The 56,680-nt window shown below is 71.5% G+C and carries 51 protein-coding genes and 4 pseudogenes (1 of these 55 running past the window's edge); 30 read left to right on the top strand and 25 right to left on the bottom strand.

The features are described from left to right. A protein-coding gene (locus tag OG413_RS04980; protein ID WP_266803200.1) for an acyl-CoA carboxylase subunit beta crosses the window boundary here: on the bottom strand, nt 1–552 show its start. 1,038 nt of this gene lie to the left of the window's left edge; the window shows 552 of its 1,590 coding nt (coding positions 1–552); the start codon lies at nt 550–552; its stop codon lies beyond the left edge, outside the window. A 189-nt stretch (nt 553–741) separates the two neighbouring features. Between OG413_RS04980 and OG413_RS04975 the strand changes: the two genes are divergently transcribed. From OG413_RS04975 to hutH, 5 genes are all read left to right on the top strand, one after another. Next, complete coding sequence (locus OG413_RS04975) at nt 742–1,644, top strand: biotin--[acetyl-CoA-carboxylase] ligase (protein ID WP_266803199.1); 903 nt, start codon at nt 742–744, stop codon at nt 1,642–1,644. Nucleotides 1,645–1,826: 182 nt separating this feature from the next. Then, nucleotides 1,827–3,026 carry an adenylate/guanylate cyclase domain-containing protein gene (locus OG413_RS04970; protein WP_266803198.1) on the top strand — a complete coding sequence of 400 codons (1,200 nt, stop codon included), beginning with the start codon at nt 1,827–1,829 and terminating at the stop codon, nt 3,024–3,026. 148 nt (nt 3,027–3,174) lie between these two features. Further along, nucleotides 3,175–3,987 (top strand): enoyl-CoA hydratase/isomerase family protein, encoded by an 813-nt coding sequence (locus OG413_RS04965; protein ID WP_266803197.1) that lies wholly within the window; start codon nt 3,175–3,177, stop codon nt 3,985–3,987. A gap of 105 nt (nt 3,988–4,092) precedes the next feature. After that, nucleotides 4,093–5,247, top strand: coding sequence for a GGDEF domain-containing protein (locus tag OG413_RS04960; protein ID WP_266803196.1), 1,155 nt, complete (start codon nt 4,093–4,095; stop codon nt 5,245–5,247). A gap of 117 nt (nt 5,248–5,364) precedes the next feature. Further along, on the top strand, nt 5,365–6,915 hold the full coding sequence (gene hutH, locus OG413_RS04955) for a histidine ammonia-lyase (RefSeq protein WP_266803195.1): 1,551 nt from the start codon (nt 5,365–5,367) through the stop codon (nt 6,913–6,915). Between the two features lie 130 nt (nt 6,916–7,045). Here the strand turns inward: hutH and OG413_RS04950 are convergent, their stop codons facing one another. Then, on the bottom strand, nt 7,046–7,354 hold the full coding sequence (locus OG413_RS04950; RefSeq protein ID WP_266803194.1) for a hypothetical protein: 309 nt from the start codon (nt 7,352–7,354) through the stop codon (nt 7,046–7,048). 108 nt (nt 7,355–7,462) lie between these two features. On the opposite strand from OG413_RS04950, the gene OG413_RS04945 reads away from it, so the two are divergent. The 4 genes and pseudogenes from OG413_RS04945 to OG413_RS04930 all read left to right on the top strand — a co-directional run. Continuing rightward, on the top strand, nt 7,463–7,924 hold the full coding sequence (locus tag OG413_RS04945; RefSeq protein WP_266803193.1) for a hypothetical protein: 462 nt from the start codon (nt 7,463–7,465) through the stop codon (nt 7,922–7,924). 234 nt (nt 7,925–8,158) lie between these two features. Further along, nucleotides 8,159–9,421: an Ig-like domain-containing protein gene (locus OG413_RS04940; protein ID WP_266803192.1), complete on the top strand. Its 1,263-nt coding sequence runs from the start codon at nt 8,159–8,161 to the stop codon at nt 9,419–9,421. A 207-nt stretch (nt 9,422–9,628) separates the two neighbouring features. Continuing rightward, a pseudogene (locus OG413_RS04935) lies at nt 9,629–9,913 on the top strand (ABC transporter permease); the annotation flags it as partial. Nucleotide 9,914: 1 nt separating this feature from the next. Continuing rightward, a pseudogene (locus OG413_RS04930) lies at nt 9,915–10,031 on the top strand (ABC transporter ATP-binding protein); the annotation flags it as partial. A 99-nt stretch (nt 10,032–10,130) separates the two neighbouring features. Here the strand turns inward: OG413_RS04930 and OG413_RS04925 are convergent. Beyond that, the gene (locus OG413_RS04925; protein WP_266809888.1) at nt 10,131–10,607 is read right to left on the bottom strand and encodes an RDD family protein; all 477 of its coding nucleotides are present in this window, start codon (nt 10,605–10,607) and stop codon (nt 10,131–10,133) included. A 398-nt stretch (nt 10,608–11,005) separates the two neighbouring features. Beyond that, complete coding sequence (locus OG413_RS04920) at nt 11,006–12,592, bottom strand: hypothetical protein (RefSeq protein ID WP_266809886.1); 1,587 nt, start codon at nt 12,590–12,592, stop codon at nt 11,006–11,008. A 172-nt stretch (nt 12,593–12,764) separates the two neighbouring features. On the opposite strand from OG413_RS04920, the gene OG413_RS04915 reads away from it, so the two are divergent. The 4 genes from OG413_RS04915 to OG413_RS04900 all read left to right on the top strand — a co-directional run bounded on the left by OG413_RS04915 (nt 12,765) and on the right by OG413_RS04900 (nt 15,710). Then, nucleotides 12,765–13,133 (top strand): hypothetical protein, encoded by a 369-nt coding sequence (locus OG413_RS04915; protein ID WP_266803191.1) that lies wholly within the window; start codon nt 12,765–12,767, stop codon nt 13,131–13,133. Nucleotides 13,134–13,223: 90 nt separating this feature from the next. Next, nucleotides 13,224–13,397 (top strand): hypothetical protein, encoded by a 174-nt coding sequence (locus tag OG413_RS04910; protein ID WP_266803190.1) that lies wholly within the window; start codon nt 13,224–13,226, stop codon nt 13,395–13,397. Between the two features lie 188 nt (nt 13,398–13,585). Continuing rightward, nucleotides 13,586–14,965: an NADP-specific glutamate dehydrogenase gene (gene gdhA / locus OG413_RS04905; protein WP_266803189.1), complete on the top strand. Its 1,380-nt coding sequence runs from the start codon at nt 13,586–13,588 to the stop codon at nt 14,963–14,965. Nucleotides 14,966–15,293: 328 nt separating this feature from the next. Further along, nucleotides 15,294–15,710, top strand: coding sequence for a helix-turn-helix domain-containing protein (locus tag OG413_RS04900; RefSeq protein WP_266803188.1), 417 nt, complete (start codon nt 15,294–15,296; stop codon nt 15,708–15,710). A gap of 48 nt (nt 15,711–15,758) precedes the next feature. Here OG413_RS04900 and OG413_RS04895 read toward each other — a convergent pair whose 3' ends face one another. The 5 genes from OG413_RS04895 to OG413_RS04875 all read right to left on the bottom strand — a co-directional run bounded on the left by OG413_RS04895 (nt 15,759) and on the right by OG413_RS04875 (nt 19,359). Then, nucleotides 15,759–16,364: a ClpP family protease gene (locus OG413_RS04895; RefSeq protein ID WP_266803187.1), complete on the bottom strand. Its 606-nt coding sequence runs from the start codon at nt 16,362–16,364 to the stop codon at nt 15,759–15,761. Between the two features lie 3 nt (nt 16,365–16,367). Next, nucleotides 16,368–17,006, bottom strand: a complete 639-nt coding sequence (locus OG413_RS04890; protein WP_266803186.1) for an ATP-dependent Clp protease proteolytic subunit — start codon at nt 17,004–17,006, stop codon at nt 16,368–16,370. 262 nt (nt 17,007–17,268) lie between these two features. Beyond that, nucleotides 17,269–17,940, bottom strand: coding sequence for a peptide-methionine (S)-S-oxide reductase MsrA (gene msrA, locus OG413_RS04885; protein ID WP_266803185.1), 672 nt, complete (start codon nt 17,938–17,940; stop codon nt 17,269–17,271). Between the two features lie 58 nt (nt 17,941–17,998). Further along, nucleotides 17,999–18,175 (bottom strand): hypothetical protein, encoded by a 177-nt coding sequence (locus OG413_RS04880; RefSeq protein WP_266803184.1) that lies wholly within the window; start codon nt 18,173–18,175, stop codon nt 17,999–18,001. An 80-nt stretch (nt 18,176–18,255) separates the two neighbouring features. After that, nucleotides 18,256–19,359 carry a hypothetical protein gene (locus tag OG413_RS04875; RefSeq protein WP_266803183.1) on the bottom strand — a complete coding sequence of 368 codons (1,104 nt, stop codon included), beginning with the start codon at nt 19,357–19,359 and terminating at the stop codon, nt 18,256–18,258. 66 nt (nt 19,360–19,425) lie between these two features. On the opposite strand from OG413_RS04875, the gene OG413_RS04870 reads away from it, so the two are divergent. Continuing rightward, complete coding sequence (locus OG413_RS04870) at nt 19,426–20,571, top strand: cystathionine gamma-synthase (RefSeq protein ID WP_266803182.1); 1,146 nt, start codon at nt 19,426–19,428, stop codon at nt 20,569–20,571. 67 nt (nt 20,572–20,638) lie between these two features. On the opposite strand, the gene OG413_RS04865 is transcribed toward OG413_RS04870, so the two are convergent. Together OG413_RS04865 and OG413_RS04860 are read right to left on the bottom strand one after the other, a co-directional pair. Continuing rightward, entirely contained in the window at nt 20,639–20,830 is a 192-nt protein-coding gene (locus tag OG413_RS04865; protein WP_266803181.1) for a DUF1059 domain-containing protein, read from the bottom strand. Nucleotides 20,831–20,977: 147 nt separating this feature from the next. Beyond that, nucleotides 20,978–21,508: a MarR family winged helix-turn-helix transcriptional regulator gene (locus tag OG413_RS04860; protein WP_266803180.1), complete on the bottom strand. Its 531-nt coding sequence runs from the start codon at nt 21,506–21,508 to the stop codon at nt 20,978–20,980. A 157-nt stretch (nt 21,509–21,665) separates the two neighbouring features. On the opposite strand from OG413_RS04860, the gene ilvA reads away from it, so the two are divergent. From ilvA to OG413_RS04845, 3 genes are all read left to right on the top strand, one after another. Further along, nucleotides 21,666–22,895 (top strand): threonine ammonia-lyase, encoded by a 1,230-nt coding sequence (gene ilvA, locus OG413_RS04855; RefSeq protein WP_266803179.1) that lies wholly within the window; start codon nt 21,666–21,668, stop codon nt 22,893–22,895. A gap of 108 nt (nt 22,896–23,003) precedes the next feature. After that, a complete protein-coding gene (locus OG413_RS04850) occupies nt 23,004–24,047 on the top strand; it encodes an ATP-binding cassette domain-containing protein (RefSeq protein ID WP_266803178.1) in 1,044 nt (347 codons plus the stop codon). Further along, nucleotides 24,044–24,901 carry an ABC transporter permease gene (locus tag OG413_RS04845; protein WP_266803177.1) on the top strand — a complete coding sequence of 286 codons (858 nt, stop codon included), beginning with the start codon at nt 24,044–24,046 and terminating at the stop codon, nt 24,899–24,901. The genes OG413_RS04850 and OG413_RS04845 overlap by 4 nt, the downstream gene beginning before the upstream one ends. A 34-nt stretch (nt 24,902–24,935) precedes the next feature. Here the strand turns inward: OG413_RS04845 and OG413_RS04840 are convergent, their stop codons facing one another. From OG413_RS04840 to OG413_RS04830, 3 genes are all read right to left on the bottom strand, one after another. Continuing rightward, a complete protein-coding gene (locus OG413_RS04840; RefSeq protein ID WP_266803176.1) occupies nt 24,936–25,121 on the bottom strand; it encodes a hypothetical protein in 186 nt (61 codons plus the stop codon). 67 nt (nt 25,122–25,188) lie between these two features. Next, nucleotides 25,189–25,686, bottom strand: coding sequence for a transcription elongation factor GreA (gene greA, locus OG413_RS04835; protein ID WP_266803175.1), 498 nt, complete (start codon nt 25,684–25,686; stop codon nt 25,189–25,191). A gap of 193 nt (nt 25,687–25,879) precedes the next feature. Continuing rightward, on the bottom strand, nt 25,880–26,296 hold the full coding sequence (locus tag OG413_RS04830) for a DUF4307 domain-containing protein (RefSeq protein ID WP_266803174.1): 417 nt from the start codon (nt 26,294–26,296) through the stop codon (nt 25,880–25,882). 98 nt (nt 26,297–26,394) lie between these two features. Here OG413_RS04830 and mca point away from each other — a divergent pair, with 98 nt between their 5' ends. Both mca and OG413_RS04820 read left to right on the top strand, forming a co-directional pair. After that, nucleotides 26,395–27,276, top strand: coding sequence for a mycothiol conjugate amidase Mca (gene mca / locus OG413_RS04825; protein WP_266803173.1), 882 nt, complete (start codon nt 26,395–26,397; stop codon nt 27,274–27,276). A 1-nt stretch (nt 27,277) separates the two neighbouring features. Beyond that, nucleotides 27,278–27,517, top strand: a complete 240-nt coding sequence (locus OG413_RS04820; protein ID WP_266803172.1) for a hypothetical protein — start codon at nt 27,278–27,280, stop codon at nt 27,515–27,517. 291 nt (nt 27,518–27,808) lie between these two features. On the opposite strand, the gene OG413_RS04815 is transcribed toward OG413_RS04820, so the two are convergent. Next, nucleotides 27,809–31,138 (bottom strand): tetratricopeptide repeat protein, encoded by a 3,330-nt coding sequence (locus OG413_RS04815; protein ID WP_266803171.1) that lies wholly within the window; start codon nt 31,136–31,138, stop codon nt 27,809–27,811. 171 nt (nt 31,139–31,309) lie between these two features. Between OG413_RS04815 and OG413_RS04810 the strand changes: the two genes are divergently transcribed. After that, nucleotides 31,310–32,041, top strand: coding sequence for a DUF4365 domain-containing protein (locus OG413_RS04810; protein ID WP_266803170.1), 732 nt, complete (start codon nt 31,310–31,312; stop codon nt 32,039–32,041). Between the two features lie 94 nt (nt 32,042–32,135). Here the strand turns inward: OG413_RS04810 and OG413_RS04805 are convergent. Next, nucleotides 32,136–32,701, bottom strand: a pseudogene (locus tag OG413_RS04805) (Uma2 family endonuclease). Between the two features lie 199 nt (nt 32,702–32,900). Between OG413_RS04805 and OG413_RS04800 the strand changes: the two are divergent. Beyond that, nucleotides 32,901–34,919: a thioredoxin domain-containing protein gene (locus OG413_RS04800; RefSeq protein ID WP_266803169.1), complete on the top strand. Its 2,019-nt coding sequence runs from the start codon at nt 32,901–32,903 to the stop codon at nt 34,917–34,919. Nucleotides 34,920–34,997: 78 nt separating this feature from the next. Here OG413_RS04800 and OG413_RS04795 read toward each other — a convergent pair whose 3' ends face one another. Then, nucleotides 34,998–35,702 (bottom strand): hemolysin III family protein, encoded by a 705-nt coding sequence (locus tag OG413_RS04795; RefSeq protein WP_266803168.1) that lies wholly within the window; start codon nt 35,700–35,702, stop codon nt 34,998–35,000. A gap of 211 nt (nt 35,703–35,913) precedes the next feature. Here OG413_RS04795 and OG413_RS04790 point away from each other — a divergent pair, with 211 nt between their 5' ends. Together OG413_RS04790 and OG413_RS04785 are read left to right on the top strand one after the other, a co-directional pair. Further along, the gene (locus tag OG413_RS04790) at nt 35,914–37,746 is read left to right on the top strand and encodes a phosphoenolpyruvate carboxykinase (GTP) (protein WP_266803167.1); all 1,833 of its coding nucleotides are present in this window, start codon (nt 35,914–35,916) and stop codon (nt 37,744–37,746) included. Nucleotides 37,747–38,071: 325 nt separating this feature from the next. Continuing rightward, nucleotides 38,072–39,802 carry an Ig-like domain repeat protein gene (locus OG413_RS04785; RefSeq protein ID WP_266803166.1) on the top strand — a complete coding sequence of 577 codons (1,731 nt, stop codon included), beginning with the start codon at nt 38,072–38,074 and terminating at the stop codon, nt 39,800–39,802. Nucleotides 39,803–39,993: 191 nt separating this feature from the next. Here OG413_RS04785 and OG413_RS04780 read toward each other — a convergent pair. The 4 genes and pseudogenes from OG413_RS04780 to OG413_RS04765 form a co-directional block, all read right to left on the bottom strand. Further along, nucleotides 39,994–40,347 (bottom strand): annotated as a pseudogene (locus OG413_RS04780) (hypothetical protein); the annotation flags it as partial. An 81-nt stretch (nt 40,348–40,428) separates the two neighbouring features. Then, entirely contained in the window at nt 40,429–41,640 is a 1,212-nt protein-coding gene (locus OG413_RS04775; protein WP_073718147.1) for a pyridoxal phosphate-dependent aminotransferase, read from the bottom strand. Nucleotides 41,641–41,893: 253 nt separating this feature from the next. Then, on the bottom strand, nt 41,894–42,706 hold the full coding sequence (locus tag OG413_RS04770) for an arylamine N-acetyltransferase (RefSeq protein WP_266803165.1): 813 nt from the start codon (nt 42,704–42,706) through the stop codon (nt 41,894–41,896). 126 nt (nt 42,707–42,832) lie between these two features. Beyond that, the gene (locus tag OG413_RS04765) at nt 42,833–43,666 is read right to left on the bottom strand and encodes an NAD(P)-binding domain-containing protein (RefSeq protein WP_266803164.1); all 834 of its coding nucleotides are present in this window, start codon (nt 43,664–43,666) and stop codon (nt 42,833–42,835) included. 94 nt (nt 43,667–43,760) lie between these two features. On the opposite strand from OG413_RS04765, the gene OG413_RS04760 reads away from it, so the two are divergent. Next, on the top strand, nt 43,761–44,294 hold the full coding sequence (locus tag OG413_RS04760; RefSeq protein WP_266803163.1) for a helix-turn-helix domain-containing protein: 534 nt from the start codon (nt 43,761–43,763) through the stop codon (nt 44,292–44,294). A 97-nt stretch (nt 44,295–44,391) separates the two neighbouring features. Then, entirely contained in the window at nt 44,392–45,270 is an 879-nt protein-coding gene (locus tag OG413_RS04755) for a serine protease (protein WP_266803162.1), read from the top strand. A gap of 64 nt (nt 45,271–45,334) precedes the next feature. On the opposite strand, the gene OG413_RS04750 is transcribed toward OG413_RS04755, so the two are convergent. Further along, complete coding sequence (locus OG413_RS04750) at nt 45,335–46,189, bottom strand: TetR/AcrR family transcriptional regulator C-terminal domain-containing protein (RefSeq protein ID WP_266803161.1); 855 nt, start codon at nt 46,187–46,189, stop codon at nt 45,335–45,337. Nucleotides 46,190–46,272: 83 nt separating this feature from the next. Between OG413_RS04750 and OG413_RS04745 the strand changes: the two genes are divergently transcribed. Beyond that, nucleotides 46,273–47,115: a siderophore-interacting protein gene (locus OG413_RS04745; RefSeq protein ID WP_266803160.1), complete on the top strand. Its 843-nt coding sequence runs from the start codon at nt 46,273–46,275 to the stop codon at nt 47,113–47,115. Nucleotides 47,116–47,194: 79 nt separating this feature from the next. Here the strand turns inward: OG413_RS04745 and OG413_RS04740 are convergent, their stop codons facing one another. Then, nucleotides 47,195–48,829, bottom strand: coding sequence for an amidohydrolase family protein (locus OG413_RS04740; RefSeq protein WP_266803159.1), 1,635 nt, complete (start codon nt 48,827–48,829; stop codon nt 47,195–47,197). A 187-nt stretch (nt 48,830–49,016) separates the two neighbouring features. Then, the gene (locus tag OG413_RS04735; protein ID WP_266803158.1) at nt 49,017–50,309 is read right to left on the bottom strand and encodes an alanine racemase; all 1,293 of its coding nucleotides are present in this window, start codon (nt 50,307–50,309) and stop codon (nt 49,017–49,019) included. A gap of 137 nt (nt 50,310–50,446) precedes the next feature. Here OG413_RS04735 and OG413_RS04730 point away from each other — a divergent pair, with 137 nt between their 5' ends. From OG413_RS04730 to OG413_RS04715, 4 genes are all read left to right on the top strand, one after another. Beyond that, nucleotides 50,447–51,577, top strand: a complete 1,131-nt coding sequence (locus OG413_RS04730) for a sugar kinase (protein ID WP_266803157.1) — start codon at nt 50,447–50,449, stop codon at nt 51,575–51,577. Next, a complete protein-coding gene (locus OG413_RS04725) occupies nt 51,574–52,332 on the top strand; it encodes an IclR family transcriptional regulator (RefSeq protein ID WP_266803156.1) in 759 nt (252 codons plus the stop codon). The genes OG413_RS04730 and OG413_RS04725 overlap by 4 nt, the downstream gene beginning before the upstream one ends. A 6-nt stretch (nt 52,333–52,338) precedes the next feature. Beyond that, nucleotides 52,339–52,749 carry a RidA family protein gene (locus OG413_RS04720; protein WP_073718137.1) on the top strand — a complete coding sequence of 137 codons (411 nt, stop codon included), beginning with the start codon at nt 52,339–52,341 and terminating at the stop codon, nt 52,747–52,749. Between the two features lie 121 nt (nt 52,750–52,870). After that, nucleotides 52,871–54,346, top strand: coding sequence for a GntP family permease (locus OG413_RS04715; RefSeq protein WP_266803155.1), 1,476 nt, complete (start codon nt 52,871–52,873; stop codon nt 54,344–54,346). A 169-nt stretch (nt 54,347–54,515) separates the two neighbouring features. On the opposite strand, the gene OG413_RS04710 is transcribed toward OG413_RS04715, so the two are convergent. After that, nucleotides 54,516–56,243, bottom strand: a complete 1,728-nt coding sequence (locus OG413_RS04710) for a glycoside hydrolase family 18 protein (protein ID WP_323137809.1) — start codon at nt 56,241–56,243, stop codon at nt 54,516–54,518. Nucleotides 56,244–56,680 lie beyond the last annotated feature (437 nt).

Below are 56,680 nucleotides of genomic sequence, written 5' to 3'. Positions count from 1 at the left end.
GGAGTAGACGGCTCCGCCCGCGCACGGTCCGACGACCAGCGAGATCTGCGGGATCACACCCGAGGCGTGCACATTGCGGCGGAAGATCTCGGCGAACAGACCGAGGGCGGCCACCCCCTCCTGGATGCGGGCGCCACCGCCGTCGTTGATGCCGATGACCGGACAGCCGGTCTTCAGGGCGAAGTCCATGACCTTGACGATCTTCTCGCCGTAGACCTCGCCGAGCGAGCCGCCGAAGATCGTGAAATCCTGCGAATACACGCAGACGGGGCGGCCGTCGACCGTGCCGTAGCCGGTGACGACGCCGTCTCCGTAGGGGCGGTTCTTCTCGATGCCGAAATTGGTGGAGCGGTGCCGGGCGAACTCGTCGAGTTCCACGAAGGAACCCTCGTCGAGCAGGAGATCGACCCGCTCGCGGGCGGTCAACTTGCCCTTGGCGTGCTGCTTCTCGACCGCGCGGGCGGAGCCGGCGTGCGTCGCTTCGTCAACGCGGCGCTGCAGGTCCGCGATCTTGCCCGCGGTGGTGTGGATGTCGCTCTGCGGCTCGGACATCGGGTGGCGGCTCCCTGCCTGGTCACGGGGACGACTAGTACCGGTCACGGGGAACGGGCCAGTACTCCGTACAGCTAACGGGCCAGTACTCCGTACAGGGCTACTGGCTCGTCATGGCTACTGACTCGTAGCGTATCGGCGCCGATACGGTTCGGCAGTGCGTCGTTTGCCACACCTAGGCTGGCTTGCATGACATCACCGGATGCGCCACACAACCGCTGGTCGGACCTGGACCGGCCGCCCCTGAACGTCGCCGCGCTGCGCCGCGGACTGCTGCGGCCCGGCGGGCTGTGGAGCTCACTGGACGTGGTGGAGTCGACCGGATCGACCAACTCCGACCTCGCCGGGCGCGCCGATGACCTGGCCGAGGGCACGGTCCTGGTCGCCGAGGAGCAGACGGCGGGGCGCGGGCGTCTGGACCGGGCGTGGACGGCGCCGTCGCGCTCGGGGCTGTTCTTCTCCGTCTTCCTGACGCCGCGTGAGGTACCCGCGGAGCGCTGGGGCTGGCTGCCGCTGCTGGCCGGGGTCGCCGCCGCGACCGGGCTCGCCAGGTCCGCGGGCGTCGACCTGGCGCTGAAATGGCCCAACGACCTCCTGGTCACCGTCTCCGGGGGCTCCGGCCTCCCCCGGCCGGGGGAGACACCGGCGGGCGCGGAACGCAAGGCGGGCGGCATCCTCGCCGAGCGCGCCGGGGCCGGTGTCGTCATCGGCATGGGCATCAACGTCTCCCTGCGCGCGGACGAACTGCCCGCCCCGACCGCGGGCTCGCTGGCGCTGGCCGGCGCGGTCTCCACCGACCGGGAGACCCTGCTGCGGGCCGTCCTGCGTTCGCTGGAGGAGTGGTACGGGACGTGGCGCGCGGCGGGCGGGGACGCCGCGGCGAGCGGACTCCAGGAGGCGTACGCGGCGGGCTGCGCGACCCTGGACCGGACCGTACGGGCCCAGCTGCCCGGCGACCGGACGATCGTCGGCGAGGCCGTGGCGATCGACGGCGACGGCCGTCTCGTGCTGTCCACCGGCGGGGGGCTCCTGGAGCCGGTGTCCGCGGGCGACATCGTGCACCTGCGGGGCGCGGAGGGCGGTCTGACCTGAGAACGGGGGGAATCGGCGCGGGGCGGGCCGCGGCGGAATACCGCAAATACGGGAGATGTCACGTGCGACGCACCCGTACCGGGCAACCAGGGACGTGAGCTAGGGCACATCTGCCGTATCGTTGAGGCGATCCAGCGACAGATCGGCAGGGCAGTGCGCAGGGAACGGGCAGGAGGCGGCTGGTGACCGTCGACGACACAACCTCCGGCGAGGGCGCGGAGCCCCCTTCGGAACCCTCGGTCCACGCCACACCGCATCATGAGGTCGACCACACGGTCGAACCGACCGACGACCCCCTCGCGATCCGGCTCGAACAGCTGATCCTCGGGGCCGACCGCCGCTACACCCCCTTCCAGGCGGCCCGTACCGCCGGGGTGTCCATGGACCTGGCGTCCCGGTTCTGGCGGGCCATGGGCTTCGCCGACATCGGGCAGGCCAAGGCACTCACCGAGGCCGATGTGCTGGCGCTGCGCCGGCTCGCCGGTCTGGTGGAGGCGGGGCTGCTGAGCGAGCCGATGGCGATCCAGGTGGCCCGGTCGACCGGGCAGACCACCGCCCGGCTGGCGGAGTGGCAGATCGATTCGTTCCTGGAGGGGCTGACCGAGCCGCCCGAGCCGGGGATGACCCGTACCGAGGTCACGTATCCGCTGATCGAGCTGCTGCTGCCGGAGCTGGAGGAGTTCCTCGTCTATGTGTGGCGGCGTCAGCTCGCCGCGGCCACCGGCCGGGTCGTTCAGGCGGCCGACGACGACGAGATGGTCGACCGGCGGCTCGCCGTCGGCTTCGCCGACCTGGTGGGATTCACCCGGCTGACCCGGCGGCTGGAGGAGGAGGAGCTCGGCGAACTGGTCGAGGCGTTCGAGACCACCTCCGCCGACCTGGTCGCGGCCCACGGCGGACGGCTCATCAAGACCCTGGGCGACGAGGTGCTGTTCGCCGCCGACGACGCGGGCACGGCGGCCGAGATAGCACTGCGTCTGATCGAGGCGATGGCGCAGGACGAGACGATGCCGGCGCTGCGGGTCGGCATCGCGTTCGGCACGGTCACCACCCGGATGGGCGATGTCTTCGGTACGACGGTGAACCTGGCCAGCCGGCTCACCTCGATAGCCCCGAAGGACGCCGTGCTGGTCGACGGGGCGTTCGCCAAGGAGCTGACCCGCACCGGTGACGCGCCCGCCTCCGAGGCACAGGCCGCCGAGGAGGTCGCGGCCCATGCCGAGCGGGCCCGGCTGGCCGAGAAGGAGGGCCGGGTGGTCGAGGACGCCCCGCCGCTGCCCACGTACCGCTTCGGACTCCAGCCGATGTGGCAGCGTCCGGTGCGCGGGCTCGGGGTCGTGGAGCCGTGGCTGCTGGCCCGGCGGGGCAAGACCGGGAGCTGACGCGGTCCCGTGCTCCCGCGCGGGGCAGTGTCCTGATGTCGACCCGTAAGGACGCCCGCGGCGCCCGCCGCCGCGGGCGTCCTTACGGTGTCGGCCGGTCCTGTCTAGGATCCCTCCGGTAACGCTCGTTAACCGGAGGGGTGCAGTCATGACCGTCACGTCGGAGCAGCGGTTCGGGGAATTCGTCGTCGTACGGCGGCACGAGGGCCAGGAGCACGTCGCCGAGCTGGTGCTCGACCGGCCCAAGGCCATGAACGCGATGTCCACGGAGATGGCCCGCTCCCTCGGGGCCGCCTGCGAGTCGCTGGGCGGCGACCGGGACGTACGCGTCACCGTCCTCACCTCCAGTCATGAGCGGGCCTTCTGCGTGGGCGCGGACCTCAAGGAGCGGAACTCCCTCACCGACGCCGAGCTGATGCGGCAGCGGCCCACCGCGCGGGCCGCGTACACCGGAGTGCTCGAACTGCCGATGCCGACGATCGCCGCCGTGCACGGCTTCGCGCTCGGTGGCGGCTTCGAGCTGGCCCTGGCCTGCGACCTGATCGTGGCCGACAGCACCGCCGTGGTGGGCCTGCCCGAGGTGTCGGTCGGGGTGATCCCGGGCGGCGGCGGTACGCAGCTGCTGCCCCGCCGGGTCGGTGCGGCGCGCGCCGCGGAGCTGGTCTTCACCGCGCGCCGGGTGGTGGCGGCCGAGGCCCGCGAGCTGGGGCTGGTCGACGAACTGGTCGACGCGGGCCGGGACCGGGAGGAGGCGCTGGCGCTCGGCGGCCGGATCGCGGCCAACTCCCCGGTCGGGCTGCGCGCGGCCAAGCGGGCGCTGCGGCTGGGGCACGGGCTGGATCTGCGGACGGGTCTGGAGGTGGAGGACGCGGCCTGGCGGTCGGTGGCCTTCTCCGGCGACCGGGTGGAGGGTGTGGCCGCCTTCAACGAGAAGCGGCGGCCGAACTGGCCCGGAGAGTGACGAAGTGATGTTCCGCGGTCGGAAAGTGACCTCAGGTGAGGCGCGCTGAAGATTGTTAAGCCCTCAAACTGATCAAAACGGAACAAATCTACATAAGCTGTTCAAATGGGTGGTGACGATGCGCGCCTGCGGGCCGTGGTTTCGCTGGCGCAGACGATGGCGGCTGCCTACACCTCGCGCGAATCGTGGCGGGCTGCGGCGTTGGGGGCCTGTGAGGCGCTGGGCGGCAGCTTCGCCGCGCTTTCCGTCTGGGAGCGCGACCGGGGCAGGCTGAGGGTGCTGGTGAACGCGGGGCGACTCGACGAGGCGGAGGAGGAGTTCCCCGAGGGCGAGGTGTACCCGGTGCACCAGTTCCCGGAGATCACCGAGTTCCTGCACGAACGGTGGGCGGGCGGTGGTGAGCCGGACGCCTGGGTGGAGACCGCCGACGGCCTGCCGGGTGCGGGCGGCCCGGCCCGCGGCGCCCGCCCGTACTGCCATCAGCGGGTCGCGGCCCTGCGGCGGCGCGGGCGCGGCTGCTGCGTGGTCGCGCCGATCGTGCTGCACGGGCGGGCCTGGGGCGAGCTGTATGTGGCGCGCCAGACGGGGGAGCCGGTGTTCGACCGGGACGACGCGAACTTCGCGACCGTGCTGGCCGCCGTCGTCGCGGCCGGGATCGCGCAGACGGAGCGCCTGGAGGAGGTCCGCAAGCTCGCCTTCAGCGACCCGCTGACCGGGCTCGCCAACCGTCGCGCCGTCGACATCCGGCTCGACGAGGCGGTGGAGCGCCATCGCACGGAAGGTGCCGTCGTCAGCTTGGTGGTCTGCGATCTGAACGGCCTCAAAGCGGTCAACGACACGCATGGCCATGCCGTCGGCGACCGTCTGCTGGAACGTTTCGGCTCGGTGCTGTCCCGGTGCGGGGCGATGCTGCCCGACGCCCTCGCGGCCCGGCTCGGCGGCGATGAGTTCTGCCTGCTCGCCGTGGGGCCCGGCGCGGACGACGTGGTCCGGGTCGCCACGGAGCTGTGCGAGCGCGCGGCCGTGCTCGAACTCGGCGACGGGGTGGCCTGCGGGGTCGCGTCCACCGGCGACCCGATCGGCCCGGTGCGCTCGGCCCGCCGCCTGTTCCGGCTGGCGGACGCGGCGCAGTACCGGGCCAAGGCGGCGCGCTCGGTGGGGCCGGTGGTGGCCGGGCGGGACGGCGAGGTGATCCGGCTGGCCGACTCGCCGCCGAAGTCCGCCCACGACCGGCGCAGGCTGCGCGGTCAGCGTCCCTGACCGGCGCGGGCTGCCCGGTCACCGCCCCTGGCCGGCTCCGGGCCGCCGACGGTCGGTAAGGGGTCAACCGGGCAACCACTAGTGACATGTGGGGTTTCAGTCCGTACGCTTCTGAATATGGATATGCATACAGTCGTGGTGGGGACGTCCGGTACCACCGCCGAGGACGTCATCGCCGTGGCCCGCGGGGGCGCCCGGGTCGAGCTCTCCGCAGCCGCCGTGGAAGCCCTGGCCGCCGCCCGCCGGATCGTGGACGCGCTCGCCGCGAAGCCCGAGCCGGTCTACGGCGTCTCCACCGGCTTCGGCGCCCTCGCCAGCCGCCACATCAGCCCCGACCTGAGGGCCCAGCTCCAGCGCAACATCGTCCGCTCGCACGCCGCGGGCATGGGCCCACGCGTCGAGCGCGAGGTCGTCCGCGCCCTGATGTTCCTCCGGCTGAAGACGCTCGCCTCCGGCCACACCGGCGTACGCCCCGAGGTCGCCCAGACCATGGCCGACGTACTCAACGCGGGCATCACGCCCGTCGTGCACGAGTACGGCTCGCTCGGCTGCTCCGGCGACCTGGCCCCGCTCTCGCACTGCGCCCTGACGCTGATGGGCGAGGGTGACGCGGAAGGCCCCGACGGCACCGTGCGCCCCGCGGGCGAGCTGCTGGCCGCCCACGGCATCGCACCGGTCGAACTGCGCGAGAAGGAGGGCCTCGCCCTCCTCAACGGAACCGACGGCATGCTCGGCATGCTCGTCATGGCCCTCGCCGACCTGAAGAACCTCTACACCTCGGCCGACATCACCGCCGCCCTCTCGCTGGAGGCGCTGCTCGGCACCGACAAGGTCCTCGCCCCGGAGCTGCACGCCATCCGCCCGCACCCGGGCCAGGGCGTCAGCGCCGACAACATGCTGCGGGTGCTGGCGGGTTCGGGCCTCACCGGTCACCACCAGGACGACGCGCCGCGCGTCCAGGACGCCTACTCCGTGCGCTGCGCCCCGCAGGTCAACGGCGCGGGCCGGGACACCCTCGCGTACGCGGCCGTGGTCGCCGGCCGTGAGCTGGCCTCCGCCGTCGACAACCCGGTGGTGCTCGCCGACGGCCGGGTGGAGTCGAACGGCAACTTCCACGGCGCCCCCGTCGCGTACGTCCTCGACTTCCTCGCCATCGTCGCCGCCGACCTCGGCTCGATCTCCGAGCGCCGCACCGACCGGCTCCTGGACAAGAACCGCTCGCACGGGCTGCCGCCGTTCCTCGCCGACGACCCCGGGGTGGACTCGGGCCTGATGATCGCCCAGTACACCCAGGCGGCCCTGGTCAGCGAGATGAAGCGGCTCGCGGTCCCCGCGTCCGCCGACTCGATCCCGTCCTCCGCGATGCAGGAGGACCACGTCTCCATGGGCTGGTCGGCGGCGCGCAAGCTCCGTACGGCCGTCGACAACCTCGCCCGGATCGTCGCCGTCGAGCTGTACGCGGCGACCCGCGCCGTCGAGCTGCGCGCCGCCAAGGGCCTCACCCCGGCCCCCGCCTCGCAGGCGGCCATCGACGCGCTGCGGGCCGCCGGTGTCCAGGGGCCCGGCCCCGACCGCTACCTCTCCCCGGACCTGGCCGCCGCCGACACCTTCGTACGCGAGGGGAAGCTGGTGGCGGCCGTGGAACCGGTCACCGGGCCGCTGGCCTGAGCGGACGCGCCTACGGCCGCTGTCGTACGCGTCGTCGTGCAGGCCGTCGCACGCACTGTCCTGCATACGAAGGGAGGGAGGGCTGCCGCACCGTCCGGTGCGGCAGCCCTCCCTCCGTGCGGGTGCCGGGTCAGAGCGCCGGGCGTACCGCGCCGCGGCGCACCGCGTACGTGACGAAGCCCGCGCCGATCCCCAGCAGTGCCGTGCCGCCGATCAGGTACGGCGTGGTGTCGACCCCCACGCCGGTGTCGGCGAGGGTCTCCCCGGAGCTCTCGTCCCCGGCGGTGGCGGGCTGCGCTGCCGGGTGTGCGGATGCGTTCGCCCCGGTCTGCCGCGCCGTCCCTTCGACGGTCGCGTTGGCCGAGGGGACGAACCAGAGAGCGCCGAGCAGGGTCCCTGCGGCGGTGGTGGTCAGCAGTGTGCGACGAGCGACGGACACAGAATCGATCCCCTTGCGACAACCATGAGTTAGCCCCGTGGGCCGATGCTAAGCAAAGCAGCGGGTCGTAGGAAAGTCGCGGACGGAAGGAGCCTTACGCTCCGGCGTATGAGCACTTCAGAGACATCCAGATTTGTTCGTCTTCGTGTGGAGATGGTGCTGGAGATCACCGACCTCGACGCCCTGACCGGTACCGCCCTCGAAAGCATCGCCGCCGAGTACGGGGAGCCCGTCGCCGGGATCGCCGAGGGGGACACCGCCGAGGAACGCCTCCGTGCCGAGGCCACCGTCCGGGCCGACGGAGCGGAGGCCCTCGCCTCGCTGGTGGACCCGTTCGACCTGGTCAGCGAGGTACCGGGGGTCGAACTCGCCCAGGCGTCGTGGAGCAGCGAGACCGTCGACTACGACCCCGACGCGGAGGGCTGGGACGACGACGAGGACGAGGACTACCTCGGCGAGGACATCCTCTACGAGGACGAGCCGGAGGAGGACGGCGACGATGCCGGCGGCGAGGTCGCGCACAATGGGAAGGAAGAAGACGAGAACAGCGGCGCGGTACGGCAGGGCTGACGTGTGAGGACACCGGCCCCGGCCCGCCCACCCGCGGACCGGGGCCGCACTGTGTCCCGGCCGTGCGAGCACAGGCAGGCCGGGAACCACCGCTGCCACCGCCGCGTCGTTGAGTGGTGTTCCCCACATCTGTCACGGATGAGGAACCGAGCGCCCGCTCCGGGTGTTCTTGGAACATTGACGGGTAATCGCCGTCCGGCGGACCCGTTCGGGGATTTTGGGGAATCGGCAACGATGGAGAAGCGTGTGATGACGGACAGCAAGCGGCGCAGGGGCCTCGCGGCCGCGTCCGTACTGCTCGGCGGCGTGCTGGTGCTTTCGGCCTGTAGCGACGGTGACAAGGACGCGAGCGCCGACAGCTCGAAGTCGTCTCAGGCGCAGGCGGTGGACAAGGCGGCCGCCGAGGACGCCTCCGAGGCGCAGATAGCGATCAAGCCGAAGAACGGCGCCACCAACGCCAGCATCAACAACGACGCCAAGGTCACCGTCACCAAGGGCAAGCTGACCGAGGTCACCATGACCACCGCGGCCGGCGACGCCGTCAAGGGCAACCTGGCGGCCGACGGCATGAGCTGGCAGCCGGCCGGTCAGCTGGAACGCTCCACCACGTACAAGATCAACGCGACGGCGAAGGACTCGAAGGGCCGCGAGGCACACGAGAACAGCTCCTTCACCACCGTGTCGCCCGCCAACAGCTTCATCGGTAACTTCACCCCCGAGGACGGTTCCACCGTCGGCGTGGGCATGCCGGTCTCGATCAACTTCAACAAGGCGATCACGGACAAGAAGGCCGTCCAGGACGGCATCACCGTGACGTCGAGCAGCGGCCAGCAGGTCGCCGGTCACTGGTTCAACTCCCAGCGTCTGGACCTGCGCCCCGAGGACTACTGGCAGGGCGGCTCCACCGTCACGCTGAAGCTGGCGCTGGACGGTGTCGAGGGCGCGGACGGCGTCTTCGGCGTCCAGCAGAAGACCGTCACCTTCAAGATCGGCCGCAACCAGGTCTCGACCGTCGACGCCAAGACCAAGATGATGACGATCACCCGGGACGGCAAGACGGTCAAGACCATCCCGATCTCCGCCGGTTCGCCCGACAACCCGACGTACAACGGTCAGATGGTGATCTCCGAGAAGTACAAGGAGACCCGGATGAACGGTGCGACCGTCGGCTTCACCGACGACGACGGCAAGGGCGAGTACGACATCAAGGACGTCCCGCACGCCATGCGGCTGTCGACCTCGGGCACCTTCATCCACGGCAACTACTGGGGCAAGGGCATCTTCGGTACGGCCAACACCAGCCACGGCTGCGTGGGCCTCGCCGATGTGAAGGGCGCGGGCGACGCCAACCAGCCCGCCGCCTGGTTCTACAACAACTCGCTCATCGGCGACGTGGTCATCGTCAAGAACTCCCCGGACAAGACCATCACCCCGGACAACGGCCTCAACGGCTGGAACATGAGCTGGGCCCAGTGGACGGCGGCCTCCGCCGGCTGACGCGCTCCCGCTCCGTCCCGATCCCCGTACGAAGGCGGCGGCACCCGGATCCCCGGTGCCGCCGCCTTCGGCGTACCCGGGCGTACGTGGGGTACATCGGGCGTACGTCGGCTTACCCCAGGGCGTACCCGCGCGCACCCCGGCGTTCTCATCCCGCTCTCATCGCGGCCTTATCTCCCCATCACGCCCGCTCCATAGCTTCACGCCATGTTCTTCACCTACCTCCGGCGCGAGCTGCGCCGCCGCAGAAAGGCGGCGCTCGTCGTCGCCTCCGGGCTCGCCCTGGGCATTGCGCTGGTCATCGTCGTCAGCTCGGTCTCCTCCGGCATGACCAAGGCCCAGGACAGGGTCCTGCAGTCGCTGTACGGGCTCGGCACGGACATGACCGTGACCAAGGCCGCCGCCGCTCCGGGCTCGGCCTCCGAGCGCCCCCGGTTCGAGTTCGACGCCAAGGACAGCGGCGACGACACGACCCAGAGCACCGACCGGGTCGGAGCACGGGCTGACCTTCGTGATGGTCACCCATGACAGTTCGATCGCCCGTAGGGCGCCCCGGCTCGTCACCATTCGCAAGGGCCGCGTCACCGTGACGGAGAACGCCTCGGCGTGAGGCGGGCGTCGTCGGGGTGGTGCGGTCCGGCCGGGTGGTGCGGTCCGGGTCGGGTGGCGCGGTCCGATCGGGGGAACGGTCGGATCGGGTGGTGCGGCTTCATCCCGTCCATGCGGCCACGGCGGCCCGGTAGCACAGCAGATCCCTGCGCCGGATCTGGCGAAGCCCCGCCAGGTCCTCGTGGGGACTGCCGTCCGTCAGGGTGCACGGCCCACCGGCTCCGGCGCCCTCGGGCCGGTCGGGGGCCCGTCCGGTGACATGGGCGCGCAGCCCGCGCCAGGGCCGGAACGGCAGCCAGAGCAGTCCGTACAGCCAGCGCCGCACCAGTCGCCGGAAGGCGGGCCGGCCCGCGTCGGGCAGGCCGATCACCCGGACGCCCATGATCAGCTTTCCCGCGCTCGCCCGCACGGCCGCGGTCAGCAGTACCTGGTTGGCGAACGACAGGGCCAGTGCCAGCCCGATGAGCAGCCCGGCCGTCCGGCCCGCGCCGGGCGTGTCCAGGTAGGGGCGGACCAGCAACCCGACCGCCAGCAGGCAGAGGTAGGAGTCGAGCCCGATCGCCAGATACCGCCGCATGTCCCCGGCCGCCGAGGGAAGACGGGGCGGTCGGCTCGGCGCTCCGGGCGGGTACGGATGCGGATGACTCAGCGCGCCGGGCGCATACGGATACGGATGCGGATACGAGGGGAGCTGGTGCGGGCGCGCCTGGTGCGGCGCGGCCGCGTGTGCGTACAACGGCGGTGTTCCCAACGGGCGTTGACCGCTCCGTGGTCCCCATGGCGTTGTCATGACGGCATCATGGCTGACCGTCAGGTGCCGTGTCCCGCTTCCCGCAGGGTAAGAACTCGCTCATCGGATCACCCTCGCACAACCCGACCCGGCGTACCGACCTCGTTGCCTCCGGGGCGAGAAGGGGCAAGGAAGGCCAAGGAGGGGTAGCAGGGGCAGCGGAGGCAACCGGTCCCGGCTCCGGATCACTCGCAGCCGTCACCGGTCCACGGCAGCCGGTACCGCGCGTCCAGCCGGTACTCACCGCCCCGGTCCACCGTGAGCCGCGTCCACTCGCCGTCCCGGCGCACGCGCCCACCGCCGTCCGCCCGCAGCCACGGCGAGTACGCGATCCGAATCCGTACCGAACCGGCCGCCGGCATCCGCAGCACCAGCGAGGCCGCGTCACCGCGGACCACGGCACCCGGCGCGGACACCAACGGCACGGCGTCGCGGACCCGGTAGATCCGCCACCCCTCGTCCTGCCACACCGGCTCCAGCCAGTCGGTGCCACGCCGTACGATCTCCGCCTCCGCCTCCGCCGGGCTGTCCGGTTTCCCGCTGTGCAGGACCACCAGCCCGACGCCCCAGCGGTCGAGCCAGCCGCGGTAGGCCGCCGGGGTCAGGGTGCCGTCGTAGAACAGCCGCCCGCGCTCCACGTCCAGTTGGCGGTTCCAGCCGCGCGCCATGGAGGCGTACGGGGCGAGCACGGCGGCCTCCCGGTGGTTGCGGGCCGGGACGACCTCGATCCGGGTGCGGTCGGCGCCGAAGCGGTGCAGGGCGGCGACGACCCCGTCGGTGTGCGCGGCCCAGGCGGGCACATCGTTGGAGACCTTCAGGTCGTCGTCGGTCTTGTCCACCACCCAGCCGGTGTTGACGGCCAGCACCGCCGCCAGCACCACCGCCGGAACCGCGCCCCGCATCCACCCCGCGCCCCGCGCCGACCCCGCCATACGCGGCACCCGACGGGCGCCGCGTGTCAGCAGGGCGGCCAGCAGTACGGGCGGACCGGCGACCCCCACCAGCCGCTCCACGTTCGTCCCGATGGGCGAGGAGACCAGAAAGGTCAGGACGACGCCGACCGCGTACACGGCGCCCGCGAACCGCACCACCCGCCAGCCGCCCTCGCGCGGCGCCGCCAGCCACACGGCCGCGCAGGTGGCGAGCGGCATCCACAGCTTCCCGGAGGGCATCGGCTGCTCCCCCGTGAACGGGAAGAGCACCGTGGTCACCCCCACCACCGCGAAGGGCGGCAGCACCAGCGCGAGGGCCCGGCGCCACTGCCGGTCGAGCCCGTGGGCCGCACCCGCCACCACCAGGAACAGCCCCGCCACCGGGCTCGCGGCCGTCGTCAGCACCCCGCACACCGCCGCGAGCGCCGGACGGCTCCGTACGCACAGCAGCGCGACCAGCCCGATCGCCACGCCCAGCGCGAACGTCGTCCGCCCGGACGCGACATTGCACCAGAGCACCAACGACCCCAGCACCGCGGGCGCCAGTGGCCACCGCGCCCCGCCGCGCACGCACAGCCGGGCCAGCGCCCACGACCCCAGGAGCCCGGCGCCCACGGACACCGCCCGCACACCCAACAGGCCCATCAACGGCGGGGCCAGCACGCTGTAGTTGGCGGTGTGCGTCCCGCCGTACCAGGAGAGGTTGTACGCGGACGAAGGGTGCCGCGAGACGAAGTCGGCCCAGGCGACCTGCGCCGCCAGGTCCCCGCCGCCGGTGGCCAGGACCGTTGCCCACACCACGTACAACGGCACCACCGCCAGGGTCGCGACGAGCGGCACCTGCCACAGGGTGCGGCTTCCGTCGCCGCTCACCGCGGGGACCGGGCCAGGAGTGTGCGTGCGGACGCTCTCGGTGATCCCCATGAGCACAGACCCTAACGGGGCTGGGTCACCCTTTACGGTGATGGGGAACGCATGCGCGAACGGGCACGAAGGGCGGCCGGGTACGGCTATGGAGAACGACGACACCACCTGGCGGCTGAGGCTGCGACTGCCCTCGTGGCGGGGCGAGGACCTGGTCGGCGACATCGCCGTCGACGAGCACGACTTCCCCTGGCTGCACGGCCGGTTCCTGGCCGGCCCCGCCCATGAGGAGGTACGCGACCTCTTCGCGCGCGAGCTGGTCCTCCTCGACCGGATGGACGAGGAGGGGAGCGACGAGAGCGCCGAAGCCTGGGAGACGGTCCACGACCAGGTGAACCGGACGATGACCCTGACCCGGCCGACGGGCGGGACGGTCGCCGAGTTCCTGCTGCACATCCAGGACGGCCGTGCCTGGTTCCGGTGGAGCGACGCCCCCTTCCCGAAGGACGACGTGTAGCTGGGTACACCCCGGACCGGGGTGAGGGCTCCCTCGTGACGGCTGCCTCCGGCCGGGAGACTCGACGTATCACCCCAAACGGAGGACACCATGAAGGCCCTGCTCTGGCTCGTACTGTCCGTCTCGCTCGTCGCGAACACCTTCATCGGCTTCGCGGTGGAGGAGAGCGGTCCGCAGATCGCGATGAGCGTCGTCGCGGGGGTCCTGGTGATCGGCTCCGGGGTCGGCCTCTGGATGCTGCGCGAGCCGCGCGAAACCAGTTGATCAAAGTCGATATGTCGATCGAGGCAGGTATGGGGCCGGTAGGGGGCCGGTACGCGGCCAGTATGTGGATGCCTTCGTAGATCATCAGACCGCTCTGGGACAATTGCGCCGTACAACGGTCCGTACGTCAGCCCTCGGGACGGGGGCGTCGACGTGCATGTCGCCGACCCATGGAAGGTCTTGATCAGATGCCGGCCAGCCCCGCCGCCTCACGCCCGCACGACGCCGACCACCGTGTCATCGAGCCGCTCTACGCCGAGATCCTGCGGCGAAACCAGGGCGAGCACGAGTTCCACCAGGCGGTACGCGAGGTCCTCGAAACGCTCGGTCCGGTGCTGGCGCGGCGGCCGGAGTTCGTCGACGCCCGCATCATCGAGCGGATATGCGAGCCCGAGCGTCAGCTGATCTTCCGGGTGCCGTGGGCGGACGACTCCGGCGACATCCATGTGAACCGGGGCTTCCGGGTCGAGTTCTCCAGCTCGCTCGGCCCGTACAAGGGCGGACTGCGTTTCCACCCCTCGGTCAACCTCGGCATCGTGAAGTTCCTCGGCTTCGAGCAGATCTTCAAGAACGCCCTCACCGGCATGCCCATCGGCGGCGGCAAGGGCGGCGCGGACTTCGACCCCAAGGGCCGTTCCGACGCCGAGATCATGCGGTTCTGCCAGTCCTTCATGACCGAACTCCACCGCCACCTGGGCGAGTACACCGACGTCCCCGCCGGTGACATCGGTGTGGGCGGCCGGGAGATCGGCTACCTCTTCGGCCAGTACAAGCGGATCACCAACCGCTACGAGTCCGGTGTCCTCACCGGAAAGGGCCTCGGCTGGGGCGGCGCCCAGGCGCGTACCGAGGCGACCGGCTACGGCTGCGTCCTGTTCACCGCCGAAATGCTGCGCAGCCGGGGCGACTCCCTCGACGGCCGGCGCATCGCCGTGTCGGGCTCGGGCAACGTGGCGATCTACGCCATCGAGAAGGCCCAGCAGCTCGGCGCGACCGTGGTGACCTGCTCCGACTCCGACGGCTATGTCGTCGACGAGAAGGGTATCGACCTCGCCCTGCTCAAGGAGATCAAGGAGGCGGGCCGCGGCCGGGTCTCCGAGTACGCCGAACGCCGTGGTGAGCACGCGCGGTTCGTGCCCGGTACGGGTGTCTGGTCCGTGCCCGTCGATGTGGCCCTGCCCTGCGCCACGCAGAACGAACTCCACGAGGCCGACGCCCTCACCCTCGTACGCAACGGCGTGAAGGCCGTCGCGGAGGGCGCCAACATGCCCACCACCCCGGACGCCGTCCGGGTCCTCCAGGAGGCCGGTGTCGCGTTCGCCCCCGGCAAGGCGGCCAACGCGGGCGGTGTGGCGACCAGCGCGCTGGAGATGCAGCAGAACGCGTCCCGCGATTCCTGGTCCTTCTCCCACACGGAGGAGCGGCTCGCGGAGATCATGCGCCACATCCACGACTCCTGCCACACGACCGCCGAGCGCTACGGCAGCCCCGGCAACTACGTGGTGGGCGCCAACATCGCGGGCTTCGAGCTGGTCGCGGAGGCCATGCTCGCGCAGGGCCTGATCTGACGGCAGGCGCCGCGGGGACCGGTCCGGTCGACCTCCGACGGGACCGGTGTCCGTTCGGCCCTCCGACGGGACCGGTGTCCGTTCGGCCCTCCGACCGGACCGGTGTCCGTTCGGCCCTCCGGCTCCGCATCCGGTCGGCACGACGGCCCCCGCGTCCGGTCGCACGACGGCCCCCGCGTCCGGTCGGCACTCCGGCCCCCGCGTCCGTGTTCGTGTGCCCTCTTCCCGCAAGACGGCCGCACGTCACGGGACTTCGCCGACAGCAGATCCGCCCCGGGCGCAACGCCCGCACCTCGCTGGCCGGGCGCGACGCTCCTACTCTGGAGCGGTGAGCATCCATGCGACGAACCAAGCCCGCGTCATCCCCCTGCGCCCGTTCCCCACGACGCGGCCGGACGCCGCCGCGCCCGCCGCCCCCGCGCCCAGAGAGCCGCTCTGGCGGGACATCGTCGGTGATGTCCTGCGCCGCGAGCGACTGGACCAGGAGCGCACGCTCAAGGACGTGGCCGACGCGGCGCGGATCTCGATGGCCTATCTCTCCGAGGTGGAGCGCGGACGCAAGGAGGCTTCGTCGGAAGTCCTCGCCGCCGCCGCGCACGCGCTCGGTCTCAGCCTCGCGGATGTGCTCGGTCTGGCCCGGGCCGATCTGGTCCGCCTGACCGGGGCACGCCCCCTGACCACCCGCCTCGGCCGCGCCGCCGCTCCGTCCAGGGCCCCGATGGGAGAGGTGCGCCTGGCGGCCTGAAGCCGGGGAGCCCCCCGCGCCCCCCGCCTCCGCCCGCCTGCTCCGCCGTCAGACGCGCGCCGGGATTCTCCGGCTGAGCACCTCGTCGGCGAGCCCGTACGCCACCGCCTCGTGCGGGGTGAAGATCTTGTCCCGGTCCATGTCCGCGCGGAGCGTCGCGAGGTCGTGGTCGGTGTGCCGGGACAGGACCTCCTCGACCTCGGACCGGATCCGGAGCATCTCCTCGGCGTGCACGCGCAGATCCGAGACCGTCCCCTGCTGCCCACCGCTCGCGGGCTGCCCCAGCAGCACGCGGGAGTGTTCGAGCACGAACCGCCGCCCCGGATTCCCCCCGGCCAGCAGTACCGCCGCCGTCGAGGCGGCCTGCCCCACGCAGAACGTCGAGATCGGCGAGGCGACGAAACTCATCGTGTCGTAGATGGCCATCAGCGAAGTGAACGAGCCACCGGGGGAGTTGATGTAGATCGCGATCTCCGTGTCCGGGCTCGACGACTCCAGGTGGAGCAGTTGGGCGATGACGACGTTGGCGACCCCGTCGTCGATCTCCGTACCGAGGAAGATGATCCGCTCCGACAGCAGCCGGCTGAAGACGTCATAGGACCGCTCACCCTGCGGGGTGCGCTCGACGACGTTCGGAATCGTGTACTGGCCCATGATTCAGAGTCCGATCCGTCGTCGTGAACCTGCGGGCCGTACGTCATCCAGGGCGTCGACGACGCGGTCGACCATGCCGTACTCCCTTGCCTGCTCGGCCGTGAACCACCGGTCGCGGTCACCGTCGCGGGAGATCGTCTCCGCGTTCTGGCCCGTGTGCTCCGCGGTGATCCGCTCGACGGCCCGCTTGGTGAAATCCAGGTTCTCCGCCTGGATCGCGATGTCGGCCGCGGTCCCGCCGATCCCGGCGGACGGCTGGTGCATCATGATCCGCGCGTTGGGCAGCGCGAAGCGCTTCCCTGGCGTCCCGACGGTGAGCAGGAACTGCCCCATGCTCGCCGCGAACCCCATGGCGAGGGTGGAGACATCGTTGGGGATCAGCCGCATCGTGTCGTAGATCGCGAGCCCGGCGGTCACGGAGCCGCCGGGGCTGTTGATGTAGAGGCTGATGTCGGTGCGCGGGTCCTCCGCCGACAGCAGGAGCAGCTGCGCGCAGACCCGGTTCGCGGATACCTCGTCCACCTGCGTGCCGAGGAAGACGATCCGCTGGGTGAGGAGCTGCGCGGCCAGGTGGTCGTCGAACCGCGTCGAGGGCGTGTCCTCGTCGGCGGCGCGCGGGTACGTGGCGAGGTGTGGTGACATGCGGTCCTCCTGGTGGGTGGCGCGGCTGCTGCCGCGGTGTTCGCTCCACCTTTGCCCCGCCCGCACCTACCGCGGGGATTTCTCGGCCCACGGCAGATTCGCCGACGGCAGATGACGGCAGACGACGGCAGCGCGGCCCCGGCGCACGAAAGCGGCGGCAGGCCCGAAGACCTGCCGCCGCAGTCCGGTTCGCGAGCGGTCACTCCGACCGTCGGTCACCCCGTCCCCGGGGCATTCCGACCCGGGGCGTTCCGTCCCTGGGTCACTCGCCCGACGACGCCGGGGCCACCCCGATCGGGCAGGAGACGCCCGTTCCGCCGATCCCGCAGTAACCCGCCGGATTTTTGTCCAAGTACTGCTGGTGATACGCCTCGGCGGGCCAGAACGGCCGGCCCTCCGCCGGGAGGATCTCCGTGGTGATCGTGCCGAAGCCGGAGCCGGTCAGGACCTGCTGGTACGCCTCGCGGGACGCGGTCACCGCCGCCGCCTGCTCGGGCGAGTGGGTGTAGATCGCCGAGCGGTACTGGGTGCCCACGTCGTTGCCCTGGCGGAAGCCCTGGGTCGGGTTGTGGGACTCCCAGAAGAGCTTCAACAGCTCCGCGTACGTGACCACCTTCGGGTCGAAGACGACGCGGACGGCCTCGGTGTGGCCGGTCAGGCCCGAGCAGGCTTCCTCGTACGTGGGGTTCTCGGTGTATCCGCCCTGGTAACCGACAAGGGTCGTCCAGACACCCTCCGTCTGCCAGAACTTTCGCTCGGCGCCCCAGAAACAGCCCAGCGCGAAGTCCGCGGTCTCCAGGCCCTCGGGGTACGGACCGAGCAGCGGGTTGCCCAGGACCGTGTGGCGGGAGGGGACCGTGAATTCGGGGGTGGGCCGGCCGCGCAGGGCCTGCTCGGGGGTGGGGAGCTCGGGGGTACGGCTGTTCAGGAACATGCTGAGGCTCCTCCGGGGGCCGGGTGCGGGGTCGCTTCGTACAACAAAGGGGCGGCGGTCAGGATTCCGGGCCGCCCGCCGATGGGCCGCCCGCCGACGGGCCCGTGCCCTCGCGACGTGCGGCGGCGTCGGCGGCGGACTCGTGCGCCGCCATGTACGCGGCCGTCTTCCTCCTCGCCCGGAGCCAGAGCCAGACGGCGAGCGCGATCATGACGAGCGGGATCAGTCGTGCCATGCGGGATACCGGTCCAATCCGAAGGAAGGAGTCCGAGAGAGGTGCGGGGAAGGTGTGAGGAGCTCCGGGGGAGCACGGGGTCAGTGCGGCAGAGTGGCCGGGCTGCCGCCGTTCGCCTCGTACCCGGCGACCGCGAGCGCCCGGTAGACCGTGTACTCGGCGGCCGGATCGGGGTCCTGCGTCCACGGCAGCGCGCCCACGTGCCCGTCGATGTGGACCAGCTGGTTCATCGCCTCCGACCAGCGTTCCATCCGGACCAGGAACAGCACCAGGAGATGGCGGACATGGGCCAGCATCGGGTCGTCCGCGCGGGCCGCGTGCACCGCGAACATCGCGCCCTCGACCGCCTTCGTCACCACGACGCCCCGGTAGAAGCCCTGGACCAGATTGACCTCGGGCAGATGCTCGTACACCGCGAACAGCGGCAGCGCGGCGAGCAGCGAACCCTGCGGGGCGCGGGCGGCGGACGCGGTGGCGAACCGCTCGGCCTCCTCGCGCGAACCGTGCCACTTCTCGCACCAGAAGTGCAGCGCGGCGATATGCGCCCCCATGTGCGCCGGGGCGCGGTCGATGATCTTCGCCCAGAGCTGGTCGAACTGCTCGTGGGAGTAGCCCAGTCCACGGGCCACGGCCAGCTCGACGAGGTACGGGACGGGGTCGCCGGGTGCCAGCAGGGCCGCCTCGCCGGAGACCGTACGGGCCTCCTCCAGGATGATCCGGAAGTCGTCCGATCCCGCGGTGGACGACCGCCACGCCTGCTGCACCAGGAACTCCGCGTGCACCGCCGCCCCGCCCGCGTCCTTCGGGGACTCCGCGCGCCAGGCGCGCAGCCACGCCCCGCCCACGCCCGGCTGCCGCGCCAGCTCCAGCGAGGCCGCGCCCGCGAACGCCTGCACCCGCTGCCAGCGCACCTCGCCCTCCTTGGGCGTACCGGCCATCAGCTGGGCGGCGGCCCGCCAGTCCTGGGTGCGCTGCACGACATCGAGAACATCGAGCAGGTCCTGGTCGGGACCCGGCATCCGGACGTCCAGATCCTCCTGGCGGACAAAGCCGTACGTGTCCGGGTCGGCCGCGTCCGGCGAACCGGGGGCCACCTGGCGGATGCCGCCGCGACGGCGCAGCATGATCGGGCCGATCACGGCGGCGAGCATGCACAGCGCGAGCAGGAACCACAGAATCTCCATGGCTCCATTGTCCCCGTACGGGGCAGTGACCTGTGAGTGCCCTCGCGACGAACTACGCTCGGCCTCATGAGTGACCAGCGCAGCTTCGAAACCCTCGCGATTCACGCGGGGAACACCGCCGATCCCCTCACCGGCGCCGTAGTTCCGCCCATTTACCAGGTGTCCACGTACAAGCAGGACGGCGTGGGCGGGCTGCGGGGCGGCTACGAGTACAGCCGCAGCGCCAACCCGACCCGTACCGCCCTGGAGGAGAACCTCGCGGCTCTGGAGGGCGGCCGGCGCGGTCTGGCCTTCGCCTCCGGCCTCGCCGCCGAGGACTGCCTGCTCCGTACGCTGCTGACCCCCGGCGACCACGTCGTCATCCCGAACGACGCGTACGGCGGCACGTTCCGGCTGTTCGCCAAGGTCGCCTCCCGTTGGGGCGTGGAGTTCTCGGTCGCCGACACCTCGGACGTGGCGGCCGTACGGGCCGCGATCACCCCGCGTACCAAGGCGGTCTGGGTGGAGACCCCGTCCAACCCGCTGCTCGGCATCACCGACATCGCGGCCGTCGCGGGCGTGGCCCGCCAGGCGGGGGCGCGCCTCGTCGTCGACAACACCTTCGCCAGCCCCTACCTCCAGCAGCCGCTCGCGCTCGGCGCGGACGTCGTGGTGCACTCCACCACCAAGTACATGGGCGGCCACTCGGACGTCGTCGGTGGCGCGCTGATCGTCAACGACCCCGAGCTGGCAGAGGAGTTGGCGTACCACCAGAACGCGATGGGGGCCATCGCCGGTCCCTTCGACGCCTGGCTGGTGCTGCGCGGCATCAAGACCCTCGCGGTCCGTATGGACCGGCACACCGAGAACGCCACCAAGGTCACCGAACTGCTGACCCGGCACCCCAGGGTGACCCAGGTCCTCTACCCGGGGCTGCCGGAGCACCCCGGGCACGAGATCGCCGCCAAGCAGATGAAGGCGTTCGGCGGCATGGTGTCGTTCCGGGTCACGGGCGGCGAGGAAGCGGCCGTCGAGGTCTGCAACCGGGCGAAGCTCTTCACGCTCGGTGAGTCCCTCGGTGGCGTCGAGTCCCTCCTGGAGCACCCGGGCCGGATGACGCACGCCTCCGCCGCGGGCTCCCCGCTGGAGGTACCGGCCGACCTGGTCCGCCTCTCGGTGGGCATCGAGAACGGCGACGACCTGCTGGCCGACCTGACCCAGGCGCTCGGCTGACCCCTGCCGCGGGGCTCCGCGTGCGACGGGTGCCCGTCCGAGACCGGGCGGGCACCCACGCGGGCGGTCAGACAGCGGCCTTCTCGTCCTTCAGCAGGGCCCTGACCTGCTCGCGCAGCTCGGGGCTGTCGGTGTGCTCGTGGACCGAGACGGCGTGCTCGGTGGCGGCCCGTACGACTTCGTCCTCCTCACCGGAAATGGTGAGTGTGCAGTTCGAGTCGCTCGGATAGTCGCGGCAGTCGGCGATCTTCCTGGTCATGACAGCCTCCTCGGCCGGTGTGACGGCCCGCTCCTCCCAGGGTAGATCCGTTCACCGGCCCCGCAGGGGCGGCGTCGCCCCGGCGGGGCGACGCGACCCACGGCTGTTCCCGTCACCGGTGGGGGCGGCGCGGGCGGGACGGGGCGGTCAGTTGTCCTGCGGGCTCAGGTGGGCGGCCTGGCGTGCGGCCAGTGCCGCGTTGAACCGGGTGAGCAGGGCGCAGAAGGTGTCGCGCTCCTCGGTGCTCCAGTCGTCGGTCACCTGGGACATCAGCTCCCGCCGGGAGGCCCGGACCTCGTTCAGCCGGGCCTGGCCGCGCGGCGACAGCTGGAGCACGACCGCCCGGCCGTCCTCCGGGTGCGAGGTGCGCTTGACCAGGCCGGTGTCCACGAGCGGCGCGACCTGGCGGGTCACGGTCGAGGAGTCGATCCCCATCCCCGCGGCCAGCGCCTTGACGCCCATCGGGCCCTCCCGGTCCAGCCGGTTCAGCAGCAGATACGCCGCCCGGTCCATGGAATTGCGGACCTGGCCGACACCGCCGAGGCGGGTCTGCTCGGCACGGCGGGCGAAGACGGCCACCTGGTGCTGGAGGGCATCGAGGAGGTGGTCGGGACCCGGGTGTTCGGGGACGGCGCCCCCGGAAGGAGACGCAGCTGTCGTCATGTCCTGAGGGGGCATGGCCGGGGGCTCTCTTCGTGCGGTGTCGGATGGGTGGGGGACAGAGTACGCGGCCACGGGGCAACGCGTACCAGCGCTGCACAAACCTGTGGACACCACCGCAGGCCGCCGTGAGACGACTCGGCCGCGATCGGCCGGAACTGTAAGACTTGCTGTCATGACCTTCCGTACGCCGAGCCCCTTTCCGCCGCTGATCATCGATGACATCCGCGGGGCGCGGAAGATGCTGTCCGGCGTGGCCAGGGTGACGGCCATGGAGGGCAGCCGCCATCTGACCGGCCTGGTGGGCGCGCCCGTCCACCTCAAGTGCGAGAACCTTCAGCGCACCGGCTCGTTCAAGCTGCGCGGCGCGTACGTACGGATCTCGGGCCTCAGCCCCGTCGAGCGGGCGGCGGGTGTGGTCGCCGCGAGTGCCGGGAACCACGCGCAGGGTGTCGCACTGGCCTCTTCCCTCCTGGGCGTGCGGTCGACGGTCTTCATGCCCGTCGGCGCGCCCCTGCCGAAGGTCGCCGCGACCCGGGAGTACGGGGCCGAGGTCCGGCTGCACGGCCATGTCGTCGACGAGACGCTCGCGGCCGCCCAGGAGTACGCGCAGGAGACGGGCGCGGTCTTCATCCACCCCTTCGACCACCCGGACATCATCGCGGGGCAGGGCACCGTCGGCCTGGAGATCCTGGAGCAGTGCCCGGAGGTCCGCACGATCGTCGTCGGCGTCGGCGGTGGCGGCCTCGCCGCGGGCATCGCCGTCGCGGTGAAGGCCGTGCGCCCGGACGTGCGGATCGTCGGGGTGCAGGCGGCGGGCGCGGCCTGTTACCCGCCGTCGCTGGCCGCCGGCCACCCGGTGTCCCTCGAATCGACGCAGACGATGGCCGACGGCATCAGGGTCGGGCGCCCCGGCGACGTACCGTTCGGGATCATCGAGGAGCTGGTCGACGAGATCCGTACGGTCACCGAGGACGAGCTGTCCAGCGCGCTGCTGCTCTGCCTGGAGCGGGCGAAACTGGTCGTCGAGCCGGCCGGGGCGAGCCCGGTGGCGGCGCTGCTGAGCGACCCGAAGGCGTTCCGGGGGCCGGTCGTCGCGGTGCTGTCGGGCGGCAATGTGGACCCGTTGCTGATGCAGCGCATCCTGCGGCACGGGATGGCCGCCGCAGGTCGCTATCTGAGCCTGCGGCTGCGGCTCACGGACCGGCCCGGCGCGCTCGCCACGCTGCTGGCCGCGCTGTCCCTGGCCGACGCCAACGTCCTGGACGTGAGCCATGTGCGGACCGATCCCCGGCTGGGGCTCACCGAGGCCGAGGTGGAACTGCACCTGGAGACCAAGGGCCCGGAACACTGCGAGGAGGTCGCGGCGACGCTGCGCGGGGCCGGGTACCTGGTGATGAGCTGACCGAGGGCGGGCCGGGGCCCCGCACAGGCGTTCACCGGGCGGGCCGCGGGCGGCGTACCTAGGATCTGTCCTCAGGAAGTCACCCGAAAGCAACTGGGGGAGTCCCATATGCCAGGCGCGATCCACGCCGAAGACCTGGTGAAGACCTTCGGTGATGTACGAGCACTGGACGGCGTCGGCTTCGACGTACCGGAAGGCACCGTTCTCGGCCTCCTCGGCCCCAACGGTGCGGGCAAGACGACCGCGGTACGGGTCCTGACCACGCTGCTCCGGCCGGACAGCGGCCGGGCCCTGGTGGCGGGCATCGACGTACTGCGCAAACCCAATGAGGTACGCCGTTCGATCGGGCTCTCCGGCCAGTTCGCGGCGGTGGACGAGTATCTGACCGGCCGCGAGAACCTCCGGATGGTCGGGCAGCTCTACCAGATGAGTTCCCGGGACGCGAAGGTCCGGGCGGGGCAGCTCCTGGAGCGGTTCCACCTCGCCGACGCGGCCGACCGCCCCGCCAAGACGTACTCCGGCGGCATGCGCCGCCGTCTCGACCTCGCCGCCGCGCTCGTCGTGTCCCCGCCCGTGATGTTCATGGACGAGCCGACGACCGGCCTCGACCCGCGCAACCGCCAGCAGCTGTGGGAGGTCATCCAGGAACTGGTGGCGGGCGGCACGACGCTGCTGCTGACCACGCAGTATCTGGAGGAGGCCGACCACCTCGCCCACGACATCTGTGTCATCGACCACGGCAAGGTCATCGCCCGCGGCACCTCCGACCAGCTCAAGGCCCGCATCGGCGGCGAGCGCGTCGAGGTCGTCGTGCACCGGCCGGACGAGATCGAACCGGCCCGCGCCGTGCTGAGCGCGCTGGGCAAGGGCGAGGTCGGCGTCACCCGGCTCTCCCGCAAGCTGACCGTCCCGGTGACCGGCGGCGCGAAACTGCTCGCCGAGGTCATCCGTGACCTCGACGCCCAGGGTGTCGAGATCGACGACATCGGTCTGCGCCGCCCGACCCTGGACGACGTCTTCATCTCGCTCACCGGGCATGCCGCCGAACTCCCGGCCGAGGACGGGAACGGCGAGGGCGACGGCGACGGCCACGGCGAGGCCGGGACCGCGGACCGGGAACGGACCCCCCAGCGGAAGGAAGGCGCGAAGTGAGTACGACCACCGAGGACGCCCCGGTCCTCGCGCCCCGCCCCGCGGGAGGCATCGTCCAGTCGGTCAACGACTCCCTCGTCATCGCCAAGCGGAATCTGATCCGGATGACCCGGATTCCCGAGATGGTGATCTTCGGTCTGATCCAGCCGATCATGTTCGTGGTGCTGTTCACGTACGTCTTCGGCGGTTCGATCAAGGTCGGCGGCTCCACCTCCCCGCAGGCGTACCGGGAATTCCTGATGGCCGGCATCTTCGCCCAGACCGTCACCTTCGCCACCGCTGGCGCCGGAGCGGGCATCGCCGACGACATGCACAAGGGGCTCATCGACCGCTTCCGTTCCCTGCCGATGTCCCGGGGCGCGGTGCTCACCGGCCGTACGCTCGCCGACCTCGTCCAGACCGCCCTCACCCTCGTGGTGCTCGCGATCGTCGCGCTGATCGTCGGCTGGCGGACCCACGAGAACATCGGCAAGGTCCTGTTCGGATTCGTCCTGCTGCTCCTGCTCGGGTACGCGTTCTCCTGGATCGGCGCCCTCATCGGGCTCTCCGTCCGCACCCCCGAGGCGGCCACCTCCGGCGGGCTGATCTGGCTCTTCCCGCTGACGTTCATCTCGAACGCCTTCGTGGACGCCAACCAGATGCCGAGCTTTCTGCGGCACATCGCCGAATGGAATCCGTTCAGCGCCACCGTGCAGGCCTGCCGGGTGCTGTTCGGCAACCTCCCACCCGACTTCCGGACCCCGGACGCCTGGCCGATGCAGCACCCGATCCTGGCCTCGGTCATGTGGTCGGTGCTGATCCTGGTCGTCTTCCGCACGCTGGCGGTCCGCAAATACCGCTCGGCGGCCGTCTGAAACGGCCGCGCAGCTTCCGGCGCCCGCCCGCCACTCACCGTGGCGCGGCGGGCGCGGGCGACCCCAGCTCGACCGGGGTGCACCGGTCCAGCCGCACGATGAGTCGCGCGGCGCGCTGGGGCACGGCCCCGTCCACTTCCGCGAGGAGGCCAGGGGCGTACACCCCGGAGTACGACTTCGACGCGTGAGCGGTCACGTGAGACGACACGCGAGCGGTCACGTGAAGACGATGGGGCGGGCCCCGGGGAAGATCTTCCCCAAGGCCCGCCCCATCGTCCGGTGGCGGCTCAGCCCGAGTACGGCTTCGCGCTGAGGATCTTCACCGTCGCGGTCTTGCCGTTCGGCAGCTCGTACTGGGCGTCGTCGCCCATCCGCTTGCCGTTCACGCCGGTGCCCAGCGGGGACTGCGGGGAGTACGTCTCGATGTCCGAGCTGGCGTACTCGCGCGAGGCGAGCAGGAAGGTCATCGTGTCGTCCGGGTCGCCGTCGAAGGCGATCGTCACGACCATGCCGGGCTCGACCACGCCGTCGTCGGCGGGGGCCTCGCCGACCTTCGCGTGCTCCAGGAGCTGGGTGAGCTGGCGCACCCGCAGCTCCATCTTGCCCTGCTCCTCCTTGGCCGCGTGGTACCCGCCGTTCTCCCGGAGGTCACCCTCCTCACGGGCCGCCGCGATCTTTACGGAGATCTCCGTGCGCGCGGGACCAGACAGGTACTCCAGCTCGGCCTTGAGCTGGTTGTACGCCTCCTGCGTGAGCCAGGTGACGTTTTCGCTGGTCTGGGTCACAGGTGCTCCTCGTCGGTACTGGGAATACAAAGCAACGCCCTACCCAGAAGCATGTGCTTCCACGGGTGGGCGAAACCACGAGCCTAACAATTCCGCAGGAAAAGGGGGAGAAGGTAAACCGTCAATCGCGCGTCCACGCAGGTCAGCGTCGGACGGCGCGGGTCGCGGGGGGCGCGCGGACGGCCGGTGACCGTCAGTGCGACGAGCCGCCACCCGCCGTGCAGCCCATCAGCTCGACCGCGGTCGCCCTGGACGTCGTGCGCAGTGAGACGACGTCGTCGATCCGGTCGGAGGGCTGGTCGAAGCGGAAGTCCTTGCGGGCGACCTCCCGGCCGTCCTCGCTCAGCGCGCGCAGCGTGCAGTAGCCGCCGCCGTCGCGGTCCTTGCGCACTTCGAGATGGGCCTCGGCCCGGGTGTCCGAGACGACCTTGGACTTGATCAGCTCGGCGCTGATGTCCTTGCCGCCCACGTAGTCGAAGCCGATCCAGGCGATGACACCGAGCAGGACGACGCCCAGCGCCGCCCCGACGATCTTCAGCTTGCGGTCCGCACGCTGATCCTCGGTCCGGCCGTAGCGCCCCTCGGGCGTGGCCTCACGAACCGCCGTCATGATCGTTCCTCCTGCTCCGGGAATCGAGGAATTTTCCAGCCCCCGGTTCGGTCACTATAGAAGCCGCACATGGCGACCAATCACTGAGGATCGAAGCTTTGACTGAGCAGCTGCGTCTGATGGCCGTTCACGCCCACCCCGACGACGAGTCGAGCAAGGGTGCGGCAACGATGGCCAAGTATGTGTCCGAGGGGGTGGACGTGCTGGTCGTGACCTGCACGGGGGGCGAGCGGGGCTCCATCCTCAATCCGAAGCTCCAGGGGGACGCGTACATCGAGGAGAACATCCACGAAGTACGGCGGAAGGAGATGGACGAGGCCCGGGAGATCCTGGGTGTCAAGCAGGAGTGGCTCGGCTTCGTCGACTCCGGGCTGCCCGAGGGCGACCCGTTGCCGCCGCTGCCCGAGGGCTGCTTCGCGCTGGAGGACGACGAGACGGCGGCGGGGCGTCTCGTGTCGAAGATCCGCGCGTTCCGGCCGCAGGTCATCACCACGTACGACGAGAACGGCGGCTACCCGCACCCCGACCACATCATGACCCACAAGATCACGATGATCGCGTTCGACGGTGCCGCCGATACGGAGAAGTTCCCCGAGGCCGAGTTCGGCCCGGCCTGGCAGCCGCAGAAGCTCTACTACAACCAGGGCTTCAACCGGCCGCGCACCGTCGCCCTCCACGAGGCGCTCCTCGCCCGTGGGCTGGAGTCCCCGTACGGCGAGTGGCTGGAGCGCTGGAAGGAGTTCGGGCGCGACGAACGCACGCTGACCACCCATGTTCCGTGCGACGAGTTCTACGAGATCCGCGACAAGGCGCTGATCGCGCACGCGACGCAGATCGATCCGGACGGCGGCTGGTTCCGGGTTCCGATGGACATCCAGCGGGAGGTCTGGCCGACCGAGGAGTACGAGCTGGCGAAGTCTCTGGTCGATACCTCCCTCCCCGAGAGCGACCTCTTCGCGGGCATCCGCGACAATGCCTGATATGTACGCGACCCAGGCACTGACGCACCTCGTCCCGCTCGCCGCCGATGAGCTCGACAAGAACAAGGTGACTCCCGGCGTTCTCGGCTTCCTCGTCTTCGCGGCGCTCGCCGTCGGCGTATGGCTGCTGATGAAGTCGATGAACCGCCACATGGGCAAGGTCGACTTCATCGAGGCACCGGATCCGGACGCCGTTCCGGACGAGGCGGGGGAGAAGGCCGCGGCCGCGCCGCGGAAGTAGTCCGCGCACGGGGTCCGCGCGCAAGCGCCCCTGGAGCCGGTCGCCGGCCGGACCCGTCGGCCCAGGGGTACCGGCCCCGGTCGTCGGCCCCGGTCGCCGAGCGGCTCGTCGGTCGAGCCCGCCCGGAAACCGGGGGCACCGGCTTCCGGGCGACCTCGTCCAGTGGGACCGACCGGTGACCGGCGCACCCCGGCTTCCGGGCCGCCCGACGGACCGGCACACCCGCCCGTTCCGGGCCGCCCGGCGACCGGTGCATCCGCCGTTCCGGGCCGCCCGGCCACCCCGGCCGTCCTACGGCTTCGCCGTCACCCGGACCCCCATGACCTCCCGCGCGTCGCGGTTCGGCGTCAGGCCCAGGCGCCACGCCTGCCAGCCGTCGTCCAGGTCGACGCCCCGGTTCAGGACGCCCGCGTACGCCCGCGCGCAGTCCGCCAGCTTGCTGTCACGCGCGGGGTGCGCGGCATCGATCAGGTCCGCCAGTTCCTGCTCGGCCACCGCCGTACCCACCACGCTGCCGCCAGGGGAGGCGTACGGCAGCAGCGTGCAGCGCAGGAAGCGGGCCCAGTCGCCGCCGCGTTCGTCGCCGTACGAGGCGAACAGCTCGACGGCCTCGCCGCACAGCTCCAGCGCCTGGGCCGCCCGGCCGTTGCCCGCGTCCACCAGAGTCAGCTCCAGGCAGGTCCACGCCTCCCCGTGCGCCACCCCGATGCGCCGGAAGTCCGCCCGCGCGTCCATCAGGAGCTGGCGGGCGAAGCCGGAGTTGCGCAGGTTCCCCGTCCGGGCCGCCCCCTGGTCCCGGGTGACCCGGCCCGAGTGGTGCCGGGCGCACGCCAGCCCGTACACGTCCCGCATCCGGGAGAACATCGTGCGCGCCCGCTCCAGCTCCCGTACCGCCTGATCGGTGTCGCCGTCCTCCTCCAGCGCCTGGCCCAGGTAGTACCGCGTCCAGGCCTCACCGCGCGCGTCCTCGTTGTCCCGGTGGCGGGCCAGCGCGCCGCGCAGCTCCTCCACCGCGCGGGCCGGGTCGCCGTCCAGCAGCCGGGCACGGGCCAGCTGGGTCAGGGCCCAGGCCTCGCCCCGCTCGTCCCTGGTGCGCCCGTACAGCTCCAGCGCGGTGTTCAACGCCTCCTCGGCCGCGCCCACCTCACCCGTCCGCAGCCGGACCTGGCCCAGCTGGAACCGCGTCCACGCCTCGCCGTGCAGGGACTCGCCCTCCCGGTGCAGGGCCAGCGCGGTGTCCAGCAGCGTCAGCGCCTCGGAAAGGTTGGCCCGGTCGCGCTCGACGGCGGCCAGGGCGTGCAGCGTCCAGGCCCGGTCCTCGGCCTGCTCGTCGGAGGACTGGAGGGCGAGCGCCTCGCGCAGCCGTACGGACGCCTCCGTGAGGTTGCCCTGATGGTGCAGCGTGATCCCCAGCGAGCACAGGGCCAGCGCCGCCCCGGCGTCGTGGTGCGCCTCGCGGTAGAGGCCGACGACCGAGGAGAGCGTCGTGCGGGCCTTGTCCAGTTCGCCGAGCTGCCGGGCCGCGATGCCGGTGCGCCACTGGACGGACCGCTCCAGCAGGCCCTTGTCGACGGCTTGGGTCAGTTCGCTGATCTCGCCCAGCCGGTAGAGGTCACCGCGCAGCAGGCAGTAGTCGCACAGCGCGCCCAGCAGATGGAGCACGGCCCCCTGGTCCACCCCCTCCGCGTGCCGCAGCGCCGAGGTGATGAAGCTCGACTCGTCGTCCAGCCAGCGCAGGGCCGCGTCCAGGGAGGCGAAGCCGTGCGGGCCGAACTGTCCGGCGCGGGTGGACATCTTGCCGTCGACCATCCGGATCACGGCGTCGGCGAGCTCCGCGTAGTTCGTCAGGAGCCGTTCCTGGGCGGCGGTGCGGTCGGCCGGCTCCTCCTCGTCCAGCAGCCGGGCCAGCGCGAAGGCCCGGACGAGATCGTGCAGCCGGTAGCGCGAACCGCGTACATGGGTCAGCAGCCCGGCCCGGGTCAGCGCGGTCAGCAGCCGCCCGGCCTCCTGCTCGTCGGCGGCGAGCAGCGCCGCCGCGGCTGCCGCGCCGAGGCTCGCGCGCCCCGCCAGCGCGAGCCGCCGCAGCAGCCGTCTGGCCTGCTCGGACTGGTCGGCGTAGCGCAGCCGCAGGGCCCGCTCCACCGGCCCCGCCGGACCCCGCGCGCCCGGGTCGGCGCCCAGGTCGGCGGCGAGCGCGGCGCGGGTGCGGGCGCCGAGGGCGGAGCCCGCGACCCGCAGTGCCAGCGGCAGCCCGCCGCACAGCTCGACGACGGCATCGGTGGACGGGTAGTCGTACGGCCCGGCCTCCTCGTCCTGGGCGCTCTCGCGCAGCAGCTCCTCGGCACCCGCCGCGTCGAGTCCGCCGACCGGCAGCTGGTGCACCCAGGCGGGGGTGTCCGCGGGCAGGTCGAGGGGTTCGCGGGCGGTGACGAGCACCAGGCTGTCCGAGCGCTCGGGGATCAGCGCGCGGACCTGACCGGCATCCGTCGCGTCGTCCAGGACGATCGTCACGGGCACCCCGGTGAGGTGCTGGTGGTACAGCTGGCCGAGCCGCCGCACCTGCTGTTCGGTCGCGCCGCGCTCCCCGGCTCCCCGCTCCCCGGCTCCCCGCTCCCCGGCTCCCGGCTCCGCCCGGCCGGCGGAGGACCCGTCCCGGAACAGCAGCTGCTCGCGGGGCGCGCCCAGCCGGTTGAGCAGGTGCAGCAGCGCGTCGCGGGTGGGCAGCGGACTCTCCCCGGCGACATCGCCGCGCAGGTCGACGACGCAGGCGCCCCGGAACTGGTCCTTGAGCGCGTGCGCGGCGCGTACCGCGAGGGTCGTGCGCCCGGCGCCCGGCTCGCCGTGCAGGACGACGACGGTCGGCCTGGTCTCCGCCGACGCGCGGGCCGCGTGCACCCACTGGGCGATCCGGGCCAGCTCGGCGCGGCGTCCGGCGAACGGGCCCTCGGCGGCGGGCAGGTGGCCGAAGGACTGCTCCAGGAGCGCACGCGTACGGGCGGCCGCGCTGCGGTCCCGGCCGCGCAGTTGCCGTCCGGCGGATCCGGAGCCCTTGTCCGGGCCGCGGGCGCCCCCGTGCGGGATGCGGGCGGTGGCGGTGGCGGCGTGTATCCACCGCTGCTGGTCGAGGTACGGGCGGATGCCCCGTATCTCCAGCGCCGTCAGCCACTCCAGCCGCAGCTGTTCGTGGCCGCCCGGCTGGTTCAGCGCACCGGCCCTGCGGTGGGCGGCGGGCCAGTGGGACGCGGTCACCTTGGCCACGGTCGCGGCGGCCCCCGCCACCGCGACGACGGCGCCCGCGCCGAGGGCGAGTCCGGCCGCCGTGCCCAGCGCCAGGTCCGCCCCGAACGCGGCGGTGGCGGCAACTCCCGTCACCAGTAGGGGTGTTCCGAGTGAAGCCCGGCTGAACCGCTGCGACAGCGGCCGTTGTTCCGCCTCCGCCGCTTCGAGCGCCCGCGTGTACGCGGCGTACTCCTCGCCCGCGCTCGCCGCCATGGTGTCGAGCGCGGTGCGCGCCCGCGCCATCAGCGCACCGGAGTCCGCCCGCCCGCCGGTGCGCCGCGCCTCCTCCTCCACGGCGCGCACCAACAGCCGTTCGGCTTCCGCCCGATGGCTGTCCCGCATGTGTGTCCCCCTCCGAGAGCTCCGGCCTGTCGCGCCAAGTGTCCTGCGCGGGCTCGGCGAGGTCCATCGGTTCGCGCCCGCCAGGGACTACGGGACGGCCCTTAGCCTTGCCCTCGCAGATCAAAAGGGGGCGGGATGCCGAAGGTGCCTGAAAGCCGGCGTGTCGGACGCATGGCCGTGAACGAGGTACGTGCGCTGCTGGAGCGGCACGGGCACATCGTGCAGGAGATCGACGGCGGTAACGACCACGGTGAGGACCTGCACGTCACCTTCGTGCGTGACGACCAGCGAACAGCGGACTCCGTGGCCGTGCAGGTCAAGGGTGGCGTCTCGACGCGTACCAGGAGGGGCCATCGCGTCCGGGTCGGGGATCACGGGGGTAATTGGCGCGACGGTAGCCTGCCGGTGCTCTGTGTAGTCCATGATCCTGAGCGAGGCGGCCTCTTCTGGGCCAACGCGACCCGTCAGCTCCGCCGAGCCGAAGCGCTGCGCAAGACGTTGAAGTCCGTTGTCGTCCCACGGGAGTCCGTGCTGGACGACGCCACCATCGGGACTTTCGCGCAGAGCATCCGGAACTTCCTGGTGTGGGAACGTCAAGGGGTCGGCCGGTGGGCGGACATGGCGGACGTCGAGTTCGCTCCGAACGACATCGTCAAACCCTTCGAGAACGAGTACGGCGAACCCATGATCTTCTGGCAGCAGCGTGGGGAGCCGTGCGCAGTCCTGCTTCATCATGATCTCGACTGGGATCCCGTGCGCATTCAGGAGGGGATGCTCCGCTTCGATCCCATCCCGATGATCGGCGGTGTCATCCTCAACAGCGCGGAAGCGCACTGGCTCATGGCGTGCTTCACATCCACGGAGTGGTGGCGTCGACCGGTCGAGCAGAGTGACCTCGCCTGAACCCTGGTGGGTTTCCTCGAAAAGCGCCTCCAGGTGTTCCCGGAATTTCCCTTTCCCTCGTACTCAGTCATGAGGGAAGAATCTTCCAGCGCTGTCAGACGGCTCCCAGGTCGACGGTGACGGAGAAGGGCGCGGCAGCCTTGATCACGCCGGTGAACATCTCTCCGTCCCGGTAAACCTTGGTGGCGTGGTCGAGAACGTAGGTGTAGACGATGGGGACACCGGTGGCGGCCTGTTCGATCCGCCGGTAGAAGGGGATGCCGGCCTTGGCGTACTGGTCCACCTTCACGATCCGGTCGGTGGTCTCCGAGCCGGGCGACACGACCTCGACGACCAGGAGTACATGCTCGGGGCGGGCGGGCGTGAGATCGATGGTCTCGGCCCGGTGGACGACGACGTCCGGACGGCGGTTGGTGAGCGGAACGTCCTGCGGACGGACGTCGAAGTCCGTGTCGGCGTTCCAGTCCGGACCCGCGGCGGCGTCCAGGGCATTGGCCAGATCCGGGCCGGCCGGTTGTGGCGCTTGGACGCGCTCGGGCTGACGACGACCATCCCGTCCACGATCTCAATGCCGGCACACTGCTCCTCGGACCAGGAGTCGTACCGCTCCGCGCTGATCTGCGTGTGCATCCACGCGGGCGCCACCATCTCGGCGGTCATGGTGTACCTCCTTCGAGGAGCCTCGACAGTTCCGGCGCTGCTGGGTTCAGCCTACTGTCCAGCGTGCCCGATTCGAGGAGAGCGGAAGCCCCCGGCGCTGCTCCGGCGCGCCGACACACCGGTCGGTCGGGGAGGCGCATTTTCTGGTAGCGGCCTTACCTATCCGGGCTGCCGGGCGTCGCATGAGAGGGTGATCGCTGTGAACCGCTTGGGTGGCACGACCTCGCCGTATCTGCTTCAGCATGCCGAGAATCCGGTCGACTGGTGGCCCTGGGGGCCGGAGGCCTTCGAGGAAGCGCGGCGGCGCGATGTGCCCGTTCTGCTATCGGTCGGCTACGCGAGCTGTCACTGGTGTCATGTGATGGCGCACGAGTCGTTCGAGGACGAGACCGTGGCGGCCTATCTGAACGAGCACTTCGTGCCGGTGAAGGTCGACCGGGAGGAACGGCCCGACGTCGACGCCGTCTACATGGAGGCGGTGCAGGCGGCGACCGGGCAGGGCGGCTGGCCCATGACCGTCTTCCTCACCGCGGACGCCGAACCCTTCTATTTCGGTACGTACTTCCCGCCCGAACCCCGCCACGGCTCGCCCTCCTTCCAGCAGGTGCTCGAAGGGGTCAGCGCCGCGTGGACCGACCGGCGCGAGGAGGTCGCCGAAGTGGCCGCGCGCATCGTCCGGGACCTGGCCGGGCGCTCCCTGGCCCATGGCGGCGAGGGCGTGCCGGACGCGTCGGACACGGCGCAGGCGCTGCTCGGGCTGACCCGGGAGTACGACGAGAAGCGCGGCGGGTTCGGCGGCGCGCCCAAGTTCCCGCCGTCCATGGCGATCGAGTTCCTGCTGCGGCACCATGCCCGCACCGGGGCCGAGGGTGCGCTCCAGATGGCCGCCGACACCTGCGAGGCGATGGCCCGGGGCGGGATCTACGATCAGCTCGGCGGCGGTTTCTCCCGCTACTCCGTGGACCGGGAGTGGGTGGTCCCGCACTTCGAGAAGATGCTTTACGACAACGCGCTGCTGTGCCGCGTGTACGCCCATCTGTGGCGCGCCACCGGGTCGGATCTGGCCCGCCGGATCGCCTTGGAGACCGCCGACTTCATGGTGAGCGAGCTGCGGACGGCCGAGGGCGGCTTCGCCTCCGCGCTGGACGCCGACAGCGAGGACGCGAGCGGCAGGCATGTCGAGGGCGCGTTCTACGTGTGGACGCCCGAGCAGCTGCGCGAGGTGCTCGGCGAGAGTGATGCCGCCTTCGCCGCCGCGCACTTCGGCGTCACCGACGAGGGGACCTTCGAGGAGGGGGCCTCCGTCCTCCAGCTGCCGAGGGCCGGGGACGGGGCGGACCCCGCGCGGGTCGCCGAGGTACGGGCCCGGCTGCTGGCGGCGCGCGAGGAGCGGGTGCGGCCGGGGCGGGACGACAAGGTGGTCGCCGCCTGGAACGGGCTCGCCGTCGCGGCGCTCGCGGAGACCGGAGCGTACTTCGGGCGGCCCGATCTGATCGAGCGGGCCACCGAGGCCGCCGATCTGCTCGTACGGGTCCACCTGGGCGAGGTCGCCCGGCTGTCGCGGACCTCCAAGGACGGGCGCACGGGTACCAACGCCGGGGTGCTGGAGGACTACGGCGATGTGGCGGAGGGCTTCCTCGCGCTGGCCGCCGTCACCGGTGAGGGGGCCTGGCTGGAGTTCGCGGGCTTCCTGCTGGACATCGTGCTGGAGCAGTTCACCGGCGAGGGCGGGCAGCTGTACGACACCGCGCACGACGCCGAGCAGCTGATCCGCCGCCCGCAGGACCCCACCGACAGTGCCACTCCGGCCGGTTGGACGGCGGCGGCGGGCGCCCTGCTCTCCTACTCGGCGTACACCGGCTCGGAGGCCCACCGGACCGCCGCCGAGGGAGCCCTGGGGGTGGTGAAGGCGCTCGCGCCGCGAGCCCCCCGGTTCATCGGCTGGGGGCTCGCGGTCGCCGAGGCGCTGCTGGACGGGCCGCGCGAGGTGGCCGTCGCCGGTCCGGTCGGCGGTGAGCTGCACCGTACGGCGCTGCTGGGCCGGGCGCCGGGTGCGGTCGTCGCCGCGGGCGAGGGGCCGGACGCCGGTTCGGAGTTCTCGCTGCTGGTGGACCGGCCGCGGGTGGGCGGGGCGCCGACCGCGTACGTCTGCCGGCATTTCGTCTGCGACGCGCCGACGACGGACGTGGCCGAGCTGGCGCGGAAGCTGGGCGGCTGAGACCGGGTACGGGGAAGGGGGCCAAACTCCGTGGAGTTCGGCCCCCTTCCCTCGCTCGCTCGCCCGCGGGCGGATCGCTCAGCCGTGCTGGTAGGCCACCAGCGAGATGCCGACGTAGTGCACGACGAACGCCGCCAGGGTCAGCGAGTGGAAGACCTCGTGGAAGCCGAACCAGCGCGGTGACGGGTTGGGGCGCTTGATGCCGTAGATCACGCCGCCCGCGCTGTAGAGCAGCCCGCCGACGACGACGAGGACCAGCACCGCGATTCCGCCGGTGCGCAGGAAGTCGGGCAGGAAGAAGACCGCCGCCCACCCCATCGCGATGTAGCAGGGGGTGTAGAGCCAGCGCGGGGCGCCGACCCAGAACACCCGGAAGGCGATTCCCGCCACCGCTGCCGCCCATACCGCCCAAAGGAGCGGCCGACCGGTGGATTCCGGGAGGAGGAGCAGGGTCAGCGGGGTATAGGTGCCCGCGATGATCAGAAAGATGTTGGCGTGGTCGAGCCTGCGGAGCACGGCCTCGCCGCGCGGCCCCCAGGTGCCGCGGTGGTAGACCGCGCTCACTCCGAACAGCAGACAGGCGCTCACGATGTACACCGCGCACGCGATCCGGCCGCGGGTGCTGTCGGTGAGGGCGATCAGGGTGACCCCGGCGATCAGGACCGCGGGGAACATCCCGGCGTGCAGCCAGCCGCGCATCCGCGGTTTCACCGGTACGGCATCGAGTGCGACGGGTTCGAGTGCGACGGGTTCGGGCGCAGCGGCAGCGGCGGCAGAAGTCATATCCGCATGCTACCTACGCCACCGTAGGTATCGGATATGAGTGGCGATGCTCACGTGTGCGGCCCCCTGGACATATGGGCGAATCGGTCGGATGATCAAATGAGTGCGGTCGGCACCGGATGAGCGCCAGGGGAAATCGAAAGGTTCGAAGCATCCGGGTCGCGGCCCCCACGGGGCAACTGACAACAGACACCCTCAACAAGGAGCGATCGTGGCGCGCGACATCGCGGCTCCCCTCACTGTCCCCACCAACCACCGGGAGCTCGTCTCCTGGGTAGACGAGATCGCAGCCCTCACCGAGCCGGACCGGGTGGTCTGGTGCGACGGCTCCGAGGCCGAGTACGAGCGCCTGTGCGGGGAGCTCGTCGCCAAGGGCACGTTCACGAAGCTCGACCAGGCCAAGCGCCCGAACTCGTACTACGCCGCGTCCGACCCGAGCGACGTCGCGCGTGTCGAGGACCGCACCTTCATCTGCTCCGCCCTGGAGAAGGACGCGGGCCCGACCAACCACTGGAAGGCCCCCGCCGAGATGCGGGAGATCTTCGCCGGTGAGCAGGGCGTCTTCCGCGGCTCCATGCGCGGGCGCACCATGTACGTCGTGCCGTTCTGCATGGGCCCCGTCGGCTCGCCGCTCTCCGCGATCGGCGTCGAAATCACCGACTCCGCTTACGTCGCCGTCTCCATGCGCACCATGACGCGCATGGGACAGGCCGTCCTGGACGAGCTCGGCACCGACGGCTTCTTCGTCAAGGCCGTCCACACGCTGGGCGCACCCCTGGAGGAGGGCCAGGAGGACGTTCCGTGGCCGTGCAACTCCACCAAGTACATCTCGCACTTCCCCGAGGACCGCGAGATCTGGTCCTACGGCTCCGGCTACGGCGGCAACGCCCTGCTCGGCAAGAAGTGCTACGCCCTGCGCATCGCGTCCGTCATGGCCCGCGACGAGGGCTGGCTCGCCGAGCACATGCTGATCCTCAAGCTCACGCCGCCGAAGGGCGAGTCCCAGGGCCCCACGTACGTCGCCGCCGCCTTCCCGAGCGCCTGCGGCAAGACCAACCTCGCCATGCTGGAGCCGACGATCCCCGGCTGGACCGTCGAGACCATCGGCGACGACATCGCCTGGATGCGGTTCGGTGAGGACGGCCGGCTCTACGCGATCAACCCCGAGGCCGGATTCTTCGGCGTCGCGCCCGGCACCGGCGAGCACACCAACGCCAACGCGATGAAGACCATGTGGGGCAACTCCGTCTTCACCAACGTCGCGCTCACCGACGACGGCGACGTGTGGTGGGAGGGCATGACCGAGGAGGCGCCCGCGCACCTCACGGACTGGAAGGGCAACGACTGGACCCCCGAGTCCGGTACGCCCGCCGCGCACCCCAACGCCCGCTTCACCGTCCCCGCCGGCCAGTGCCCGATCATCGCGCCCGAGTGGGAGGACCCCAAGGGCGTGCCGATCTCGGCCATCCTCTTCGGCGGCCGCCGCGCCTCGGCCGTGCCGCTGGTCACCGAGTCCTTCGACTGGCAGCACGGCGTCTTCCTCGGAGCCAACGTCGCCTCCGAGAAGACCGCCGCCGCCGAGGGCAAGGTCGGCGAGCTGCGCCGCGACCCGTTCGCCATGCTGCCGTTCTGCGGCTACAACATGGGCGACTACATGGACCACTGGATCAAGGTCGGTGCCGACAAGGACCAGGCCAAGCTGCCGAAGATCTACTACGTGAACTGGTTCCGGAAGAACGAGGCGGGCACGTTCGTGTGGCCCGGCTTCGGCGAGAACAGCCGCGTCCTCAAGTGGATCGTCGAGCGGCTGGAGGGCCGGGCCGAGGGCGTCGAGTCCCCGATCGGCATCCTGCCGGCCAAGGGCTCCCTGGACACCGAGGGCCTGGACCTCTCCCAGTCCGACCTGGACTTCCTGCTCACCGTGGACAAGGAAGTCTGGCGCGAGGAGGCCGCGTTGGTCCCCGAGCACCTCAGCACCTTCGGCGACCACACGCCCAAGGAGCTGTGGGACGAGTACCGCGCGCTGGTCAAGCGCCTGGGCTGACGCAGTCCCGGTGGGCGGCGCCCGCGCGGCGCCGCCCACCGGACGCACCACCGAGGTGCGCCGAGTTGTGTGCCCGGTGGTGCACCCGCGCCCGAACCCCCGCGGCCGGGTCTATCCGACATCCGCCCTGACCTGTGGGGTCCAAAAGCCCGCCGCGGTACGGCCCCCGGAGCCCCCTCATGGCTCCGGGGGCCGCCCCTTTTCATCGAGAACGTCCAGGCATCGCCATATGCTTGCGCACACTATCTTCACCTCTATTGACTCATTCTTTACAAGGCGTCCCGCTCGTCACGTGGGGGCCTACCGAGCCTGTGGGGGAACGAAGTTGAAGCAGTCCCGGCATCGCATACGTACCGCGGCGACCCTGACCGCGCTGACCCTCGGCACCGCGGGCCTGACCGCGCTGGCCGCACCCGCCGCACAGGCGGCCGAGGACCGGGTGGCGAAGCTCCCGGTCTCCTCGTACTCGGCGATGGTCGTCGACTCCGCCCATGAACGCGTCTACCTCACCGACGACAGCCGGTCCCGCGACGCGGGCCAGGTCCAGGTGTACAACTTCGCGGGGGAGAAGGTCGGTTCGCTCACCACCGACACCTCGCCCTCCGGAATGGCGCTCAGCACGGACAGCGCCACGCTCTACGTCTCCCAGTCGACCGGAATCCTCTCCTTCGACACACAGACACAGACCCGCACCGGCCAGGCGTACGCCAACTACCACGTGCCGTGCCCGCGCGATGTGGCGTTCGCCGGCGGCAAGCAGTGGTACACCGAGGCCGCGGCCACCAGTGACTGCGACAACCGCAACAGCCGGCTGTACCAGGTCGACGGCACCGGGGTCGCCGGCACCGGCTGGAACGACCTGGGGCGGCTGCGCCTGTGGAGCGGCCCGCAGGTACCGGACCGCCTCGTCATGGGCCAGCCGCGCACCACGGGTGTCGCCAACCCCTTCCTCACCACGTTCGACGCGAGCGGCAGCACGCTCGTGCGCGGGCCCGAGCGCCGGTTCGCCGACAGTGCGGGCAAGGGCGCGCTGGACCTGAAGGACGTCGCGCAGTCCGCCGACGGGCAGCGGATCGCGGTCGCCGACGCCGCCGCGGGCACCCGCCTCCTGGACGCCGCCGACCTGTCCGACGCGCCGGTCCCGTACCAGCCGCTGCCCGAGGGCGCCACGGCGTCGGCCGTCGCCTTCGGCGGCGACGGGAAGTACATCGCGCGGGGTGCCTCCGCCGCCGGGAGCACGGCCGATCTGCTGGTGCAGGCGGCCGACCCGGCGGACCGTACGACGCCGCTGGAGTTCGCCTTCGACGGTGCGCTGGAGGGGGACCGGATCGCCCCGCGCGGCCTCGGCTGGTCGCAGGACGGCGCGCGCCTCTTCGCGGTCACCACCAATGTCTACGGCAACGAGTACTGGCTGCATGTGATCCAGCCCCCGGCAGCCCAGCACGACTCCCGCTTCACCGGGGCGCTCAGCACGACTCCGGGGCAGGCCGTCGTCGGTGAACCCCTCGGTATCCGGGGGCGGTTGGAGCTGGACGGCCCCGCGCCCACCGAGCCGGTGAAGGTGTCGGCGGTGCGCCATGACGCGAACGGTGACCGCAAGCTCGCCGCCGTGGAGGCCGACGCGGACGGCTCGTTCACCGTCCTGGACGTGCCCTCGCTAGTCGGCGACGCCACGTACACCGTCTCCTTCACCGGGGACCTCACCCACCGCCCGGCCCAGGACATCACCCTCGCGGTCGCCGTCGCCAAGGCGCCGACCACGCTCGCGCTGACCGCTCCGGCGGAGGGTGTGAAGGGTGAGGGCCTGGAGATCACCGGCAGGCTGACCGGGCAGGGCCGCGCCCTTCCGGCCGGGATCACCCTGTCCGTGGAGCGCACCGACAAGAAGGGCACCGGCACCCTGACGTCGGCGGCGGTCGCGGCCGACGGCACGTTCCGGATCAATGACCTGCCGCGGGCGAACGGCCAGGTGACGTACACGGTCGGCTACGCGGGCGACGAGCTGCACAGCGGCTCGACGGCGTCGGCGACCGTGCGGGTGCGCAAGGCCGGCTGACCCGGCACTCCCGCCGGTGGGTGGCACCCGGTCCACGCGCCTCGACGGCCCGTGGACCGGGGCCGTCAGTGGGCCCCGACCAGCCGCGAGGCGGCGGGGGCAGCGGCGGGGGACGTTACGGCGGTGGACGGAGCGGCGGGGGCGGACGCGGAGTCGGGCGTGGACGCCGCTCCGGACCGGGCGGCGGTCGACGCCGCCGTGTGGGCGTCCATGCGCTCCGCGGAGAGGATCGCCGCCGCCGTGTCGGCGCGGGCGGCGGCCACCACCAGCGCGCGGCCCGCGAGGGCGTGGGCGCGGCGGTGCAGTGCGGCCGGGGGCGCGTCGGTCAGGCCGGCGTGCCGGGCGGGCGGCGCACCGCGCAGCCGGGCCACCTGCTCGGCGATGCGGTCGCCCGCCGCGTCGAGCCCCAGCTCGTCGGTGACCGCGAGCAGTGCGCCCAGATGCCCGGCGAGCTGGATGTCCAGCTCCTCCTCGCGGGTGCGGTGCGGGAAGTCGGCGTCGTCGGCCGGTGTGTGGACCGATTTGGTGCGGATCGGCTCGTACATGGATGGCCTCCTGCGTATTGCTGTGAAGCCATCCTAGCTTGGATTCAGTCTAAAGTTGTGCGCGATCCGACAGTAGTTGCCCTAAGGCTGACCGTAACCGTCCAGGAAGCTGCCGATCCTGGTCACCGCGTCGGTCAGATCCTCGACCGACGGCAGGGTGACGACCCGGAAGTGGTCGGGCTCCGGCCAGTTGAACCCCGTACCCTGCACGACCATGATCTTCTCGGCCCGCAGCAGATCGAGCACCATCTGCCGGTCGTCCTTGATCTTGTAGACCTTGGGGTCGAGCCGGGGGAAGAGATACAGCGCCCCCTTCGGCTTCACGCAGGTCACCCCGGGGATCGACGTCAACAGGTCGTACGCCACGTCGCGCTGTTCCAGGATGCGCCCGCCGGGCAGCACCAGGTCGTTGATCGACTGCCGCCCGCCGAGCGCGGTGGCCACCGCGTGCTGCGAGGGCATGTTGGCGCACAGCCGCATATTGGCGAGGATCGTCAGCCCCTCGATGTACGAGGTGGCGTGCGCCTTCGGCCCGCAGACGGCCATCCAGCCGGAGCGGTACCCGGCCACCCGGTAGTTCTTGGAGAGACCGTTGAAGGTCAGCACCATCAGATCGGGGGCGATCGCCGCGGTCGGCGTGTGGGTGGCGCCGTCGTACAGGATCCGGTCGTAGATCTCGTCGGAGCAGACGATCAGATGGTGCCGCCGGGCGATCTCCGTCAGCGCGCGCAGCATCTCGTCGTCGTACACCGCGCCGGTCGGGTTGTTCGGGTTGATGATCACCATGGCCTTGGTGCGGTCGGTGATCTTCCGCTCGATGTCGGCCAGGTCGGGCATCCAGTCGGACTGCTCGTCGCAGCGGTAGTGCACGGCCGTCCCGCCCGCCAGCGAGACCGAGGCGGTCCACAGCGGATAGTCCGGAGCGGGTACGAGCACCTCGTCGCCGTCGTCGAGCAGCGCCTGCATCGACATCTGGATCAGCTCGGAGACACCGTTGCCGAGGTAGATGTCCTCGACGTCGAGGTCGATCCCCTTGGTCTGGTAGTGCTGCATCACCGCACGGCGCGCGGACAGCAGGCCCTTCGCGTCGCCGTAGCCGTGCGCCCCGGAGAGGTTGCGCAGGATGTCTTCGAGGATCTCGGGCGGGCACTCGAACCCGAACGCGGCAGGGTTGCCGGTGTTGAGCTTGAGGATGCGCTGACCGGCCGCTTCCAGCCGCATCGCCTCCTCCAGCACGGGGCCCCGGATTTCGTAACAGACGTTGGCGAGCTTCGTGGACTGGATGACCTGCATGTCTGCGAGCTTACGACCGTGTTTCACGCGGTGCGCGGAGATTGCCCGCCCGCTGCTCCTGACGGGCGAGCGGCCGGCCCGGCCCGGCTTCCAACGGAATGCGTCCCCCCGCCCGGACCGTGGGAACCCTGGCCGGGGCGGCGCCGGGGCTTGGAATGCGGGCGCGACGCGCGGGGGCGGGTGAGATCGGCCACGTGATCGCCACGTGATCGCCACGGGCTGCCGGAGTGGCGGGACCGCCGGACCCGGCCCCTCACTCCGGCAGCCGGGTCCCCTCCGGAACGCGGATGCCGAAGTCGTCCCGCAGGACGCGGAGCGCCTCGGCCGCGTCCGGCAGCTGCCGCTCCGTGATCGTGCCGTCGTCGGCCGTCTCGACCAGATCGAGACCCGACAGGGCCAGATGGGAGCCCGGCCGCGTGAGCTGGGCGTACACCGCCTGCTGGAACGGCGAGCGCGGGTTGGTCGCGATGTGCCAGTTGATCACTTCGAAGTCCGGCGCCTCGAACGGCTCCAGCGTGAACGCGTACTGCGGCTCCCAGGCGCCGCCCTTCTCCGTCTGCAGCTCCCACAGCTCCAGCGGCCCGTCGTGCGGGGTGTGCACGAGCCGGTGGTGGCGCGGGCCGTCGAACAGCTCCGCGTCCGCCACCAGCGGGATCGGCTCCAACAGCGCGCTCACGGCCCCGAAGCCGACATCGGCCAGCCAGGGAGTGTTCCCGCCCGGTACGTCCACCCGCATCAGCATGTGCGTCCGGGGGCGGATGTCACCGGGGGCGGCCCCCAGCAGCACCCGGGCGGCGAGCAGCGTCACCTTGAAGCCGAGCTGCTTCAGCACGGCCGACAGCAGGGTGTTCTGCTCGTAGCAGTACCCGCCGCGCCCGCCGAGGACGAGCTTGGCCTCCAGATCCGCGAGCGCCAGGGAGGGCGCGGAGCCGAGGACCGGTTCCAGGTTCTCGAACGGGATGCCCACCATGTGGGCGCGGTGCACGGAGCGCAGCACCTCCGCGGTGGGGCGGGGCTCCCCTTTCCAGCCGATGCGGGCGAAGTACGCGTCGAGATCGAGTGTCATACCTCGACGGTACGCAGCCGGGTCGGTGCCGGGCCATTTTGGACGCCCTGCGGCCCGGCTGCGGGCGGGTTCCCCGGGGCGGCGCCCCGGGCGGGTCCCTCGGGCGACCGGGCTCCGTACGCCGGTTCAGCCGACCGCGTCCCCTCCCGGGGCGGCCATGAACGCGGTCAGCGGACCGGTGCCGACGCCCTGTTCCACGGCGGTGCGCAGCAGCGTGGCATTGCCCGCGGCCACCACGGCGGGACTGGTCGTGTCCTGGTCCGCGGGGTCGCCGCCGTCCGGACCGGCGGCGAACGAGCGGGCGTGCGGGGCCATGGTGATGAGCCAGTCCGCCAGCAGCGAGCCGAACTCCGCGGCCTCGATGTCCTCCTCTCGGACCAGCGCGAAGGCGTGCGAGATCCCGGCGAACATCCCGTACATCGCACTCAGCAGCGCCACGTCGTACAGGGCGGCGAATCCGGCGTCCGGTCCCACGTACTTCGTACCGGCGGGCACGGCCAGTACGTCCTTCCGGTCCTCGAACAGCTCGCGGGAGCCGCTGTAGAGGACATAGCCGCCGGAGCCCGGCGTGCCGATCATCGACGGGATCGCCATGATCCCGCCGTTCAGGAAGCGGGTGCCGCGCCCGGCCGCCCACAGCGCGCGTTCCCGCGCCTCGGCCGGGGTGGTGGTGGTGAGGTCGACGAGGTCCTTGCCGGTGAGACCGGCGTCGGCCAGCGCGTCGCCGACCGAGGCGTCGTCCAGCAGGCAGAGCACGACGAGACCGTTCTCGGCCACCGCATCGGCGGCTGTCGCGGCCACCCGCGCTCCGTCGGCGGCGAGTGCGGCGGCCCGGCCCGGGCTGCGGTTCCAGACGGTCAGGGGGTGCCCGGCGGCGAGCCAGGTACGGGCGAGCGCGGTGCCCATGGCACCGAGCCCGAGAAGGGTGACCGGGGTCTTTTCAGAGGCGTTGTCGGGCATGACGACTAGGCTGGTCGAAAGCTCCGGGAGGCTCAAGTACCCACTTCGGAGTGGGTGGTTACCTCGCGGTCAGTGACCTGGTGGGAGGGGGACGATGGGATTCGTACGACGGCCCGGGCCGTTCGTCTGCGGGATCGACGCGGCGATGGATGTGATCGGCGGCAAGTGGAAAGTGCTGATCCTCTGGGCGCTCAACGAGGGCACATGCCGTTTCGGTGAGCTGCGCAGGCAGGTGCCCGGGGTGACGGAGAAGGTGCTCAGCTCCCATCTGAAGGAGCTGGTGGACGACGGCATCGTGCACCGCGAGGTGCACGCCGAAGTGCCGCCCCGCGTCGAGTATTCGCTGACTCCGCTCGGCTTCACGCTGAACGAGGCGCTGGGCCCGCTCGGTTCCTGGGGGCGGGACCACATCCGCCGGAGCGGCGAGGAGCCCGAGCCGTCCGACCGGTCCGAGGCCGGGGACGACTGCGCGAACGGGCCGGAGTACGGGGTCGGCTGCGCGAACCGGCCGGGGTACGGGGATGGTTCCGTGAACGGGCCGGAGTACGGGGGCGATTCCGCGAACGGGTCCGGCCCGGTACGCGGTGTGCAGTCGGCGGCCCGCTGCAGTGCCGCACGGACGGCTTGAATTCGCCCCTTGTGGCGTCCCCGCATGTACGCCAACATGCGCATGTCAAAAACCGGAAGATTTCCGGTCACTGACATCACTGGAGGGGACCCCCCATATGAAGAAGCCTCTCGTCGGTGCGTTCCTCGCTGTCCTGCTCCTGGGAGCGGGGGTCGCACCCGCTGTCGCGGTGTCCCCGGCGCCGCCCGGAGTCAAGGCCGCAGCGAAGGTTTCGGACGACGCCCATGCCACGGCCAAGCCCAAGGCGGTCAACTTCGCCGGGACCGTGGCGCTGAGCAATTGTTCCGGCTCCGTGGTCCGCGCACCCGGCTCCCAGTCCACCGACCCCGCCCTCGTGCTCTCCAACGGGCACTGCATGGAGTCCGGCTTCCCGGGCCCCGGCCAGGTCGTGATCAACCAGCCGTCCACCCGCTCGTTCACCCTGCTCAACGCCGCGGGCAGCGGCGTCGGCACCCTGCGGGCCAGCAAGATCGCCTACGGCACGATGACCGACACGGATGTCTCGCTGTACCAACTCACCAGCACCTACGCCCAGATCGAGAGCAGCTACGGCATCAAGGCGCTGGAGCTGGACACCGCCCACCCGGCGGCGGGCGCCGCGATCACCGTCGTCTCCGGGTACTGGAAGCGCACGTACGGCTGCAACGTCGACGGCTTCGCCTACCGCCTCAAGGAGGGCCAGTGGACCTGGAAGGACTCGGTCCGCTACACCTCCGCCTGCCAGACCATCGGCGGTACGTCCGGCTCGCCGGTGATCAACAACGCCACCGGCAAGGTGGTCGCCGTCAACAACACCGGCAATGAGGACGGCCAGCAGTGCACGGACAACAACCCGTGCGAGGTCGACGAGAGCGGCAAGGTGACCGTCCGTCAGGGCATCAACTACGCCCAGCAGACGTACAACATGGTCCCGTGCATAGGCGCCGGTAGCAAGATCGACCTGAACCGGGCCGGCTGCGCCCTGCCCAAGCCGTAACCCCGGCACGTATACGCCGGTACATATACGCACGTCACCGCGTGGACGCCGCACGGGCCGGAACTCAGGCCCGTGCGGCGTCCGTGTCGTCGGCTTCGTGCGCTTCGTGGTCTTCGTGAGCCTCGTGGGCGGTGACCCGTGCGCCGATGCCGTCCAGCAGCACCTCCAGGCCCACCCGGAACGTCTCGCGCGCCTCCCGCTCCGGATACGGCACCGGGTCGTCGGCCGACGGCGCGTCCGGCGTGCCCTCGCGCTCCAGCCGGCTCACGGCGGGGAAGCGGTCCGCGAAGTCCGGGGCCATCTCGCCGAGCACCGCCGCGCGGGCCGCCCACCATTCCTCGTCCGAGCTGCCGGTCACCGCCGCCGCCTGCCGGGAATCGGCCACCGTGCCCGCCGCGCCGCGCACGAAGTGGAACAGCGTCCCCACCAGCCGCCGCAGAACCCGGGCGTGTAGCCCGGTCCCCTGGAGCAGCCGGACGAGCGTGTCCAGCCCCGCGTACTCGTGCGGGCCCAGCACCGGACGGGCCTGGGAGACCTGGAGCACCCAGGGGTGGCGGACGTAGAAATCCAGCAGGTCCCGCGCCCAGGCGGTGAGCGAGGCCCGCCAGTCGGCCGACTCCGGGTAGTGCGCGGGGAGTTCGGCGTGCACCGCGTCGTACATCAGGTCCAGCAGTTCGCTCTTGCCCGGGACGTAGGTGTAGAGCGCCATCGCCGTCCGGCCGAGCCGGTCGCCCACCGCCCGCATCGAGAGCGCGGCCATGCCCTCCGCGTCGGCGACCGCGACGGCGGCTGCGACGATCGCGTCCACGCTCAGCCGGGGCTTGGGTCCCGGCCCGCCGTGCGGCTGCGCCGGAGCGTCCCCGCGCCACAGCAGGGAGAGGGAACGGCGGGCGTCACCCTGCCCGGCAAAGACCACCACTTGCGACTCCTTACGCCATAAAGTAACTTCGGCCGGGTAATTCTTTACCTCGTAAGGTATCAGTGGGAGAGGGGCCCGGCCCGATGAGTCACGCGCTGCCGGTCACATACGTACAGGTCACGGACGTCCGCCGGGTCACCCCCAGGACGGTGCGCGTCACCCTCACCGGGGAGGGCCTGCCCGGCCTCATGGAGGACCGGCCCGACCAGCAGATGAAGCTCTGCCTCCCGCGCGACGGGCAGCGGGTGCCCCGGCTGCCCCGGCAGGACGCCGACGACACCTACGGGATGCGCTGGTACGAGGCGTACCTGGCGATCCCCGAGAGCGAACGCCCCTGGATGCGCAGCTTCACCGTCCGCTCCTACGACCGCGGACGCAACGCGATGGCCGTCGACTTCGTGCTCCACGGCGACACCGGCCCCGCCACCCGCTGGGTTTCGGCCGCCCGCCCCGGCGATGTGCTCGGCATGGTCGGGCCCTCCTCGATGTACGCCCGCCCGCTGCCCGCGTCCGACTGGCTGCTGCTCGCCGGTGACGAGACCGCGCTCCCGGCGATCGGCACGCTGCTCGAAGCCCTGCCGGCCGGGGCGCGGGCCCTGGCGTACGTCGAGGTCGCGGACGCGGCCGAGGAGCGGGAGCTGCCGTCCGCCGCCGGGGTGGACGTGCACTGGGTGCACCGGGACCGGGGCGGCTCGCTGCTCGGTGCGGTCCGCGCGGCACGGCTCCCCGGCGACGGGGCGGGCGCCGCGTGGATCGCGGGGGAGGCGGGAGAGGTCCGGGCGTTGCGCCGCCACCTGGTCGAGGAGCGGCGGCTGCCCAAGGAGTCGGTCGAGTTCAGCGGCTACTGGCGGCGCAGGCTCACCCAGGACGACGCCCCGACCGAGGAGGACCTGGCCTGGGCGCGTGAGCGGGCGGCCGGGGCCTGACCCGCGCCGCTCCTCAGCGGCGTACGCTCCCGTTCGCCCCGTTCCTCATCGCCGTAGGCGCTCCCGCGTGCCCCGTTCCCTATCGCCGTGCGGTCCCCGCGCCCCGTACCGACCGCCCCGCCAGTACCGAGGTCCGCCGGCCGTCCTGGATGACGAAGCGGCCGTCGATCAGTACGTGCGGGATGCCCACCGGCAAGGTGCGCGGCTCCTCGAACGTCGATCCCGCCGCCACGGTCGCCGGGTCGAAAAGGACCAGGTCGGCGCGGTAGCCCTCGCGGACGAGGCCGCGGTCCGCCAGTCGGAGCCGGGAGGCCGGGCGGGACGTCAGATGGGCGACGCACTCCTCCAGCGAGAGAATGCCCAACTCCCGGACGTAGCGGCCGAGATACTGCGGGAACGTGCCGTACGCGCGCGGGTGCGGCTTGTCCCCCTGGAGGATGCCGTCGCTGCCCCCGGTGTGCACCCGGTGGCGCATGATCTGCTGGACGTTCTCCTCGTGGCCGACATGCTGAAGGATCGTCGTGCCGAGCCGGTCCTCCGTCAGCAGCCGCCGTGCGGTCACCCAGGGGGCCTCGCCGCGCAGCCGGGCCGACTCCGCCACCGTACGGCCGACGTGGTCGGCCAGCCCCGGCGCGCCGACGCCCGAGATCTCGATGGTGTCCCACTCGATCGGCACCCCGTGGCAGCCGTCCGAGCCCAGCACCTCCAGGTGGTGCCGTATCTTCTCCGCCGTCGCTCCGTCCGCGAGACGCGTGAGGACCGACTCCGGGCCGCCCTCGTTCGCCCAGCTCGGCAGCATCGCGGCGAGCGTCGTGCAGCCGGGGGTGTACGGGTAGGTGTCCAGGGAGATGTCGGCACCCGTGGAGAGGGCGTCGTCGAGCAGGGTCAGCAGATCCGGCGCCTTCCCCTTGTTCACACCGAAGTTCATGGTGGCGTGGGCGAGATGGAGGGCGCAGCCCGCGTTACGGGTGAGCTGCACCATCTCCTCGTACGCCGCCAGCGCGCCCGCGCCGTACGAGCGGTGGTGCGGGCAGTAGTAGCCGTCGTACCGGGCCACCACCCGGCACAGCTCGGTGAGTTCGGCGTCGTCCGCGTACATCCCGGGGGTGTACGTCAGCCCCGAGGACATGCCGACCGCGCCCTCGGCCATGCCCTGGGCGACCAGCTCCCGCATCCGGTTCAGCTCGGCTTCGGTGGCGGGCCGGTCGTCCCACCCGACGGCGTACATCCGGACCGTGCCCTGCGGGACGAGGTAGGCGGCGTTGACCGCGATGCCCTGGCCGCCGAAGTTGTTGTCGAGCCGGTCCAGATAGCCGCCGACCGTGCGCCAGTCGAAGTCGACGCCCGTGTCCTCGGGGGCCCCGCCGTTCCACCCGCTGATGGTGCGGCGCACCTCGGCGAGCGTGCGGTCGTCGACGGGGGCGTACGACAGGCCGTCCTGCCCCAGCACTTCGAGGGTGACGCCCTGCGCCGCCTTCGCGCTGTGGTCGGGGTCCCGCAGCAGTGCCAGGTCGCTGTGGGCGTGCATGTCGATGAAGCCGGGGGAGAGGGCGAGACCGTCGGCGTCGAGGGTGCGGGTGGCGGTGGGGCGCGGGCCGGGGGCGCCCTCGGCGCGGATCTCGGTGATCCGGCCGCCGTCGACGGCTACGTCGGCGCGGTAGGCGGGGGTGGCGGTGCCGTCGACGACCAGCGCGTCGCGGATGACCAGGTCCATGGGGTGTCACCTTTCGGGGACGGGCGTGACGGGCGTGACGGGCGTGACGGGGGGATGGAGCAGGCGGGCGGGACCGGCGGGCCGGGGGGCTTGTACGGAGGGGGCGCCCCCTTGCGGGAGAGCGCCCCCGTACTACGGGGCGCGCGGGAGAGCGCCCCCGTACTACGGGGCGCCCCCCCGGGCGGGCTCAGAAGAACGTGCGGATGTAGTCCGTGACCGTGCCGTCCGCCGTGACCAGCGGGATCAGCTGCCACTTGTCGAAGCTGGTGCACGGGTGCGACAGGCCCATCCCGACCCAGTCGCCCACCTCCAGCTCCGCCCCCGGCTCCGTACGTACCCAGGTGTGCTGGTCGGAGAGGCCGGTGACCGTGATCCCCGTCGCGGGCCGCACCGAGCCGTCCCGGCCGGAGCGGACGACCTGCGCCTCGGGCAGGTCGAGGTCGTACGCCGCGTCGCGCTTGCCCGCGTTGAGGAACGCCTGTTCGCCGGTCGGGCGGGAGACGACCTGGGCCCAGATCCGGAAGGCGGGCTGGAGGGTGCCCTCCCCGGGGACCCGGTTGAACGGGGTGAGGCGCTTGTAGTGGCCGTCGTCGTGCGAGACATAGGCGCCCGAGCGGAGCAACTTCAGTACGGGCAAGCTCAGTTCGGGGATCTCGGCGAAGACGTCCGCCACCGCGTCGAACCAGGCGCTGCCCCCCGCGCTGATCATGATCTCGTCGCAGCCGGTGAAGCGCCCCGCCTTGTCGAAGTCGCCCGCGAGCGCGACGAGTCGCCGCAGCCACTCCCGTACGCGCTCCGGGGACGCCTCGGGCACCTCGCCCTCGTACCCGGCGACGCCCACCAGGCGCAGGGTGCCGGCGGCGGCCACCGCGTCGGCGACCGCCGCGCAGTCCGCCCCGGTCCGGGCGCCCGTGCGCGCGCCCTCGCCCGCGCCCAGCTCCACGACCACATCGACCGGGCGTACGGCGCCCGCGGCGCTCAGGGCCTCGTCCATCAGCTCGACGCCGCGCACCGAGTCGACGTAGCAGACGAAGCGGAACTCCGGGTCGGCCGCCAGCTCACCGGCCAGCCAGCGCAGCGCCACCGCGTCGACGACCTCGTTGGCCAGGAAGATCCGCTGGATGCCGTACGCCCGGTAGACCCGCGCCTGGTGCGGCACGGCCGCGGTGATGCCCCACGCGCCGCGCTCCAGCTGGTCGGCGAAGAGCTGCGGGGACATGGACGTCTTGCCGTGCGGGGCGAACAGGAGGCCGTGGCGCTCGGCGTACGTCTCCAGGAGGGCGAGGTTGTGCTCGACCGACTCGGCGGACAGTGCGAGCACCGGGGTGGTGAAGCCGCCCGTGAAGAGGTTGCGGCGCTCGGCGGCCAGGGCGCCGACGGTCAGGCCCTCCGCGTCGGGCGGCAGCGACTTGAAGCGGTGATCGACGCGTTCCTCGGCAAGGTCGGACACGGTGTGGCGGGTGGGGCGGTCGGCTGCCAAGGGAAACTCCTCGAAGTGTTCGTTGCACCATATGCAACACCCATTGCGCATATCGCTCAATGCTGTCTAACATCCGAGCCGATGCCGGGTCAATGGTGAGAACCGGCGCCGCACGCCGGATCAGCGAGGAGCCCAGAGTGCCCGGACCCGCAGCAGGGACGCCCAGCACCGCCACGACCACCGAGGTCGTGTGTCTCGGCGAGTCCATGGTGACGTTCCTGCCCTCCCGGCCCGGCCGCCTCGCCGACGTCCCCTCCTTCGGCCGCGGGATCGGCGGTGCCGAGTCCAACGTCGCCTGCGCGCTCGCCGCCGCCGGACACCGGGCGGCCTGGGTCGGCCGGGTCGGCGCCGACGGCTTCGGCGACCATCTCGTCGGCGCCATCGCCGCGTACGGGGTCGACACCTCCGCCGTCCGCCGCGACCCGGACCGCCCCACCGGCATCTACTTCCGCACCGCCACGGACCGGGCCACCGACACCCACGAGGTGGCGTACTACCGGGCCGGTTCCGCCGCCTCCGCGATGTCCCCGCACAACGTCCCGTACGAGAAGCTGTTCGCGGGCCGCGTCCTGCATCTGTCCGGCATCACCGCGGCGCTCTCGGCGGACTGCCTGGCCCTGCTCCACGATCTGACCGCACCCCGGCCCGACCGCCCGCTGATCTCCTTCGACGTCAACCACCGCCCGGGTCTGTGGCGGGGCAGCGAGGCGGGGCCGGGCGTCCTGCTCGATCTGGCCCGGCGCTCCGACCTGGTCTTCGTCGGGGAGGACGAGGCGGAGGAGGCCTGGGGACTGACGGGCGCCGAGGCCATCCGCGCGGCCCTGCCGGAACCGGCGGTACTGGTGATCAAGCGTGGCGCGGACGGGGCGACGGTCTTCTCGCGACCCGGCTCCGGGCCCGGCGCCCCGGCCGACGCGGCCGATGCGAGGGACGCGGCCGATGTGAGGGACGCGGCCGATGCGGGGGAGCGGACCGACACCGTCACCGACGTCCCCGCCCTCCGCGTCGATGTCGTCGCCCCCGTCGGGGCCGGTGACGCCTTCGCCGCCGGATTCCTCTCCGCCACCCTGCGCGACCTGCCCGTACGCGAGCGCGTCCGGCACGGCCACCTGATGGCCGCCGCCGTCCTCACCGTCCCCGGGGACCTCACCGACCCGCCGCCCCGCGACCGCGCCGACCGCCTCGCCGCCCTCGACGACGACGCCTGGGGGAGACTTCGTCTCGGCCCCGGGTGGACGGGGGACGACCAGGAGGTACGTACGACATGAGCCAGACCGTCGACCGGGCGCTGAGCATCCTGCCGCTGCTCGCCCAGGGCCCCGCCGACCTCGGCCAGGTCGCCGAGCGGCTCGGCGTCCACAAGTCCACGGCGCTGCGCCTGCTCCGTACGCTGCACGAGCACGGGCTCGTCTACCGCCAGCAGGACCAGCGCTACCGCCTCGGCGCCCGGCTCTTCGCGCTCGCCCAGGAAGCCGTAGAGAACCTCGACGTACGGGAGATCGCCCACCCCCACCTCGTCGACCTCAACGACCGGTGCGGGCACACCGTCCATCTCGCGGTGTACGAGGAACACGAGGTCCTCTACATCGACAAGGTCGAGAGCCGCTACCCGGTCCGGATGTACTCACGGATCGGCAAGCCCGTCGCGATCACCGTCGCGGCGGTCGCCAAGCTCCTGCTCGCCGACCTGACCGAGCCCGAGCGGCGCGTGATCGCCGAGACGCTCGACTACCCCATGTACACGTCCCGTTCCGTCCCCAACGCCGGTGCGTTCCTCAAGGAGCTCGCCGTCGTACGCGAACAGGGCTGGGCCACCGACCTCGGTGGCCACGAGGAGTCCATCAACTGCATCGGCGCTCCGATCCGCGGCGCGGACGGCCGGGTCGTCGCGGCGATGTCCGTGTCGGCGCCCAATGTGGTCGTCACGGCCGAGGAACTCCTCACCCTGCTCCCGCTGGTGCGCCGCACCGCCGACGCCATCAGCCGGGAGTACTCCGGCACCACCCCACACAAGAAAGCCTGATCAGTCATGACCGAGAAGATCTCCCTCACGCCCAGCACCCACGCCGCCCCGCCCGCGAAGTTCTCGCACGGCGTGAAGAAGGGCAACATCCTCCAGGTCGCCGGCCAGGTCGGCTTCCTGCCCGCCGAGGAGGGCAAGCCCGCCACGGTCGTCGGCCCGACGCTGCGCGAGCAGACCCTCCAGACCTTCGCCAACGTCAAGGCCATCCTCGAAGAGGGCGGTGCCACCTGGGACGACGTGATGATGACGCGCGTCTACCTCACGGACGTCGCCCACTTCGCCGAGATGAACGAGATCTACAACGCGTACTTCGAGGAGCAGGGCCTCAAGGCGCCCGCCTCGGCCCGTACGACGGTCTACGTCGGCCTCCCCAAGGGCCTGCTCATCGAGATCGACGCTCTCGCGGTCCTCGGCTGATCGACTTGCCCCACCCGCAGTACCGCTCCAGCACGCCGCCCGGCACGGCGCCCCGCACCACGGGGGCGCCGTGCCGCGCTCCCCCCTGCCCGGAACTCCCCCTCGTCACCACGGAGTCACCATGCTGCTCGCCGCCACCCCACCGCCGGTCGAGACACCACCCCACACGGGTGGACTGCTCCTCCTGATCGACGGCACCGCCGGTCTGCTGACCGTCGCCGCCCTCGGCATCGCCCTCCTCCTCTTCCTGATCATCAAGGTCAGGCTCCAGCCGTTCGTCGCGCTGCTCGCCGTCTCCATAGCCGTCGGCCTGGGTGCCGGTCTCTCCGTCACCGAACTCTTCGGCACCGTCCAGAAATCCGCCGCCGTCTCGGTCATCGAATCGGGCATGGGCGGCATCCTCGGCCATGTCGCGATCATCATCGGACTCGGTACGATGCTCGGCGCGATCCTCGAAGTCTCCGGCGGGGCAGAGGTGCTGAGCACCCGCCTGCTGAACCTCTTCGGTGAGAAGCGGGCCCCGCTCGCCATGGGCCTCACCGGCCTCATCTTCGGCATCCCGGTCTTCTTCGACGTCGGCATCTTCGTCCTGGCGCCGATCGTGTACGCCGCCGCCAAGCGCTCCGGCAAATCGATCCTGCTGTACGCGATGCCGTTGCTCGCCGGGCTGTCGATGACCCACGCGTTCCTGCCGCCGCACCCCGGCCCGGTGGCCGCCGCCGGACTCTTCAACGTCTCCCTGGGCTGGGTCATCCTGATGGGCGCCGTCGTCGGCATCCCGTCCGTGCTCGCCGCGTGGGGCTACGCCGCCTGGATCGGCAAGCGGATCTTCGTCGCGGTCCCGCAGGACATGGTCGAGGCCGCCGAGGAGGCCAAGGCGGCCGTCGCCGCCGAGCAGCGTGCCGCCGGGGCCACCCCGCGCGAGCAGCCCGTCGCGCTCGGTACGGTCCTCGCGATCATCGGAACCCCGCTGATCCTGATCCTCGCCGCGACGTTCTCCTCCATCGCGCTGGACCCCTCCACGCTCCGCTCGGTCATCGAGTTCTTCGGCAACCCCTTCGTCGCCCTGACGATCGCGCTGCTCCTGGCGTACTACCTGCTGGGCATCCGGCGCGGCTGGTCCCGCAAGTCCCTGGAATCGGTCTCCACGTCCTCGCTCAAGCCGGTCGGCAACATCCTGCTGGTCGTCGGCGCGGGCGGCATCTTCGGCGCCGTACTCAAGGGCAGCGGCATCGCGGACGCGCTCGCCGACACGTTCAACGACGTCGGCCTGCCGGTCATCCTGCTCGCCTGGCTGATCTCCGTGGCGCTGCGCGTCGCCCAGGGTTCGGCGACGGTCGCGATCGTCACCACGGCGGGCATCGTCGTCCCGCTGGTCGAGGGCCAGGACATGTCCCAGGCGCACCTCGCGCTCATCATCATGGCGATCTCCGCGGGCTCGATCTTCGCCTCGCACGTCAACGACGGCGGCTTCTGGATGGTCGCCAAGTACTTCGGCATCTCCGAGCGCGACACCCTGAAGTCCTGGACGGTCCTGGAGACGGTCCTGTCGGTGGCGGGCTTCGCGGTCGCGGCGCTGCTCAGCCTGGTGATCTAGGGCCCTCGGCACTGTCCCGCCGCCCGGACCGGGCCGGAACGCTTGGGCCGGAACGCTTGGGCCGGAACGCTTGGGCCGGAACATGCAGCAGCGCCGCCGGGGGAGCGGCGGCGCTGCTGGTCAGGGGACGACCTCGCGGAGTCCGGATGACCTCGGAGAGTCCGGAGGGTTACGGCAGGCCGTGGACGTGCGGGCCGACCGCCTTGGACCAGGCGTTGCCCGCCGTGGCGTCCCAATTCGTGGACCAGGTCATCGCGCCGCGCAGCGCCGGGTAGGTCTTGGCCGGCTTGAAGGAGCCGCAGCCGGTGCCCTTGGTCAGGCAGTCCAGGGCCGCGTTCACGACGGACGGGGCGACGTAGCCGCTGCCCGCGCCCCGGGTGGATGCGGGGACACCGAGGCCGACCTGCGAGGCGTCGAGGCCGCCCTCCAGCTGGATGCAGGCGAGCGCGGTGAGGAAGTCCACCGAGCCCTGCGAGTAGACCTTGCCGTCGCAGCCCAGCATCGAACCGCTGTTGTAGTACTGCATGTTGACGACGGTCAGGATGTCCTTGATGTTGAGCGCCGTCTTGAAGTACTCACCGGACGTCGACTGCATGTCGATGGTCTGCGGCGCCATCGTGATGACGAGGCCGGAGCCCGCCTTCGTGGACAGCGAGCGCAGCGCCTTCGTCATGTACGTGGAGTTGAGGCCGTTCTCCAGGTCGATGTCGACCCCGTTGAAGCCGTACTCCTGGATGAGCGCGTAGACCGAGTTCGCGAAGGCCGTGGCGGAGGCGTCGCTGTTGACCGCGACGGAGCCCTTCTCGCCGCCGACCGAGATGATGACGTTCTTCCCGGCGGCCTGCTTGGCCTTGATGTCGGCCTTGAACTGGGCGACCGTGTAGCCGTTCAGCCCGGCGGAGTCCAGGTTGAAGGTGACGGCGCCCGGCGTCGTCGTGGCGTCCGCGAAGGAGACCGCGATGATGTCGTAGTCGGCGGGGACGTCGCTGAGCTTCTGGACGGTGGCGCCGTTGTTGAAGTTCTGCCAGTAGCCGGTCACCGCGTGCTTGGGCACCGAGGTCACCGGGCCGGGGCCGGTGCCCTCCTTCGCCGTACGGGCGCTGATCGCGGCGGACTTGACCGACTCACCGGCGGCGTTGGTGGCGCTCACCGAGAACTGGTACGCCGTGTCGGGGGCCAGGCCGGAGACGGTCGCCGAGGCGCCGGTGGACGTGGTGGCCCTGGCGCCGTCCTTGTACACGGTGTATCCGGTGGCGCCGGAGACGGCGTTCCAGGAGAGGGCCACCGAGGAGGACGTCGCCGTGCCCGCGGCGAGGCCGGCGGGCGAGGCGGGGATCGACGGGCCGGGGTCGGTGCCGCCGCCGCCGTCGGGGCCGGTCACCGAGATGTCGTCGACGAGGTAGGACGCCTGCCCGTACCAGCCGTGGGTGTAGACGGTCACCGAGGTGGTGGAGGCGCCGGTCTTGAAGCTGGTGGAGAGCTGAGTCCAGCCGGTGGAGCCCGGCGACCAGGTGGAGACGTCGGTCGTGCCGGTGCCGCTCGCGCCGAGGTAGGCGTATCCGCCCTGGACCCAGGAGCTCAGTGTGTACGTCGAGTTGGGCTTGACGGCCACCGTCTGGGAGCACTTGGCGTTGTCCTGGCCGGCCGGGGTGGCCTTGAGGGCTGACGTACCGCCGTGCACGGGGGAGGAGACGGCGGTGCCGGTGCCCCCGCTACAGGTCCAGTTGGCGAGCCCGGACTCGAATCCGGCGTTCTTGGCGACATTGACGTCGGCCGCCTGGGCACTGCTGACGAGACCGGTGACGGTCAGGGCCCCGGCCGCGATGACGGCCATGGCGCCGCCGAGTACGGGCCGGGAGTGACGGCTTCTGCGCCTGCTGCCTACGGAGCGTTCCACTGCTGCCTCCGGGGGGAGTTGGGGATATGCGGGGGGTGCCGGTGGGGGTCGGCGGGGTGCCGCGCGGGGGGTCGTGCGGGGGTGCGGGACGTACAGGGGGTGTACGGGGAATGTGAAGCCGAGGAACGGTGGCCACCGCTGGCCGATAAACTGGTCCAGACCAATCAAGTTGTCAAGACCTCTGGCAGTGATGGGTGCCTCCGACGGGCGTTCGACAACCCCTTCGAGGGGTCCTTCGCGAGGCCCTCGGACCGCCATTTCTTTACGCGAAGATGTCGCTGTGGCCACCCGGTTGTCCCCTCGCGGGTGACTTCGCGCGAGATCTTCGGACCGTGACGAACGTGCGCAGTCGAAATGAACCGGAACGACCCCTGGGGCCTTCCTGACGTGCGCCGATGAAGTGACGGGCCGTCGAGTGAGGGCCACTGCTGTAACCC

This window comes from Streptomyces sp. NBC_01433 (assembly GCF_026340105.1).
Taxonomy (GTDB): domain Bacteria; phylum Actinomycetota; class Actinomycetes; order Streptomycetales; family Streptomycetaceae; genus Streptomyces.
Note: the sequence above shows the minus strand (reverse complement) of the source record. Positions and strands in the feature narration are given on the sequence as shown.

Bases quoted from the DNA above. Each gene is read 5' to 3' on its own strand.
- OG413_RS04810 (WP_266803170.1), top strand. From the start codon at position 31,310: ATGGCCGTGAACGAGGTACGTGCGCTGCTGGAGCGGCACGGGCACATC.
- OG413_RS04715 (WP_266803155.1), top strand. From the start codon at position 52,871: ATGCTGCTCGCCGCCACCCCACCGCCGGTCGAGACACCACCCCACACG.
- OG413_RS04965 (WP_266803197.1), top strand. From the start codon at position 3,175: ATGACCGTCACGTCGGAGCAGCGGTTCGGGGAATTCGTCGTCGTACGG.
- OG413_RS04820 (WP_266803172.1), top strand. From the start codon at position 27,278: ATGTACGCGACCCAGGCACTGACGCACCTCGTCCCGCTCGCCGCCGAT.
- OG413_RS04975 (WP_266803199.1), top strand. From the start codon at position 742: ATGACATCACCGGATGCGCCACACAACCGCTGGTCGGACCTGGACCGG.
- OG413_RS04740 (WP_266803159.1), bottom strand. From the start codon at position 48,829: ATGGACCTGGTCATCCGCGACGCGCTGGTCGTCGACGGCACCGCCACC.
- OG413_RS04925 (WP_266809888.1), bottom strand. From the start codon at position 10,607: ATGCGGCGGTATCTGGCGATCGGGCTCGACTCCTACCTCTGCCTGCTG.
- OG413_RS04915 (WP_266803191.1), top strand. From the start codon at position 12,765: ATGGAGAACGACGACACCACCTGGCGGCTGAGGCTGCGACTGCCCTCG.
- OG413_RS04770 (WP_266803165.1), bottom strand. From the start codon at position 42,706: ATGACACTCGATCTCGACGCGTACTTCGCCCGCATCGGCTGGAAAGGG.
- OG413_RS04910 (WP_266803190.1), top strand. From the start codon at position 13,224: ATGAAGGCCCTGCTCTGGCTCGTACTGTCCGTCTCGCTCGTCGCGAAC.
- msrA (WP_266803185.1), bottom strand. From the start codon at position 17,940: ATGTTCCTGAACAGCCGTACCCCCGAGCTCCCCACCCCCGAGCAGGCC.
- OG413_RS04865 (WP_266803181.1), bottom strand. From the start codon at position 20,830: ATGACCAGGAAGATCGCCGACTGCCGCGACTATCCGAGCGACTCGAAC.
- OG413_RS04725 (WP_266803156.1), top strand. From the start codon at position 51,574: ATGAGCCAGACCGTCGACCGGGCGCTGAGCATCCTGCCGCTGCTCGCC.
- OG413_RS04795 (WP_266803168.1), bottom strand. From the start codon at position 35,702: ATGACTTCTGCCGCCGCTGCCGCTGCGCCCGAACCCGTCGCACTCGAA.
- ilvA (WP_266803179.1), top strand. From the start codon at position 21,666: ATGACCTTCCGTACGCCGAGCCCCTTTCCGCCGCTGATCATCGATGAC.
- OG413_RS04765 (WP_266803164.1), bottom strand. From the start codon at position 43,666: ATGCCCGACAACGCCTCTGAAAAGACCCCGGTCACCCTTCTCGGGCTC.
- OG413_RS04850 (WP_266803178.1), top strand. From the start codon at position 23,004: ATGCCAGGCGCGATCCACGCCGAAGACCTGGTGAAGACCTTCGGTGAT.
- OG413_RS04860 (WP_266803180.1), bottom strand. From the start codon at position 21,508: ATGCCCCCTCAGGACATGACGACAGCTGCGTCTCCTTCCGGGGGCGCC.
- OG413_RS04870 (WP_266803182.1), top strand. From the start codon at position 19,426: ATGAGTGACCAGCGCAGCTTCGAAACCCTCGCGATTCACGCGGGGAAC.
- OG413_RS04720 (WP_073718137.1), top strand. From the start codon at position 52,339: ATGACCGAGAAGATCTCCCTCACGCCCAGCACCCACGCCGCCCCGCCC.
- OG413_RS04940 (WP_266803192.1), top strand. From the start codon at position 8,159: ATGGAGAAGCGTGTGATGACGGACAGCAAGCGGCGCAGGGGCCTCGCG.
- OG413_RS04775 (WP_073718147.1), bottom strand. From the start codon at position 41,640: ATGCAGGTCATCCAGTCCACGAAGCTCGCCAACGTCTGTTACGAAATC.
- OG413_RS04945 (WP_266803193.1), top strand. From the start codon at position 7,463: ATGAGCACTTCAGAGACATCCAGATTTGTTCGTCTTCGTGTGGAGATG.
- OG413_RS04890 (WP_266803186.1), bottom strand. From the start codon at position 17,006: ATGTCACCACACCTCGCCACGTACCCGCGCGCCGCCGACGAGGACACG.
- OG413_RS04755 (WP_266803162.1), top strand. From the start codon at position 44,392: ATGAAGAAGCCTCTCGTCGGTGCGTTCCTCGCTGTCCTGCTCCTGGGA.
- OG413_RS04745 (WP_266803160.1), top strand. From the start codon at position 46,273: ATGAGTCACGCGCTGCCGGTCACATACGTACAGGTCACGGACGTCCGC.
- hutH (WP_266803195.1), top strand. From the start codon at position 5,365: ATGGATATGCATACAGTCGTGGTGGGGACGTCCGGTACCACCGCCGAG.
- OG413_RS04880 (WP_266803184.1), bottom strand. From the start codon at position 18,175: ATGGCACGACTGATCCCGCTCGTCATGATCGCGCTCGCCGTCTGGCTC.
- OG413_RS04830 (WP_266803174.1), bottom strand. From the start codon at position 26,296: ATGACGGCGGTTCGTGAGGCCACGCCCGAGGGGCGCTACGGCCGGACC.
- OG413_RS04875 (WP_266803183.1), bottom strand. From the start codon at position 19,359: ATGGAGATTCTGTGGTTCCTGCTCGCGCTGTGCATGCTCGCCGCCGTG.
- gdhA (WP_266803189.1), top strand. From the start codon at position 13,586: ATGCCGGCCAGCCCCGCCGCCTCACGCCCGCACGACGCCGACCACCGT.
- OG413_RS04760 (WP_266803163.1), top strand. From the start codon at position 43,761: ATGGGATTCGTACGACGGCCCGGGCCGTTCGTCTGCGGGATCGACGCG.
- OG413_RS04960 (WP_266803196.1), top strand. From the start codon at position 4,093: ATGGGTGGTGACGATGCGCGCCTGCGGGCCGTGGTTTCGCTGGCGCAG.
- OG413_RS04815 (WP_266803171.1), bottom strand. From the start codon at position 31,138: ATGCGGGACAGCCATCGGGCGGAAGCCGAACGGCTGTTGGTGCGCGCC.
- OG413_RS04895 (WP_266803187.1), bottom strand. From the start codon at position 16,364: ATGGGCCAGTACACGATTCCGAACGTCGTCGAGCGCACCCCGCAGGGT.